This window comes from Tenacibaculum holothuriorum, assembly GCF_002120225.1.
Lineage (GTDB): Bacteria > Bacteroidota > Bacteroidia > Flavobacteriales > Flavobacteriaceae > Polaribacter > Polaribacter holothuriorum.
Genome location: NZ_LAPZ01000005.1, coordinates 288,357 through 346,027, shown reverse-complemented (window position 1 = coordinate 346,027; position 57,671 = coordinate 288,357). Strand labels below are relative to the sequence as shown.

The window sequence follows — 57,671 nt, the reverse complement described above, 5'->3', positions numbered from 1 at the left end:
TTTCTACTGTGACTATAGTTTTTCTTATTTCTCATTCCATCTTTTTATTCTTTATTATAATTTACGACTATTTTTTAGATTTAAAATATTTAAAGTTTATTTATTTTTTGCTCTTAAGTCAATCTTTTTGCCAGTTTTTTTTACAGTGTGTTAGAGGTTTAGCTAAGAACAATTTGTACGTAATTTCAGGAGTAATAAATTCTGCAGTATATGTGTTGTTTGCTGTTCTGTTTTTATATTTTACTAAATTGGGGGTTGAAGGGTTGCTTTATTCAAGTATAATATCTACTGTTTTAACAAGCATTGTTCTTCTCATAAAAGGAGGTTTATATGAGTTTTGGGAACTCAGTTATGTTTCTGTTTCTTTTGCAAAAAAACTTTTAAAATATTCAATGCCTTTAATACCTAACTCATTAAGTTGGTGGGCGGTCTCTTCTGCAAATAGATATGTGATTTTATTGTATTTAGGAGCAGGAGCAAATGGTATTTTTGCTATTTCTTATAAGTTGCCAACAATACTGTTAATGCTCACTAATATTTTTTATTTAGCTTGGCAAGAAAAAGCAATATTGAACCATGATGAAGAAGATAGAGATATATATTATTCAACAGTTTTAAGACAATATTTGAAGATATTGTTTGCGATATCTATAATGATTGTTGGTGTAAATAAGGTATTGTTATCTTATATTGTAGAAGATAGTTTTTTTGATGCTTGGAGATACACCCCTTTATTGTTGTTTAGTATAATATTAAGCTCGATAGCTGGTTTTTATGGAACAGGATATTTAGGGGCGAAAAAAACAAAAGGAGCCTTAATTAGCAGTGTTGTTGGAGGAGTTGTAGCGGTGGTTTTTTCGTTTTTATTGATTCCAAAATATAGTTTATATGGTGCTAGTTTGGCAATAGTTTTGGGATATTTATGTTTGTTATTAGTGAGAATAAAACATATGAAGTCTATTATGAATATTGACTTTCCAATAAAGTTATTTGTTAGTTTATTACTTACGTTGTTATTGGTTTCTAGTCTTAACCATATTAATGAATATATAATGTATATAAATGTAATACTATCCATAATTATTGCAACGGTTATTTGTAAAGATAATCTACTTAATATATTGAGCACATTAAAAAATAAAATATATCAATAGTATGGTTTCTATTATAATGCCTGTCTATAATGTTGAAAAATACATTGCTAAAAGTGTACAAAGTGTTTTGGATCAAACATTTGTTGATTTTGAATTGTTAGTTATTAATGATGGAACAAAAGATGCTAGTATTGATGTATTAAAAAAGTTTAACGACCAAAGAATTAAAGTTTTTCATAAAAAGAATGGTGGACTTTCTGATGCTAGAAATTATGGGATGGAAAGAGCAAAAGGTGAATATATATATTTTATGGATAGTGATGACTGGGTTGAACCTAATATATTAGAGGTTTGTTTGAATAAAATGACCCTATATCATTCTGATTTTTTAATTTTTGGATATTTCTTAGATAAAGAAGATACGAACGGTAAAGTTAGATCTTCCGTGGTTAAAAAACATTTTGAGATAGAATATAGTAGAGAGAGAGTCGATTTAAAAATTGATAGAAATACTTTAAACTTGATGGGGTATGCTTGGAATAAATTTTATAAAGCTAGTTTTTTAAAATCAAACAAACTGAAGTTTGAAAAAGGAGTGTCATTAGTTGAAGATATTTTGTTTAATACTCAAGTATATAATTTATCTAAAAATATTCTTTTTATAGAAGAACCCCTCTATCATTATATAGATAGGCCAACAGTTTCATTAATTAAAACTTTTCATAAAAACTCATTTGAATTAAAGATAAAAAAGGCAAATGCAGTATTAAATTTTCTCGAGTTATGGAAGATAGATGATTCTCAAAAGAAAAACATTATGTCTGACTTAATTTTAAATAGTGTAAGATATTGTGCTCATAATTTATTTTCATTTAAAAACGATTTAAACTTAATTGAAAAGTATAAATATTTAAAGATGATGGTAAATGATGATAAAGTACAAGAATATGTTAGTTCATATAAACCGACATCGATTTCAGACAAAGTAATAAAAAGGGTAATAGAAATTAGAAACAGTGTTCTATTATATTGTTTATATAAAATTAAAAAATAAGATAAATGTTATTAAGTAAATATGTTTCGTTTGAAATAAAGACTAGAATCCTATTGTTTTTAAAAGCTTTTAAAAAGGAAATAAGTTTTTCTTTTTTAGAGCAAAATACAAACAAAAAGGTGTTTGTATTTCTTGCAGCTGATTATGGAAATCTAGGAGATGTTGCTATAACATACGCTCAAACAAGGTTTTTAAAAGAGGTTTTAAATGAATACGAAGTTGTTGATGTTCCAATAAGTAAAACTTTGGATGGGATTTATCAAATAAAAAAGTATATATCTAAAGATGATATTGTTACTACAGTTGGTGGTGGTAATTTTGGAGACCTCTATGAACAGATAGAGTTTTATAGACAACTTATTGTTGAAAGCTTTCCAAACAACAAGATTATTTCATTTCCTCAGACCATAGATTTTTCTGAATCAAAAAAAGGGCAAAAAGCTTTAAGAAAAGCGATTAAAAGATATGGGAAGCATAAAGACTTAACATTTGTAGCTAGAGAGAAAGTTTCGTATGCTTTAATGAAAAAGCTTTTAAAGAACAATGTTATACTTACACCTGATATTGTTATGAGTTTGGATAAAATATTACCAAAGGAAGAACGTAATGGAGTTGTATTATGTTTAAGAAAAGATAATGAAAAGTTATTGAAGGAAAATGAGCAAAATAAACTCCTAGAAATAGTGAAAAATAATTTTGAAGTTAGTAAGGAATATGATACTCATATTGGTAGAAATAACTTAACATTAGAAGAGAGGAATGAAGAGTTGAATAAAATTTGGAGGAACTTTAAAGAGGCTGAACTTGTTATTACCGATAGATTACACGGAATGATTTTTTGCTATATTACTAATACTCCTTGCTTGGTTTTTCCTAATAATAACCATAAAGTGAAAGGTTCTTTAGAATGGATTAAGGATAGAAGTAATATTAAATTGGTTGAGAAATTCTTAGAAGATGAGATAGAGAATTTTATTAGTGAAAAGAAGTTTGTTTTGAATAACCATAAGCCAGTGTATGAAAGTTTTGAAGGATTAATTAAATTGTTAAAGTCATAATGAAAAGAATTTTACATGTAACCGGTACTATGAACAGAGCTGGTGCTGAGACAATGTTAATGAATATCTATAGAGAAATTGACCGTAAAAAGTATCAGTTTGATTTTGTCGTTTTTACAAGTGTAAAAAGTGATTTTGAAGATGAAATTAAATCTTTAGGAGGTAAAATTTATGTTATAAACGAAAAAAATGCTATCAAACGTTTTTTAAAATTAAGAAAACTACTTTCGGATCATAAAGAGTATCAAGTGGTTCACTGTCATACGAATTTTAGCAATGCATTTCATTTATTAAGTGCGAGATTAGCTAAGGTTAAGAAAAGAATAGCGCATTCTCATAATACAACGGATAAATCAAGAAATGTCTTTGTGAGTTTTTTTTATCATAAGATAGCAAAGGCTTTTATTAATGGTTTATCAACACATTATGTTTCTTGTGGAAAAGAAGCGAGTAAACTTTTATTTTATAAGAATAAATCGGTATTGGTAATACCTAACTCTGTTGATGTTTATAAATTGGCAGATTATGGGGAAAGTAGTAAGAATTATATAAATAATTTATTTAACCTAACAAACGAACAATTAAAAATTATCCAGGTAGGCAGATTACAGCCAGAAAAAAATCATTTGTTTTCTATTGAAATAGCAAAAGAGCTGAGAGAATCAAATGTTGATTTTAGAATGTTTTTTCTTGGAGTAGGGCTATTAGAGAGTAAGCTTAAAGAGAAAGTAAAAGAATATGGTTTAGAGAAGATAGTTTCATTCTTAGGAATAAGAGAAGATGTTCCTCAATTCATGGGGGGAGCAGATATCATGCTATTACCATCTTTTTATGAAGGTTTTCCGGTAGTATTGGTTGAGTCGCAAGCTGTAGGAGTTCCTTCTCTTATTTCAAATATGATTTCTAGTGAAGTAGACTTAGGATCTAAAACAATCCACTTTGAAGAGATAAAAGATAGTTATATTTGGAGTGAAAAAATAAAGGAAATAGTAGCTTTACCAGAGACAGATAAGAAAGAAAGAATTGAAAGCATTGTAGAAAAAGGATTTGATATAAAAACGAATGCTAAAAGTTTAATAGAATTTTATAATTTAAACTAGAGAGAATGTGTGGATTTGCAGGTTTAGTAGCCAAAAGCAGAATAGAAGAAGCTAGGTTTTCTGATTTTATTAAGTCAAGTGAATTAATGGACCATAGGGGACCTGACTATCGAGGAGTTTATCGAGACGAGAATGTATTGATGATTCATTATAGATTAAGTATTTTAGATTTGGATAATCGGTCAAATCAGCCTTTTTTTTCTAACTCCAAAGAGCATGTTTGTGTCTATAATGGGGAAATTTACAATTATAAAGATATTGCAAATGAACATTCTTTAATAACTCATACTACTTCTGATACTGAGGTAATGATAGAGACTTATGAGAAAAATAAAATTTCGAGTATAAGAGAATGGAATGGAATATTTTCAACTGTAATTTATAATACTGAAAATAAAGAGTTGTGCTTTGTTAGGGATAGATTAGGGATAAAACCCTTATATATTTATGAAGATGAAGAAGTTTTGTTGTTTGCTTCAGAAGCAAAAGTAATACTAAATTGGTTAAAAAGTTTTGAGTTAGACTATAAAGGACTATCACAATATATGTGGTTTGGGAACACTACTGGAGAGCAAACTATGGTTAAAGGCTTGAAGAAACATAAACCTGGAACTATAGCTAGTTTTTCAACTGTTAATAATAATTGGATAGAAGAACAAGAATATTGGTCAATAAAAAATGATGTAGGAACAACACTTTTAAGTGAAAAAGAGGTAATAAATGAAGTTAAAGTTAAATTAGAAACGGCTGTATCTAGGCAACTAGTCTCCGATGTTCCAATTGGAGTTTTACTGAGCGGGGGGATTGATTCCAGTGCCGTTACTGCATTTTCTTCAATGCATTACTCATCAAAAATCGATACATATTCTGTTGTTTATGATTATAATAAAGATGCAGATAATGAATTGGGAAACGCAAAACTGATAGCTGATAAATTTAAAACTAATCATAATGAGTTAATGGTTACATCTAATGATGTTAAAGATATTTTTTGTGATTTAGTATTTCAATATGATGAACCATTTGCTGAAGCTGCTAGTATTCCTTTATATCAATTAAGTAAGTTGTGCTCAAAAGATAAACGAGTGATTTTACAAGGAGATGGAGGAGATGAGTTGTTCGCAGGCTATAGGAGGTATAATGTTTTAAAGTCATTTCATACTTGGAAAAAGATTTCAAAGTTATATCCGTTATTACCTAAGAAAAATTGGAAAGAGCGTATGAAGCGGATGTCTTTTATTTTAAATCAGGAAACAGAAGGATCCATGATGGCTTATTATATGTCACAAGAAGTTTCATATAAGTCACCTTATCAGGTTCTTAGTAAAAGTTTGAGTTATGAAGTTGAGAAAGAAAACTGGAAAGAAGATTATGAAAAGCAAAATAAGCTTTTTATAAATGAGGATAGAGTGCAAAAAATGCTTAAGGTAGACGCTAATATATTATTACCTCATACCTATTTAGAAAAAGTCGATAAGGCAACTATGTTAAATAGTGTAGAAGCGCGAGTGCCAATGTTGGATAATGATTTAGTAAGTTTTGCTTTTTCTATACCTTCTAAATTGAAGGTGAAAAATAATGAGAAAAAGTATTTGTTAAAAAAAGCCTTAGAAGGGCTAATCCCAAATGAAATTCTTTATGGGAAAAAGAATGGGTTTAATACACCTATAAGTGCTTGGTTGAGGAAGGATTTGTATTCTTTTGCAAAGGAATCTTTTATGAGTAATAAAAATGATATTTTAGATGTAGGAAAATGTATAGATATATTAGAAAAGCATAAAAATAACGAAGCTGATTATAGTTTTCTTTTATGGAAAATATTAATTTTAAATACTTGGATATCATATTATCAAGGGAAAATTGTTTTTAAAAGGTCAATAACGTTTTAGTATGTTTGATTTTATAAACCCTAGTGACTATTCCTATTTTCATTATCAATTTTATTTGATAATAGCTATATTAATTTTTTTAAACTCTCTTACTTATAAGTTAAACGATACTAGGAACGTTGGGGTTCTCAATGTTATCGGGTATTTATATATGGTTTTTATAGTTTTCTATATGGGAATGAGACCAATCAATGGGGTGTTTGTTGATATGACTGTATATGCCAATATGTTTAAAAGGTATCAGGAAAGTGGTTTTATTGAATATTCTGATGATTATGGGTTTTATTATTTCTTAGAACTATGTGGTGATTATATGAATGTAGAAACTTTTTTCTTTGTCTGTGCCTGTCTTTATGTATTACCACTGTTTTTTTTGTCTAAAAAATTATTTCGTCAATATTGGTTTTATTCTTTTTTAATTTTATGTGGTTCGTTTTCTTTTTGGAGTTATGGAACCAATGGTATAAGGAATGGGATAGCTACATCTATATTCTTATTAGCATTTTTTTATAGGAAGAATAGACCTCTTTTAATAGGAACAATGATTCTTGCTTGCAGTTTTCATCAATCATTGTTATTACCTACATTAGCATATATAGTTTCTATATATTATAGGTCCTCTAAAGGGTATTTGTTGTTTTGGTTTTCTTCTATATTAATATCTCTTGTATTAGGGAATTACTTAGTTCTTTTAGTTGGAGGGGCTGGATTTGGAACTGAAAAAGTCGGAGCATATTTTACTGAGAATGTGAATGAAGAGTTTAGAGGAATGGGGTTCCGATGGGATTTTATTATTTATAGCTCACTAGCAGTTTTTTCTGGTTGGTATTATATATTTAAGAAAAAAATCAATGATGTTTTTTATAATCAAATGTATAATATTTTTTTAATAGCAAATGCAGCTTGGATTTTAGTAATAAGAGTAAACTTTTCAAACAGGTTTGCTTATCTGTCATGGTTTATGATGGGGTTAATTATAATTTATCCCTTATTAACAAATAAAATATTAAAGTACCAAAACTTTAAAATAGGAGCTGTGGTAATTATTTATTATTCATTTACGTATTTAATGAATGTCGTTTTAGCTTAAAAAGAACCACAAAGCATAAATTTATAACAAAAGAGAAAAAAATGAATGTTACAATCGCAATACCTTTTTATAATGCAGAGAAGTTTCTTCCTGATGCTATAAAGTCGGTTTTCGCTCAAACGCATAAAGAATGGGAACTATTATTAATAGATGACGGGTCTTCAGATAACTCATTAGCTATTGCTAATTCTGTAAAAGACTCACGCGTTAAGGTTTTCTCTGATGGTAAAAATAAAAAGTTGGCTGGAAGGTTAAACGAAGTAACTAAAATGGCAAGTTATGATTTTATAGTTAGGATGGACGCAGATGATTTGATGATGCCGAATAGAGTCGAAAAGTTAGTGAAAATTATTAAAGAAAATAAGGTAGATATAGTAACATCTGGTGTTTATTCTGTTTTGAATGATTTAAGTGTTATTGGGGTAAGAGGGGACGATTATGATAATGCAAGCTTTAAAGAGATTTTAACCAAAAGGAAAGGCGTAACACATGCTGCATTAATAGCTAGAAAAGAATGGTATAAAAGAAATATATATGATGAAAATCTAAGCGTTGCTCAAGATTTAGATTTGTGGCTAAGGTCTTCAAAAAGGAATGATTTAAAAATTATATCTATTTCTGAACCTTTATATATTTATAGAGAAGAAAATAACGTAACAACAAAAAAGTTGTTAAAAGCTTATAAGAACGAAAGAAGAATGATTAGAAAATATGTAGGACACTATAGTCTTTTGATCTTTAAGTCCTACTTAAAATCTATTGTTGTCTCAATATTGTCAGTTTTTGGTAAAGTCAAAATATTGCAAAAAAATAGAAGTAAAAAAGAGATTACTCAAAGTGAATTAAAGTTGTATAAAGAGGCAATTAAAATTATTAAAGAAACTAAAGTAGATGGGCTTAGATAGTAGAAAAAAAATGTTTATAATCACTACTGTCCCAGATGCGTTAATTTTCTTTCAAGGACAGATTTCTTACTTGTCTAAAGAATTCAATATTACATTAGTATCCTCCGCTGGAGATAAACTAGTTAAAAAGGCAAAAGAGCATGGAGTAAATTACCATAGTATTGAAATGAAAAGGGAAATATCTGTGTTTAACGACTTGCTAAGTTTGTTTAAACTCCTGTTTTTCTTTTTTAAAGAAAAACCTGATATTGTTCATGGAAACACTCCGAAAGCTAGTTTCTTATCTATGATCGCATCTTACATAGTAGGTGTAAAAACAAGAATTTATTATATTCATGGGTTAAGATACGAAGGAGAAAAAGGGATTAAGAGAAAAGTACTAATGTTTATTGAAAAAATATCAACTTTTTTAGCTACCAATATATTTGTTGTAAGTAATGGATTAGTAAATGAATTAAAAAAAAATAAGATAACAAGGAAAAAGGTCAGTGTAATTGGAAATGGAAGTATAAATGGGATAAATTCAGATTTTTTCGATCCTAGTATAGTTCAAAGTAATTTACAGAGAGAGGAACTGTTACTTAAGAATACTGATTTTGTTTTTGGTTTTGTAGGTCGATTGGTAGGAGATAAAGGTATAAACGAATTAGTAACAGCATTTAGCCGTATTCAAGAAGAGTTTGTTAATGCCAAATTGTTATTAATAGGAAGATATGAAGAGCATTTGAACCCAATAAAACCCGAAATAAAGAAAGAGATTGAAGAGAATAGTTCTATTTTTTTTCTTGGTTTTAAAGAGGATGTTAGGCCTTATTATAAAATAATGGATCTATTTGTTTTTCCTTCATATAGAGAAGGTTTTGGAGTCTCTTTAATGGAAGCTGGAGCGATGAGTATACCGTCTATTTCATCCAATATTACGGGATGTAATGAAATAGTAAAGAATAATGTAAACGGTTTTCTAATTCCAGCTAGAGATGCAAAAGCGTTATATGATAAAATGAAATTTTGTATTGAAAATAAAGAAGTTATGAGGAAGATGAAAAAAAACTCGCGTAACGTTATTGTTGAGGCATATGAACAGAAAAAGCATTGGGAAGAAGTGATGAAAATTTATAAAATTATAAGTTAATGTTTTTATATAAGCTTTACATAAAAAGAATAATCGATTTGGTTTTTTCTATTTTTGGGTTGTTAATTCTTAGCCCTTTTTTAGTAGTTTTGATTATTATCCTTACTTTTTCTAATAAAGGAAATCCTTTTTTTCTACAGAAAAGAGGAGGGATAAATAACTCTATTTTTAAAGTAATTAAATTCAAAACAATGAATGATAGAAGAAATGAAAATGGAGAATTACTACCCGACCAAGAAAGAATAACAAAAGTTGGTAGTTTTGTAAGGAAAACGTCTTTAGATGAGTTACCTCAATTGATTAATGTATTTAAGGGAGATATGAGTATTATTGGACCAAGACCTTTTTTTGCAGAGTATTTAAGCTTATATACCGATTATCAAAAAAGAAGACATGAGGTAAGGCCGGGTATTACGGGGTGGGCTCAGGTGAATGGAAGAAATAATTTATCTTGGACCAAAAAATTTGAATTAGATGTATGGTACGTGGATAATTTATCTTTTCTTTTAGATGTCAAAATCCTTTTTATAACTTTGAAGAAAGTTTTATTATCTAAAGATGTTAATAAAGAAGGTGAAACAACTACAGTGAAATTTAACGGAACAAATTAAAAAAGAAAATGAAATTTATAACAGAAGTTAAGCTAAGAACAAACGATCCTGAAGTAGCTGCAAAAGAAGTGAAAAAGGCTCTAAAACAATTTAAAGTAATTAAGGTAGTTCCTGAATGGTATTTAGGAGATTTAAGGGAGTTTTATGATGTTTTTACTGATCATGTTGGAGAATCAATTAATATAGGAGAAGATTTCAAAAATGAAGGTGCTCAAACACATGAAAAGTGGTTAGAGATTAGGTATGATCATGATATTCCAGATATGTCAGCATATAGGCATAGTAAAAATGCACAACCTTTACACACGGATGAATCTTACATTGCTGATCCTGCTGATATTATGTTGTTTTATAGTGTTAATAAGGCAATAAAAGGTGGAGCTACTACATTTATAGACGGTCCAGTTTTGTTAAAATATATGGAAGAGAACTGTCCCGAGTTATTAGAACGTTTGAAGACAACTGATGTAAGGTATAGAAAAGCTGGAGAGGAACGTACCGAAAAAATTATTGATATTAAAGAAGATGGGTTAATCCATTTTAACTATAATTATTATTGTATTGATAAGGATGAGGCTGAGGAAAATAAAGCTTTAAATAAAGAGTTTTTTGAGTTCTTACAAAACTATGTGGCAAACTCTCATATGATTGAACAAGTAACTTTAAATCCTGGAGAAGCAGTATTGTGGTGGGATGAATTAGTTTTACATGGTAGAACTTCATATGAAGTAGTAAAAACGAATGACAGATTTATCTGGAAAACAGGACTAAAGTGGAAGAATTAAAGAACAAGTTATCTTTAAGTTCAATTACTTTGGGAACAATGCGTTTCGCTGATAAAAATATGTCTGTTGAAGAGGTAATAAGACTAATTGAAGAAGCAAATGATATTGGAATAACTACACATCATTCTTCTTATGAGTATAGTTCCTATGAATTGTATTGTAATGCACTTAAAAAGACGTCGTGTAAAAATAATCTAAAGCACATAGCTAAAATATCTGCTCCACATTTTGAGGACAGTGAGTTCTCCTTTAATAATCTGGAAGAAAGGGTAGATAATGAACTAGAAAGATTAAATGTTGATACAATTGATGTTTTGCAATGGCTTGTAAGGTCTAAACCTATTAATGATATTGATAGATTACATACTTTAAACTCTCAACAAAAAGAAATAGAAGAAGGTTTAAATACTCTTAAAAATAAAGGGAAAGTTAAAAGTGTTTTTAGTTTTCCTTATTCAGTGAATTTTGCGGAAGAAGTAATCAAAATTTCAGTGGTAGATGGTATAGTAGCATATCTTAATCATGAAGAAAAAGAGTATGAACCCTTTGCTAACTCTAAACCTTTTATAGCTATTAGACCTTTCTTTGCTGGTAAATTAATTGAAAAACTAGGGGTTGAAGCTAGTTTAAACTATACTTGTGGGCAAAAAGGAGTATTGTCTACAATTGTTGGAATAAATAGATTAAGTCACTTAGAAAGTTATAAGAAATTCTTATAGTATGTTTTTTTTGTATGGAGCAAGCGGACATGGTAAAGTAATCTTGGAGATTTTAAAATCTTCAGGTAAAGATGTCTATGGTATTTTTGATGATGGAAATAATTTACCAAGTACTATTTTAGAAGTGCCAATCTTAGGTGTCTTTTCAGAAGATAAATGGAATGAAAGCTATGCTTTAATAATTTCCATAGGGAATAATAACATACGTAAAATAATAGTTGAAAAGCTTGACGTTACCTTTGGAATAGCGATACATCCAAAATCTCAAATATCTCCTAGTGTAAAAATAGGAAAAGGAACAACATTAATGGCTGGGAGTATAGTTAATGCGAGTACTAGAATAGGTGAACATTGCATTGTTAATACTAATGCTAGTTTAGATCACGATTGTGTAATAGAAGATTTTGTTCACATATCACCAGGAGCAGTGATTACTGGTGGCGTGTCAATAGGAGAAGGGACTCATATTGGAGCTGGAGTAATAGTAATTCCAGGTGTTAAAATTGGAAAATGGGTTACTATTGGAGCTGGAGCGGTAATTATTAATAATATTCCTGATTATACTACAGTTGTAGGGAATCCAGGCAGAATTATAAAACAAAAAGAAAAGAATGGATAAAATTTGGTTGTCTTCTCCACATATGGGAGGAGGAGAGCAAAAATATGTTCAAGAAGCATTTGATACTAATTGGGTGGCTCCTTTAGGTCCAAATGTTAATGGTTTTGAAAAGGATTTAGAAAATTATATTGAAGAAAGTTCAAAAGTAGCTTGTTTATCTTCAGGAACTTCAGCACTGCATTTAGCGCTTATTTTAGCTAAAGTTTCTAAGGATGATGAAGTCATTTGCCAAAGTATGACTTTTTCTGCTTCGGCAAACCCAATTGTTTATCAAGGAGCAACTCCTGTTTTTGTTGATAGTGAGAAAGAAACTTGGAATATGTGCCCTAAATCTTTACTTGAAGCAATTGAAGATGGAATTTCAAAAGGAAATAAACCTAAAGCAGTAATAGTTGTACACTTATATGGGATGCCAGCTAAAATGGATGAAATATTAGCTATTACCAATAAGTATAATATAACTTTAATTGAAGATGCTGCTGAAGCATTAGGTTCTGCATATAAAGGAAAGAAATGCGGAACTTTTGGAGATTTTGGTATTCTTTCTTTTAATGGAAATAAAATTATTACTACTTCAGGAGGAGGAGCATTAGTTTGTAAATCTGATGATGACAAGCAAAAAGCAATTTTTTTAGCTACTCAAGCAAGAGATAATGCTCCACATTATCAGCATAGTCATATTGGTTATAATTACCGAATGAGTAATATTACCGCGGGAATTGGTAGAGGGCAAATGGAGGTTTTAGATAAGCATATTTCTTATAGAAGGAATAATAACGAATTTTATAAGGATATATTTAGTAATATCGAAGGTGTGGAGGTGTTTAAGGAACCTTCAACAGATTATTTTTCCAATCATTGGTTAAGTGCAATTGTTGTTGATAAAAGTGTGACAGGGTTTTCAAGAGAAGATTTACGTTTAAGTCTTTTAGAAGATAATATAGAGTCAAGACCTTTATGGAAACCAATGCATATGCAACCGGTGTTTAAAGATTGTAGTTATTATGGAACTAGTGTTTCTGAAGAATTATTTGAAAATGGATTGTGTTTACCTTCTGGCTCTAATTTAACAGAGGAAGATAAAGAAAGAATAAAAAGATCAATTAATAAGTTGATAAATAAATAAAAAATAAGCTCAGAAAATTTTCTGAGCTTATTTTTTTAACTTCGCTTTTATAGTTTTAGCATATGAAAGGTATTATACTAGCAGGAGGGTCGGGTACACGGCTATATCCTATAACAAAAGGGGTATCAAAACAACTATTGCCAATTTACGATAAACCAATGATTTATTACCCATTGTCGGTATTAATGCTTGCAGGGATAAAAGAAATATTGATTATCTCAACTCCAGATGATTTGCCAAATTTTCAAAAATTATTGGGAAATGGAAGTGATTTAGGACTTAACATAGCATATGCAAAGCAACCTTATCCAGACGGATTAGCACAAGCTTTTATTATAGGAAAAGAGTTTATAGGTAATGATGATGTTTGTATGGTTTTAGGTGATAATATTTTTTATGGTCATGGATTGCCCGAAATGTTAAATTCTGCAATTAATAATGTAAAGAAGCAAAATAAAGCTACAGTATTTGGTTATTATGTAAAAGATGCAGAACGATATGGGGTAGTTGATTTTGATTCAAAAGGAAATGCGAAGTCTATTATAGAAAAGCCTAAATTTCCTAAATCTAATTACGCCGTAGTTGGATTGTATTTTTATCCGAATAATGTAATCGAGGTGGCTAAAAACGTAAAACCATCAGAAAGAGGAGAATTAGAGATTACATCCGTAAATCAATATTATCTAGAAAAGGAAGAATTGAAGGTTGAATTAATGGGACGTGGATTTGCTTGGTTAGATACAGGTACACACGATTCTTTATTGGAAGCAGGTCAGTTTATAGAAACCATAGAAAAACGTCAAGGTTTAAAAGTGGCTTGTTTGGAAGAAATAGCGTTACATATGGGATATATATCAAAAGAGCAAGTGAAAAAACTTGCAGAGCCTTTGAAGAAAAATAGCTATGGTCAGTACCTTTTAAATTTGGTAAAAGAATAAATGCACTTCATAAAAACAAATATTCCAGAAGTTATAATAATTGAACCTCGAGTTTTTAATGATCAAAGAGGTTACTTTTTTGAATCTTTTAATCAAAAAGAATTTGAAGAAAATATTGGTGAAGTAAGTTTTGTACAAGACAATGAGTCTAAATCAATCAAAGGAGTCCTAAGAGGATTACATTTTCAAAAACCACCTTATGCTCAAGCGAAATTAGTACGTTGTATTCAAGGAAAAGTATTAGATGTAATTGTTGATCTTAGGAAGAATTCTCTAACTTATGGAAAACATGTTACTGTAGAACTTTCAGAAGAAAACAAAAGACAAGTATTTGTGCCTAGAGGCTTTGCTCATGGATATATAGTAATTTCTGAAGAAGCAGTATTTGCATACAAAGTAGATAATTACTATGCTCCGAAATATGATTCAGGTATTATATGGAACGATACAACATTAAATATAGACTGGAAATTAAAAGAAGAAGAAGTAATTTTATCCTCTAAAGATGAAATGCTCACCACTTTCGAAAAGTTAAATACTCCATTTATTTATTAGTATTTTTGATACTACAGAATATAGACTTATCATTTTAATGAAAAATATATTAATTACTGGAGGAGCAGGTTTTATAGGCTCACATTTAGTGAGGCTGTTTGTAAATAATTACCCCAACTATAATATCATAAATTTAGATGCTTTAACCTATGCAGGTAATCTGGAAAACTTAAAAGATATTCAAGATAAATCGAATTATACTTTTGTTAAAGCAGATATTTGTGATTACAAATTTATTCAAGAGATATTTTTAAAATATAAAATTGATGGGGTAATACATTTAGCAGCTGAATCTCATGTTGATAGGTCTATTAAAGATCCGTTTTCGTTTGCACAAACAAATGTAATGGGAACTTTAAGTTTACTTCAAGCAGCTAAAAATAATTGGAAAGACAATTTTGAAAATAAGTTGTTTTATCATGTGTCAACAGATGAAGTATACGGAAGTTTAGGAAAGAATGGTTTTTTTACAGAAGAAACTGCGTATGATCCACATTCACCGTATTCAGCATCTAAAGCTTCTTCAGATCATTTTGTGAGAGCTTTTCATGATACGTATGGCTTACCAGTAGTAATTTCTAACTGTTCTAATAATTATGGGTCGTATCAATTTCCAGAGAAGTTAATACCGTTATTTATCAATAATATTTGTAATAACAAACCCTTACCAGTTTATGGAAAAGGAGAAAATGTTAGAGATTGGCTATTTGTAAACGACCATGCAAGAGCGATAGATGTTATTTTCCATAAAGGAAAATTAGGTGATACGTATAATATTGGTGGATTTAATGAATGGAAAAACATCGACTTAATCAAAGTGTTGATAAAAACTGTAGATAAATTATTAGGCAGAAAAGAAGGAGAATCTGAAAAATTAATAACTTATGTAACAGATAGAGCGGGACATGATTTTAGATATGCTATAGATTCTTCAAAATTAAAAAATGAATTGGGTTGGGAACCTTCATTACAATTTGAAGAAGGAATCGAAAAAACCGTAAAATGGTATTTAGAAAATCAAGCGTGGGTAGATAATGTTACCAGTGGAGATTATCAAAAATATTATAAAGAAATGTATGAATAAAAAAATCCGATGTTTTAAACATCGGATTTTTTTATTTTAATCTTTCTAAACTTAAATCAGGATTGAACTTAACAATATACAAACCTTGGTTATTATAAGTTCCGAAAAGCTTTTTACGATAATCAAATTTGTTTTCTAATCTAAAAGACACTCCTTCTTTAAAAGTATCTTTTAAATCTTTTCCAGAAGCTAATCGTATTAACACATCATACGTTATGTCAAAACCTCTAACAGAATAATCAGACGGTAGAGCGTTGTTCCTTTCTAAGTACTTTTTATTAAAGTTTCTTACAAACGATTCTTCATTATCACTATATGTATTGGTAACGTAAGTGAAGTTAATATTAGCTAATTTATAATTATCAATTTTATCAAATGCTTTATTCTTTTCAATAGAAAAAACTCTAGCAGTAGCACCTTCTGGTAAACCAATCATACTATTTAAAGCATTTGCCACAGCAACATTATTATCAGAAGTTAAAATAACCCAAGATTTGCTGTCAGGTTTCATTAAATCTGTAAAACGCTCTTTTTTAATATATCCATCTTTTGGAGTAATTGATACTACTTTTTGAATAGAATCGTGTCTCTTTAAAGAAGATGAAATTTTAGAAGCATACCCTTTACTTTTTGAAGTTCCATCGTCAACAACAAAAATTGTTTCTCCGTTAAAATTATCTTTTAAATATTCAGTTAAAAATGAAATATAAGCTTCTTTGTCAGGAGTTGATTTAACTAATTTAGAAGAAGAAAAACTTTTTTGCTTGCTAGAATAGTGAGGGAATATTATTGGAGCATTTACTTCTTTAGATAAAGTAATCGCAACATCAGAATAAAAAGGACCAATAATAGCACCCATATCGTCTAAATCGTTGTTGTTTACAATGTTTTGAAGGTTAGCTCCTTTTTTACCCGTATCGTAAACATTTACATTTACGTCAATTCCTTGTTCTTTGATTGAATCAATAGCAATAGCAGCACCCATATAAAAATCGGTTACCATATTAGCAAGTCTATTCTTCTTGAAAATATCTTTGCTAGAAATACTATCATATTCTGAAGCTCTAAAAGGAAGTAACAAAGCAATATTTAGAGGTTTGTCAATATCAATGATATCTTCATAAATAGCCGCATTACTTTCTTCCGAAGGCTCTTCATTGGTATTTAAAGGTCTAATTTTTATTAATTGACCAATTTGAAGTTCATTATTTACAATACCTGGATACTCTGGATTCAGTTTTATTAAATCTTCTTTAGTAATATTGTAAAAACGAGTTAAACTAAAAATAGTTTCTTTACTTTTTACCTCGTGAGTTACAAATTGTTTTAGAATATCTTCTTTGTTAAGACTAATTTCTTTTTCTGTTTTATCTACTTTTAAAACTTGACCTACAGAAAGTTTGTTGAATCTTAAATCTGGAAATTCAGGATTTAAATTCAAAAGCTCTTCTTTAGAAATATCGTAGGTTTTTGTTAAACGATACACAGTTTCACCAGGTTGTACTGTGTGTGTTTTGTAGTCGACAATAACAGTTTTGTACGTTTTATTGTCATCTTCTTCAGAAGTATTAGAAGAAGTTGGGTTTTCGGTGTTTTCAACGACTTCTGAATTTTCTGAAGTAGTTTCAGAGTTTGTATTACCCGAACTTTTTGTAATCTTTTGATTAGGAATAACAATTATTGTATTGGCTTTTGGCGTAGCACTAACATCTGGATTTAATCGAAGTAAATCATCTTCTTGCATTGAAAGTCGCTCAGCAATATCGCTTATTGTTTCACCTTCTTTAACTTTATATGAAACATATCTTTTTTGCTGACCACAAGAAACAGCAAATGTTAATCCGCAAAGAAATACTAATAACTTTATTCTTTTCATCTGTTTATCCTAATTGTTTTTTTATCTGTCAGATGTAACCTCTTATGTTTAAATAAATATTTTAAACATGTCGGTTTCATTATTTAAATTCTAATAAAATAATTATTCCCATTCAATAGTAGCAGGTGGTTTTGAGCTAATGTCATAAACAACTCTATTCACACCTTTTACTTTATTTATAATTTCGTTTGATGTTTTTTGCAGAAACTCATAAGGTAAATTTACCCAATCTGCCGTCATTCCATCAGTACTTTCAACAGCTCTTAAAGCAACTACTTTTTCATAAGTTCTTTCATCACCCATAACCCCAACAGAATTTACTGGTAATAAAATTGCACCTGCTTGCCATACTTTATCGTACAATCCGTTTTCTTTTAAACCATTAATAAAAACGGCATCTACTTCTTGCAAAATACGAACTTTTTCTGACGTTACATCTCCCAGTATTCTAATCGCTAAACCAGGTCCTGGAAAAGGATGACGGCCTAATAAGTTCTTATCTATTCCCATAGAAGCACCTACACGACGAACTTCATCTTTAAAAATCATTCGTAAAGGTTCAACTACTTTAAGTTTCATAAAGTCAGGTAATCCACCCACATTATGATGACTTTTAATGGTTGCAGAAGGACCTCCATTTACAGAAACAGACTCAATTACATCTGGATAAATTGTTCCTTGAGCTAACCATTTTGCGTCTTCAATTTGAGATGCCTCATCATCAAAAACATCAATAAAAACTTTACCAATAGCTTTGCGTTTTGCTTCAGGATCGCTTAATCCAGCAAGCTCATTCAAGAAGCGTGCCGAAGCATCTACTCCTTTAACATTTAAGCCCATTCCTTCGTATTGTTTCAATACATCAGTAAACTCATTTTTTCTAAGTAGCCCATTGTTTACAAAGATACAGTGTAAGTTGCTGCCTATAGCTTTGTGTAATAAAACTCCTGCTACTGTACTATCTACACCACCCGATAAGCCTAAAACAACTTTGTCGCTACCAATTTTTTCACGTAAACTTTTTACGGTTTCATCTACAAAAGAATCTGGCGTCCAGTTTTGAGCTACTCCTGCTATATTAACTAAAAAATTAGCTAATAATTGTTTACCATCAGTAGAATGATATACTTCTGGGTGAAATTGAATTGCATAGGTAGTCTCTCCTTCAATTTTATAAGCAGCATTTTCTACATCGTGAGTGCTTGCTAATAATACTCCATTTGTAGGAAGTTCTTTTATGGTGTCTGAATGACTCATCCAAACTTGACTTCCTTCTGAAATATCTTTAAAGAATTCTTCATTTTCTTTGATGAAAGATAAGTTGGCTCTACCATATTCACGGGTATTAGAAGGAGCTACTAATCCGCCAGAAAAATGTGCTAAATATTGAGCACCATAACAAACAGCTAATAAAGGTTTTTTACCTCTAATTTCTAATAAATCTGGATGCGGAGCTTCATCTGATCTTACAGAAGAAGGACTTCCAGATAAGATTACAGCTTTAAAATCGTTTAAATTTGTTGGAATTTTGTTGTAAGGATGAATTTCACAATAAATGTTTAATTCTCTTACTCGGCGTGCAATAAGTTGCGTGTATTGCGAGCCAAAATCTAATATAAGTACGTTGTGTTGTTGCATGCGCAAAAATAGTACTTACAAATTAGATTTTTAAGATTTAAATTTAGATTTTTTGAAGTTTTTAGTAGCGATACACGATTGCATTTATATTCATTCCTGCTCCTACAGATGCCATTATAATTACATCTCCTTTTTGTACTTCTTGATTTTCAATTTGTCCTTTTAAAACCAAGTCGAGTAGAGTAGGTACAGTAGCAACAGAACTATTACCTAATTTATGGATGCTCATTGGCATTACACCTTCTGGAGCTTGCTTTTTATACAATCTGTAAAAACGTTTTATGATAGCCTCGTCCATTTTTTCATTTGCTTGATGAATGAAAACTTTTTTAACATCATCAATAGAAACACCACTTTTATCTAGAGCAGTTTTCATTGCTTGTGGTACATTTGTTAAAGCAAACTCATAAATTTTACGTCCGTGCATTTTAATATAACGAACATTCGGATCTTCATTTTTATCGTAAGAATTTCCGAAGAATAAATGATATGCTTCTTCTTTTGCAAAGGTTTGAGATGCGTGACTTAAAATTGCACTATCACTGTTTTCTTTAGCTTCAATAATACAAGCACCTGCACCATCACTATAAATCATAGAATCTCTATCGTGTTTATCAACGACTCTCGATAATGTTTCGGTACCAATAACTAAGCACTTTTTAGCCATTTTAGCTTTAATAAATGCTTGAGCTTGAATAACACCTTCTACCCAACCTGGGCAACCAAAAAGAATATCGTAAGCAACACAATTAGGATTTGAAATTCCAAGTCTGTATTTAACTCTGGTGGCTAAACTGGGTAAAATATCACTTTGAATTGCAGCGTCTTTAACATCACCGAAATTATGAGAAACGATAATGTAGTCTAATTCTTCTGGATTAATACCTGCATCTTCAATTGCTTTTTGAGCTGCAAAATAACCAAGATCAGAAGCATTGTATTTTGTTTCTGCATATCTACGTTCTTCAATACCAGTAATAGCTTTGAACTTTTCAATAATAACAGTATTAGTGTTTTGAAAAGCAGAACCATCTGTATTTAAAAATCGATTATTTTCAAATAGCGAATTTTCCTTTTTAATTGAAGGGATGTATGATCCTGTTCCTGTTATTACCGATGAAATCATAAAGATGTTTTTAATAATGTAAAAACAAAAGAACGGTTTTTAATTGTAAAATCTTATATAGAAAAAAGAAATGAAATCACTTTTGTGATAAAATGAATTTTGTAAGGATGTTTTTTTGAAAAAAACAAAAAGAAGTGTGTTTGATTGTGAAAATCATTTTATCTTTTTGTGAAATTTTTCACAAAAAGATAAAATTTAAGTTTATTTATTTTGAAATTATAAATAAGAACTATCGAAAGAGAAAGGGAGTAGATGTAGTAAAGATTCAATTTTTACCACTTTTCCTACCTCACCCATAAAGATTACTTCCATAGGCTCTTTTTGGTTAATTTCATATTCTGATAATGTTTGTCTACATGCTCCACATGGTCCTACTGGTTTGTTTACTTTAGTAGTTGAAGAAGCGGCTGTAATTGCTATTTTTTTAATTTTTACTCCAGGAAATTCAGACCCTGCTTTCCAAATAGCAACTCTTTCTGCACACATCCCAGAAGGATACGCTGCGTTTTCTTGATTATTACCTAAAATAATTTTACCATTTTCTAATAATAGAGCGGCACCAACATTAAATTTAGAATAAGGAGCATATGCTTTAGCTCTTGCTTCTATAGCCTTTTCCATTAACGCTTTGTCATCAGTTGGTAATTGATCAATGTTTTCAAAAACCACTGCAGAACTTTTAACTTCAATTTTTTCCATAAAAATATAAAGGTTAAAAAAAGCAGTCGTTAAGACTGCTTTTGATATGCTACAAAAATAGCAATTATTCTTTATTTATTAGAACTTTCTAATAATCTTCGTAAATAGTTCCTAAATCAAACGCTAAAGAAAAACGTAAAGTGTTTTCTAGAGGATTGTTTACATCTGCTGAATTGATTAAATATGATAAGTCTAAAGAGAATGCTCTAGCCTTAAAACCAGCTCCCATAGTAAAGTATTGACGTTGTCCGTTATCTGCACTTTCGTGGAAATAACCAGCTCTTACTGCAAATGCATTGTTGTACATATATTCAGCACCTAAAGCCCAAGTAGGAGTTAAATTGTCGAAAGAAGAAAAAATTCCTTCAACCCATCCATCAGTATTATCAGATGATACTAATAATTTAGTGAATTCTACATTAAGTCCTAAAGTGTTATAATCATCGAAGATGAAGTCAAATCCACCACCAAGTTTTAAATTTGTAGGAATAAAACTGTCGTTGTTAGCGGCATTTGTATAGTTTACTTTTGGGCCAATATTGGCAATGTTAAAACCAAAACGATAACGTCCGTTAAAGTTTCCGTAGTTTTCTTCATCAGATTGGTAATAACCTGAAATATCTACAGCAAATGCGTTAACTGGACTTAAGTTAGAGTTAGCACTTCTAATTTGGTAATTAGAGTGAATATATTTTAAACCAATACCCATAGAAAAACGCTCGCTTAATTTTAAAGAGTATATACCAGTAATAGCAAGTTCGTTAGGATTTTCTGTACCATTTGCACTTCCATCAGGGTTTGTAAGGTTAACTGTTCCTAATGAAAAATATTTTATATCTACACCCCAAGCAGAGTTTTCTTTAAATCTGTTTACATAAGAAGCCCCACCTACAAAAATATCATCGGTTAAATTACGTAACCAAGGTGTATAGTTTAGTCCTATGCTAATTTGGTTTTGATTAAATGCAGTTTTTGCTGGGTTGTGAAAAATAGAAAAAGCATCTGATGACGTTGCAACACCAATGTCTCCCATACCTCCTGCGCGAGCATCTGGAGTAATTAATAAGAATGGCATTGCCGTAGTATTTATACTTTGCGCTTGTACTTTAAATACTGAACAAGCTATAATTGCTAATAGAAAGGGTATTTTTCTCATTTAAATAGTTGATTAATAGTTTGGCAAATATATAATTTTATTGAAGTATTACTAATTTTTCGTACTTCTCACTAACTAAATTCGTAACAGTAGACCTCACTTTTAGCTTATAAACGTAAACCCCTTTACCAATTTTATTTCCAAAATCGTCTAGTCCGTTCCAAGTAATTGAACGTGATAATCCCCCTGTTGTTTGTACGTTTTGATTTAAGGTTTTTACTAATTTACCCGAAACAGTAAAAATTTGCACTTGTGCTTCTAAAGGTTCATTAGGCTTATTGTGGTTAAACCAAAATTCGGTGTAATTTACAAACGGATTAGGATAATTTAAAACATTACTTAAAGTTAATCCGCTGTCATTAACAACCACAAAGTTCAACGTGGCTTCTGATGAATTATTGTAAACATCCCAAGCTTTTATTTTTAGAGTATGTGGTCCTGTAGATAAATTTCTTAATTGATAAGTTACTTTTCCTTTGGTAAAATCATCTAATTCAGTTTCATAGTAATCGTTTAAAACAATTGGTTCTGATTGATTTCCGTCTAAAATTGCTGTTATATCATGATCTACTGCGGTTATAGAAGTGTTTATTCCACTTAAGTCACTCAATTTTATAATTAAATTTGGAGAGGAATTTGTGTTTCCACCATCCACAAAAGATTCATCATTCATAAAAAGTTGAATTTCTGGACCTGTTGTATCTTCTGGTGCATTGGTGTTAATTCCTCCAACGGTAATATCGAAATTTGCCCCACCTTTGTCAATAGATTGATTGTTGGCATATAAACTAACTTTTCCTTTTCCGTAGGCAATTTTAATATCTTTAGGTACAATAAAATCGAATTTGAAGTTTCCGTTTGTTACTGAAGCTTTTCCTCTAAATAGCTTACTTTCTTGAGTATCGAATGTATTTACAACTCCAAATCCGTCGTTGTCTAGAGTTTGTTTGTCAATAGGTTTGTCAAAAACAGTAGCAAAAAGTTCACCATTAAAATTACTAAGAATGTTGTTACTTTCGTTAGTTACAATACCTTCGAAAGTAACTTTAGATAAAGCTTTTAATGTGTCGATAGATTGTGTAATATCTTTTCCGTTCAATTTAGTAATGTTGATATTAGGCTTAGGAATTGCTAATTTCATAGCAGGATCACCAAAGTAAAAAATGAAAAACTTTTGAATACTACCGGTTTCATTTTTTGCCTTAACTAAGTTTTGAGCAATTGTACTGTTGGTGTTATCGAAATTGAAAACGTATTTTGTTAATGTTTTGTTGAATCTTTCACCAGTACTAATAAAAACATCTCGAGTGGTAGTAATCATACTAGTAGAACCGCCGTTTGCATTTAAGAATAGTTTTTCACCAGCAGTAATTCTTAGAGGATTATCGAAACGAGAAAACTCACACGTAACAGTAATAAATAATGGTAGTGTTTTGTTGTTGTTTAAACCTTCTATTTGTGGTATTTCTACCAAACGTTCTTCAGATAAACCATTTTCACCACCATGACCAAAATAATCAAAAACTAAAGTTCCTTTTTCAATAGCATTCGTAATTGCTTCTGTAACTTGTGGATAACGTTCTCCACCCGACGAGGTTTCTTGTCTAAAAGCATCGGCGTATAATTTGTTAAGGTTGAAAAACGGCTTGTATTTTTTAATACTATCTGCAACTTCTTCTAACCCGCTTTGTAAAGTTCTATCTGCATCTTGATCAATGTCATCGGCAACAAGAGTTACCGTATTTCTCCAATCTCCAAAAGATTCAGGGTGATAATAACTTAAAATTTTATCTACAACACTTTTTGCTTCTTGTGGTGTTGAAACAGGAACTCTACCTGAAGCAATTTCAATAGTATCACTACTTAGCATTTGCCCATCATTATTATCCATCATTACAAAATAATCATCAGTAACAAAAGAAGAAGTTAAATTGAAACTTTCAATGGCATGAAATGTTGGGATGAGATTGTTGTTTCCGTTTAATCGATTTTTAAAATCATATGAAGAATCGCCAAAGAAGCACACATATGATATTTTTCTTGATGAAGGTTTATCATATAAATATTTAATAAAGTCTCTTACTCCGGTAATATCTTTAGAACCCGATGAAAACTCATTATATATTTGAGGTAATAAAACAACTTGTGTGGTTAAGTTTGAATTTTGTTGATGGTAATCTGCCAATCGTTTTGCTTCAGAAAATAATTCACTTGTTGTAATAATTAGATAATCGACATTGTTTAATGCGTGCAAATTTTGATTTTCAATTTTTGGGTTTCCATCAATTTTTGGCGTGTAATAATTTGAAGAATTTAAGACTACGAATTCTTGTAAATTTCCTCCGTTACTTTTAAATGTAAACATATTTCCAGAAGAAGCATTATCTATATTCTTTGGATTTATGTAATCGGTTACATTCCAAACCTGAAAAATATCATTATTATTTTGTATTTGATATTCAATAATTCCGCTAGTATTTGCAGCATCAAAACTTCTAAAACTAAATTGAGTATTGTTTGCTATTAAGTTTTTCTTTCCTATCACTTCAATATAATCTAGATAAGCTTTTGCTGAAGGAAGCCCGCCATTATTATATGTTAACGTAATATTTATAGGAGTTGCAGCATTAATTTCTCCAGTTCCAACAGATTGAGTTGCCAACGTACTGGTTGTAGAGCCAGAAACAGCTTGTAAATTTAATGTGGTTACATTTTGCCCGTTTGCTTGAACCGTCATAGTCGATTGTAAAGTAGATTGTGCCACAGCACTAACTCTAATTTTTACTTTTGAGCCACTAACTACATTCGGAAAAGGAATCGTAAAGTTTTGCGTGTTTTCGAAACTAAAATCTTCTCCAAACCATAATCTACCTAAAGCAAATAAGTTTACATTTTCTTTTTCGTAGAAAGTATAATCGTCGTATTCGGTTACCACATTTGTTGGAGTTCCTGTTGGTTGAATTTGACTTGATATTCTTTTACCAGGAGTAGTATCTATTGTTAAAAAATAATAAGCTTTATCTGAATAAATATTTTGACGATGATTTGCTTCATTAGCGGTAGGGTTTACTGTCCAATCATGTGGGCCTTTACCATAAAATAAAATATAATCACCATTATTAAAAACATTATCACCTTCTCCTGAAACATAAATTGCATTTTCTTGAAGAGATGTATGTCTAAAATCACTATTCCTTTCAGGAAGCATTTGTCCTCCATTACCATAAATCTTAATGTTTTTGGGATTTATTGAGCTAGTGTTAATTCCTAATTGTTGTAAAAAAGAAACATCAATTTTAAAAATTCCAGTTGTATCAATCGAAAATTTATACCAATTACCCGATGATAATACCGAATTACTTTGCGAAAAAGTAAATAAAGGAAGTAAAAATATAAGTGTTAATAATCTTTTCATATATCGTACAAAATAACGAAATTTAATATTAGATATTTTACAAAAAGATACTTAAGTCATACTAAAGTAAAAAAACTATCGTTTGTACTGTTGCGAGTGTGACTATAAACCAATAATTTTATTTTAAATTAGTTGTTAGAAGTTATAATTATTGTAAATTGCGACACCCTTAAAAATAGAAGAGATTTCATGAAAAGTACGTTAAAATTATTTAGTTTATTGGCTATCATTGGTTTAATGATAACCTCTTGTCAATCTAACAGACGAGGTAGTTCTAGCCAATCTTCATTAACAGGATGGAACTTCAACGACCCTAATTATGGAAGTTACATTAAAGGAAAACACAAAGCAGGAGCAAACGTTCCTCCAGGTATGGTACATATTGAAGGAGGTACTTTTACAATGGGATTAGTACAAGACGATGTAATGTTTGATTGGAATACTACTCCAAGACAAATGCATGTTCGTTCGTTTTATATGGATGAAACTGAGGTGACAAATGCTGAATACGGATTATTCATGCAATACACCAAAGATGTATTCCCGCCAGAAGACCCACAGTTTAAACATATTTATCCTTCTATCTTACCAGATACTTTAGTTTGGAGAAAAGGATTAGGTAATACTAATTTATTGTCTGAGAGTTATTTACGTCATCCAGCGTATGCAGATTACCCTGTAGTTGGAGTTAGTTGGACACAAGCTAACAAATATTGTAAGTGGCGTACTAATGCAGTGAACTTAAAAATATTAATGGATAAGGGAATCATTAAAAATATTTTTAAAGAAGATTCAATTCAATTTAAAGGGAAAAATAATTTTGATACTGAAGCTTATTTAGCGAATCCATATGCATTATTTGATGGTGATTCAACTATTTATAAAAGAGGATTGCCTGTGCCAAGAAAAAAAGGTGAACCTAAACCTGCAAAAGATCAATTTACAGGAAGACAAGTAACTTCTTCCGATGGTATTTTAGCCCAAAAATTCAGATTACCTACTGAAGTTGAGTGGGAATATGCGGCAAAAGCAATTTTTGAAAACCGAGAATATAACAATATTAGAGGAAGAAAGAAATATGCTTGGAACGGAAAATATACTCGTGATAGAGATAAGCGTAGAAGAGGAGATCAATTAGCAAACTTTAAGCAAGGAAAAGGTAATTATAGTGGTATTCCTGGTTGGAGTAGTGATGGTTCAGATATTCCTAACGCTGTTAAGAGTTATCCACCAAATGCATTCGGATTATATGATATGTCTGGTAACGTAGCAGAGTGGGTTTCTGATGTTTACCGTCCAGTAATTGATTCAGAAGCAAATGACTTTAACTATTTTAGAGGAAATATTTTTACGAAAAAATTAATAGATCAAGATGGTAAAGTTGTTATCGTTGGTGATGGTGAAGTAGAATACGATACTTTAGAAAACGGAAGAATTGTGCCTAAAGATTTACCAGGAAGTGTTAAGTATATTCCAGTTACAAAAGAAGATACTTACATGAGAAGAAACTATACTTTAGCTGATAATTCTAATTTAGGTGACGGAGACCAAGCTTCTTCTAAGATATTTGGTTTAGATAAAGATCAATTATCAGGTCAACCAAGAATGTATAACTCTCCTGTTAAGCCAGAAGCTGAAAGAGATACTTTAGGAAATGTTGTAGAGAAATTTGAGTATGATTCTAAGAATAGAACTACTTTAATTAGTGATAAGTCTAGAGTTTATAAAGGTGGTTCTTGGGCAGATAGAGAATATTGGTTAGATCCAGCTCAAAGAAGATACTTCCCACAGTATATGTCTACAAACTTTATCGGATTTAGATGTGCTACTGATAAAGTAGGACCAATGATGATGAATAGATCTAAGACTGCTACACCAAGATACAGTTATAAATAAGAAAATATTTAATATTTATATAAAAACCTCATTGATTGCTCAATGAGGTTTTTTTATTTTTGTTTTATGAAGATAGAAGAACTTTACAGCCTATATACTCAAAATTATTTAGTAGATACTGATACTAGGAATATTAGAAAGAATACCATTTTCTTTGCTTTAAAAGGAGGGAATTTTAATGGTAATAAGTTTGCTGAAGAAGCACTAGAAAAAGGAGCGTTATATGCTGTTGTAGATGAAGAGGAATTCAGTAATAATGAACATATAATTTTAGTAGATGATGTATTAGTTACACTTCAAAAGTTGGCTAATTACCATAGAAAAGAACTCAAGAAACCAATTATAGCTTTAACTGGAAGTAATGGCAAGACAACCACTAAAGAGTTGATTAATTCCGTATTATCTCAAAAGTTTAATACGTTAGCTACCAAAGGAAATTTAAATAATCATATTGGTGTTCCTATAACGTTGTTATCAATGAAACCAGAACATGAAATTGGTATTATAGAAATGGGGGCTAATCATCATAAAGAAATAGCTTTTTTATGTTCTATTACTGAGCCAGATTACGGATATATTACAAACTTTGGAAAAGCTCATCTAGAAGGATTTGGCTCGGTTGAGGGTGTTATAGAAGCAAAATCTGAAATGTATCACTTCTTACTTAAGAATCAACGTAAGATATTTGTTAACCAATCGGATAAAATTCAAGTAGAAAAAACTGAAAAAGGAAATACAATCTTTTTTGACGATTCTATAGAATATGTAGGGGTAAATCCTTTTGTTGAGTTAAAATACAAGGATCAAAGAATTGTAAGTAATTTAATAGGTAAATATAACTTTTCTAATATCGCCGCTGCTATAACAATTGGAGAATATTTTAACGTTTCTTCCGAAGGCATAGTTAAAGCTATTGAAACTTATGTTCCTACGAACAATAGATCTCAAATAATTAAAATAGGGAATAATGAGATTATCTTAGATGCATATAATGCAAATCCAACAAGTATGAAAGCTGCGTTAGAGAATTTTAACGATATAAAGGCTGCTGATAAAATAGTTGTTTTAGGAGATATGTTTGAGTTAGGGGATGATAGTTTAAAAGAACATCAATCAATTTCTGATTTATGCGAAAGCTTAAACTTTGATAAAGTTATTCTTGTAGGTGAAAACTTCAATAAAGTAGAAACCAACATAAATCAAAAATTTTCAAGTTTTGATGATTTAATAAATAATGTTAATTCACTAGATTTAAATAAAGCTCATATTTTAATTAAAGGATCTAGAGGAATGGCATTAGAACGCTTGGTGGATTTAATCAGTTAATATGCTTCTTGTGATAATCTAGTAAGTTGTTTATAGGTCTTTGTATTACATCAGTAATTTCTAAATCATATTTTTTAGCAATTGTTTCTAATATATCTCTAAAATAGAAAGCTATTGAGCCAATAAAATAAATAGGAGTTGAGCTATCTTTTTTATATGGCAAAATTCTGTATTTGAAGAACTCAGTAAATCCTTTTTTAATTAGTTTTTTGACATATTTTTCTTCTTTAAATTCAAACATAAATTTTGCGAAAGTAGCCAAAAACATATTAGGATTATCTTCTCTGTATAAATGTTGTTTTATATGGTCAGAATTTAAATTATAAGATTGTTCAAACTTTTTTCGAATAGTTTTTGGCATTTTTTTATAGAAATAATCTCTAAGCAACTTCTTGCCGAAATAGTTACCACTAGCTTCGTCCATTATCGTATAACCTAAGGAATCTACCAACATTTCCATTTCATCGCCATTGTAATAACAACTGTTAGATCCAGTTCCTAAAATACATACAAGTGCTGGGTTTTGCCCCGAGCTAGCATAGACAGCAGCTAGCATATCTTCAGTAATAAAAATTTTAGCATTAAAGAATATTTCAGATAAAGTTTCTTTCAAAATTTCTACTGGTTTAGGAGTGCCACAACCAGCTCCATAAAAATGAATTTCAGAAACTTCTTCTTTAATATTTATTAATTGAAACATATTAATGACTCTGTTTCTAAGTTCCTTTTGAGGAACAACAGCAGGGTTTAAACCTAAGGTTCTTACTCTAAAAACTTCTTCCTTATTATTATTTATGGCTATCCAATCTGCTTTGGTAGAACCTCCGTCTGCTATTAAAATCATGAATTGTAAATATTTAAATCAAATATATATGTTCTATTTTTTTTACGCAATCGTACACTAAAACTCAATCGATTTCGTAATGAAATAGGGTGTTTTTTTTTACGTTAGATACGTAGAAAGCCATAAATTTGTATCCTCTTAAACTTTTAGTATGTTTTTTTTCAAAAAGAAAGAAATTCCATTAAATGAAGTTTTTCCGAATGAATTTGTAGATATTCATTCGCATTTACTTCCAGGTATTGATGATGGTGCCAAAAATTTAGATCATTCAATTGAATTGATTTCTAAAATGTATTCATACGGAATTAAAAACTTTATTACAACTCCGCATGTATTGGGAGATTTATATCCAAATTCTTCAGAAACAATTTTAAATAAAGTTGAAGAAGTAAAAGCTGAATTAAATAATAGAGGATTGGATGATATTCAGTTTAGAGCCGCAGCTGAATACATGATGGATGAAAAGTTTGTAGAGCGTTTGAAGAATGATGACATTTTAACATTGAAAGATAATTTTGTCTTGGTAGAAATGTCTTATTTCAATGCTCCATATAATTTATACGATATTTTATTTGAAATTCAATTAAAAGGATATAAACCAGTTTTAGCACATCCAGAGAGATATAATTTTTATCATCAAGATTTTCAAAATTATTATAAGCTAAAAAAAGCAGGATGTTTGTTTCAACTGAACTTATTGTCTTTAACAGAACAATATGGTAAAGGAGTACAAAAGACAGCTCAAAAACTAATTAAAGAAAATTTATATGATTTTGTAGGTACAGATACTCATCATATGAATCATTTAAGACTTTTAAAAAAAATTGGAGATAAGAAGACTGTAAAAACAATTAATGAGTTATTGTTAAATAATAAAAAATTTAAATAAAAAAAGAGGAAGTGAAAACTTCCTCTTTTTTATAATATCAAATTTAACTACTAGCTAAATATTTTCTTGTACCAAGGTTGATCATCCTCTTCTGCTACACCATAACCATAACCATAACCGTAGCCGTAACCATAACCATATCCTCGTTTTAAATCTGTATCATTTAAAACAATGGCAAGATTAGGTAATTTTTTATCATTATATAAAGTTTGAGGTACAACTAACATTCTCTTGTCTAAATAATTTGCTCTAGTAACATACATAACCATGTCTGCATGTTTAGAAATTAATAAGGTATCAGTAACTAAATTTACTGGAGCAGTATCAATAATTATATAGTCATAGTTGTCTTTTAATTCAGAAAATAAAGTTTCAATTTTATTACTTAATAATAATTCTGCAGGGTTTGGTGGAATAGCACCAGAAGCAATAATGTCTAAATCTTTAATTTCTGGAATATTAAAAGCCAAAGAATCTAAAGTAATACTATCATTAGTTAGGTAATTAGTAATTCCTTTTCTATCTGGGATTTCTAAGTACTCTGTGATTTTAGGAGCTCTTAAATCTAAACCAGCTAAAACAACTTTTTTCCCCGACAGAGCTAAACTAGCAGCTAAATTTATAGAAGTGAATGATTTACCTTCTCCACTAGTTGTTGAGGTTACAAAGATTGTTTTACCTTGCCCTTCTTTAGTTTGAACATTGTTTAAAATAAAGTCTAAGTTCGTTCTAATTAAACGGAAAGCCTCTGCTGTACTTGATCTAGCACTAGCATTGATTACAATTTTTTCTTTACTTACAGAATGAGGTATATCTCCTAAAAAAGGAATAGATGTTAATTCTTCAATATCCTTTTTTGTATGAACTTTTGTGTCTAGTAAATCTCTTAAGTATATGAAAGCAAAAGGAATGACGAGACCTAATAAAAGTGCTGCTAAATAAATAATTTTCTTTTTTGGACTCACAGGAGAGTTAGAACTGTATGCTTTATCTATTATTTTTGCATTAGGAACAGCATTAGCTGTTAAAGAAATAGCTGTTTCTTCTTTTTTCTTGAGTAAATATGAATATAAACCAGCAATAATTTCTTGTTGACGAGCAATGTCTAAAAATTCTCTTTCCTTTGTAGGAATAGATGAAATTTTTGAATTAAACCTACCAGCTTCTCTTTTTAAACTATTAACCTTTACTTCTAATGACTTAACAGTATTATTTAAGCTCCTTTCAAGTGATTGTTTTAAACTTGAGAGGTTGTCTAAAACTTCAATTAATACAATGTTTTTATCACCAGCGCTTTTTTCTAATCTCTTTTTTTGTGCGATTAAAGTATTGTATTCATTGATGTTGCTTCCAATACTAGGATCAGACATTCCCAAATTAGAGGGTAAAAAGTCATTGTTGTTAAGTTCGTTTTTTAAAGATTTAGCAAGACTTAACTCTGTAGAAGCTTCAATTAGTTTAGCGCGATTTTCTGAGCTTATTTTTAAAGCTAATTCAGCCTCGGAAGAGATATCAGTAATATTGTTATTACTTTTAAATTTTTCAACACTATCGTCAAACTTAGAAAGCTCATTACTAATATTGCTTAATCTTTCAGTAATGAATTTATTTGTTTTTTCCGAAACTAATCTTTTATCATTTATTGCATCAATGTTATATTGATTTATCAGTTCATTTAAAATATTCTCTGCTTTTTTTCTTAAGGGAGATTGTAAAGTTAATTTTAGTACACTAGATTTTTTATTTACAGGGACTATGTTAATAGATTTTTTAAGATTATCGATTCTCTTATTTAACGGAGCAATTTTAATTGTAATAATATCACTTTTAAGATTATAAAAGCTGGTTTTTGTAATTTTAAAACTGCCTAAATTAGGGTCCGAGATATTCTGGTTAAATGAATATTGAGTCCCAGACTCTTTCCCTGAGTTTACTATTACAAATTTAGAGTCGTTTATAATTTTAATGTTAAGAGTAGTATCTCTTTTTATATTATTGTTGAAATTAATTTTAATTGGAGTTTCAGAATAAATTTCTGAAACCTTAATTCTACCTTCTGAAATATAATTGGGTAAAAGGTTTAGTTTTTTTATAACCTCACCAATTAATTTACGAGATTTTAGAATTTCAATTTCATTATCAATATTTTTACTTGACGCACCTACAATACCTAAGTCTTCAAAAGCTGCTAATTCTTCAGAAACACCTCCTTTTTTATCATTTTTTATTAAAATTGTTGCAGTAGCATTATATTTCGGTGTAGAATATCTTAAATAAAGATAAGCGCTAAAAAGGGAAAGAGCAATACCAAGAGCAAACCATTTCCAATGAAATATATATTTTTCTAACTCAGCTCTAATATTTATTGTATCATTATCTCCTAGTTGATGAGAATATTTATTATCGTTCATTTTATCGTACAATAAGGGTTATTATTGAAATTAAAAGGCCAGCAGCAGATATAAATAATCCTGAATTTTGATTAAAAGATGCTGATTGAGATCTTGCTTTATTTGGTTCAACATATACAACGTCGTTTTGTTGTAAATAATATGCTGGAGAAGTAAAAATAGAATTAGATTTTAAATCTAATTTATAAGTAATTATTTGATTGTTTTCCTCTCTTTTTACTTGAACTGTTCGAACTCCAGAAATATTTAAATCTCCAGCTAAACCTATAGCCTCTAGTATAGTAATGCGTTCGTTTGGGATTATAAATCTTCCAGGTGTTTTTACATCACCTAATACTGTTATAGAAAAATTTGATATTCTAATATTAATCGTTGGGTTTTTTATGTAATCGGGGGAGAGTTTATTGTTTAATAGTTTTATAATTTCTTGTCGAGTAAAACCTCCGACTTTTAATTTTCCAAGCAAAGGGAATTCTATAAAGCCTTCAGAGTCTACTAAATATGATTGTTGTTGAGGTGTTCCCACAACACTATTAGTTGTAGTAGCAAAAGTAGCAGCAGGCAAATTAAAAGGTTTAGCAGCTTCAATATCTAAAGCAGAAACAGTAATTTGTAATAAATCATTAGGTTTAATAGTTGTTTTAAAACTGTTTTCAATTAAAGAATGTTTTTTGTTTTCATCTTGAAAATAAACTACTTCTTTTTTTGATACACATGATATAAATGTACAGCTAAGAACAATTAGTAGTACAATTAAACTTTTAACTTTTAGCATTCTTTATAATTTTTTGCGAAAGTACTAATTTTCTTTTATTCTATCTAGTTCTTGGTAAATTGAGTTTTGTGAAAGGTACTCAGGAACAATTTCTTTAATCAATGATACAGTTAATTTATTGTTGTGATTATTATTAGTAAAACACAAAGAATTTATCTTGCTTATTATTAAATCAAAGTTTATTTCTTGATTTTTAGCAATCATAATTTTTTCGTGATAAGTTGGAGTAGTGTTTTCACCGTTAGCCAATAATTCCTCATATAATTTTTCACCAGGACGTAGTCCTGTGATTTTTATATCAATGTCATCAGGATATTTAAGGCCAGATAGATGAATCATTCTTTTAGCAATATCATATATTCTAACTGATTTACCCATATCAAAAATATAAATCTCGCCACCATTTCCCATTGTGCCAGCTTCTAAAACTAATCTGCAGGCTTCAGGAATTGTCATAAAGTATCGAGTAATATCTTTATGAGTAACAGTTAATGGACCTCCATTTTCAATTTGTTTTTTGAATAAAGGAATAACAGAACCATTTGATCCAAGAACATTTCCAAATCTTGTAGTAGTAAACTTTGTGTCATGATTCTTTTGGCTGCTTAAACAACTTATATACATTTCGGCAACTCTTTTAGTTGCTCCCATTACATTTGTTGGGTTTACAGCTTTGTCTGTTGAAACCATTACAAAACGTTCTACATTATGTTTTACAGATAAGTCGGCTATGTTTTTTGTACCACCGATATTAATTTTAACAGCTTCATATGGAGAAAGTTCCATTAAAGGAACGTGCTTGTAAGCGGCAGCGTGAAATACTTTTTGTGGATTAAACTTCTCGAAAATCTCTTCCATTCTGTTTAAATCTCTAACATCAGCAACTATACAAGTAAAATTTTTTCTACCTTTTTGTATTAATTCTTGTTGAATATCATATAAAGGAGATTCAGCTTGATCAACTAAGATTAAATGTTTATGATTATAAGAGCTTAATTGTCTAGATATTTCAGAGCCTATAGAACCAGCTGCACCAGTTACCAATATAGTTTTATTTGTAACATCTCTACTAACTATCGGATTGTCTATTGAAATTGGTTTCCTGTCTAATAAATCTTCAATTTTAACTTGTTTAATTTGAGTAGCTTCTAAATCTCCATCAATCCATTTTGATAGTGGAGGCACAATTTTTACATCTACGCCAAAGTCAAATAATTTATCGGTTAAATAAAGTAGTTTTTCTGATTTTATGTTCTGTATAGAAATGATTATTTCATCAATTCCTTTTTGTTTAATAAACTCTTTAGTAATAAAATTTCCGTTATAAATTTTAATTCGGTCAATTTTTTTTCCTTGTTTTTTAGGGTCATCATCAACAAAACCGATTACTTCATATTTGTTTTTTGTATCTCTGTTTAAAGCTCCGTAGGTAATTAAACCAGAATCACCAGCTCCATAAATTAAAACATTAGTGATTTCATTTAATTCAGTAGAAACAATTTCGTAAAAAGCCTTGAAAACAAATCGACTAATAATTAATAATAATACAGAAACTAAATAATGAATTATTATAATGGATTTTGGTATTGTAAAACTAGGAGCAATATTAAGAAAACTATTGGTTAATACTAACATTACTAGTATTGAAGACATTAAAGAAATTCCAATAAAAACATTAAAAGCATCTCTAGTACCTGTATGTCTAATGATTCCTCTATATGATCCAACCGATAAGAAACTGAAAAGAGCTACAGTTGCAACAAGAGGGATTTGGTAAACAAGTTTCTCAGTATCAAAGTTTAAGCTAGTGTTAAAACGAATAGTATACGCAAGAACAAAAGATAAACAAACTAAAAAAATATCGATTAACAATACCAGCCAATGAGAAGCATATTTGTCAAAAGATTTTATAAAGAATTTCCTTAGCATATCTAATTTTATTAGAGGGTAAAAGTACAAATTATATATTTTATAAAATAAAAAAGAGGATTTTTAAATCCTCTTCATTTGTTGTTTCATCATTTGCATTTGCTCTTTTAGCATGCCATGTTTATCTAGTTTCTTGGCCTCAGCCATTAAAGTAGTAGCTTCTCGCTTACGTCTTTTGGTCATTGCAATTCCAGCTAATTGTAACTTAGCCATAGCTAAATCATGATCCATAGCTAAACCTAACTTTACCGCTTTTCTTAAAAACTTTTCTGCTTGAGTAATGTTGGTCTGACTTAACATGATACCATGCAAGTAATTGTAATATCCTTCTTGCTTTTGTGTTAGTGCTGTAGACGGATTTTTAATATAGCCCAACCATTTTTTAGCTCCCTCAAAATTTTGTTTACGTAATTGTAAAAAGGCTAGTAAAATAAATTCATTTTTAAAATAAAAAAGAATAAATAACCCTACTAAGAGTAAGATGGCAATTCCATTTCCAATATTTCCTTGAGTAAATTCGTAAACAGACCAAGCTAATGTTAGGATTGCTAAAACTAATTTTATATTTTTATTAAACATATTTTTTTGTTAAAGGCGTACAAAAGTACATTTTATGATAATATTAAACGATTATTTTTTGTAAAATTTCTTGTTTTTAAACCAAGCAAGTGTACCAATTATAATTATAAAAGCAATTGAATAGTATACCGAGTTAGGGGTGATAACTTTATCTCCACTGGCGTAAGAATGTAATCCTGATAAGTAGAAATTTACTCCCATATAAGTCATCATAACTGAAAAAATAGCAATGATTGATACTAAATTAAAAGTATATCTTCCTCTTAAACCTGGTATCAATCGCATGTGTAAAACAAAAGAATATACCATGATAGATACTAAAGCCCAAGTTTCTTTAGGATCCCATCCCCAGTAGCGTCCCCAACTTTCATTTGCCCACATACCTCCTAAAAAGTTTCCGACAGTAAACATTACTAAACCAACAGTTAAAGCCATTTCATTGATAATGGTTAATTCTTTAATGTGAAGTAGCATTTTGTTTTTGTTTTCTTTTGTGGTAAAAATGATTAAGAATAAAGCAAAAACTCCTAAAATCATCCCTAAAAAGAAAGGTCCGTAAGCAGCTACAATAATAGAAACGTGTACGTATAACCACCAAGAATTAAGTACAGGAACTAAGTTTGCAATTTCAGGATCTAACCAGTTTTGACTAGCAAACCATAAAATTACAGCTGTTAAAAATGTTGTTGCAGCAATTGTTAATGACGAGTTTCTACCTAAGATTAACCCAAATAGCATAGAAGCTAATCCTACAAATATTATAGATTCGTAAGCGTTACTCCATGGAGCGTTTCCGCTAATGTACCAACGCATAGCTAAACCTGTAACATGAGTGATAAAAAGTAGAATTATAATTCCAATAAAAGCTTTAACGACATAGTTTACCCAAGGTTTGTTGTTAAATATTTGAAAGAATACAAAAACAATCATCAATAAACTTACTAAACCATAATATTTATAAAGTTTAATAAAAATATTAGCTTTGTTATAAGCGATTTCTAATTGAATTTTATCCTGAGAAGGAATTACTTCTGAACCAAACTTTCTCTGATATTTTTTAATTCCGTCTAAAACCTTATTAGTTTCTGTATAATTTCCAGTTTTCTTTGAATTTTGTAATAACTGAAAATAAACTGGCAATGATTGACGAACAAAAACAGAATCAGTTCCTTTAAAACCTGCATTTAAGGTTTCTGGTTGCGAAACCCATTTATTTTCTTCGTGGTTTGGAATTGGGAAAATACGTAAAATACTTCCGCTTAATGCTTGAGACATTAACCAAACCCTTCTTTCAATTTTAATAGCGTCTTGTTCAAATTTATTTTGAATTCTTTTCTTTTGAGCTTCAACAACTAAATGACCAATTTTAGAAGTTTGATCTGGATTGTAAAAATCAACAAAGCGAGCGTATTTCGTGTCTTTAGGCAATCCTAAAACTTCTCTAATTTGAGTATTTCCTTTTTCTAAATAAATAAAAGGAACATTTAACCAAAACATTGGAGCTTCGGTAATTGAAACTAAAACTTGGCTTGGAGTTAATCCTTTAAAGTTGTCGGTATGGGCAACTTTTCTTACTAATTCAGAAGCAAAAGTATGTGCAGGTTTCATTCTACCACCAGCATCTTGAATTACCAAACTGCTAAATTCATCAGCATGTTTTTTGCTTGCTACCGATTTTTGTAAGATAGAATCAATTTGAGTCTCAGTTAATGCTTGTGGTTTATGTTGTTTGTGCTGAGAAAAACCAACAACACTTAAAGTTAAGAAAGCTAAAGTTAAAAGGCTTTTCTTTTTTCTGATTTTTACTAAAGCTTCTTTTAAATGACTAAAACGAGTGTTTTTAATAAAAAGAGAAGCGATCAAACCGAAGAATAATAAAAAATATCCTAAATAAGTTACTCCTGTTCCCCAAAAATCATGATTTACAGAAAGATGAGTTTGTTCAATTTTTTGACCTTCGTTTTTATAACCTGATTGAAACAAGCGATAACCTTTATAGTTTAAAATATGATTCATAAATAATCTAAAATCAAAAGTTTCGTTTTTCCCATAAACAGTTACTTCACTTGCGAAAGAAGCGGCGTTTTCTGAACCAGGATATTTTTCTAACTGAAAATCATTTAACTTTACTTTAAACGGAACAGAAATTTGTTTAGCTCCATACCAACCTCTAAAGTTTAAGTCATCTATACTAAATTGTTTTTGACCGTCTACATTAAATTGTCCTCCAGTAAACTCTACACGTTCTGTTTTTCCGTTGTAAGTAACATCAAAAACAACCATGTCGAATTTAGTTTTATCTTTTTTACCTCTTACGGTTTTAACTTCACCTTTTTCAGCAGGTTTAGGAATTACAAATTGTAACCCTTCAATATTGTGTAGTGTTAAGAATTGAAAATGTTGTGTGCTATCTTTAACAATTTCTCCTCTTTTTTGATCTGCCATTCGAAACCAATCACCTTTGGCTTTTGAAGTCATTTTTAAGCTTCCATCTTCATAAAAGAAGTTGATGTTTGCATTTTTGTCTGGAGCTTCAAAACCAACTAAAATATTGTGAATATTTTGAATAGTTCCTTTTTTAATGTAGTGCTCGTGCCTGCTTCCGCTTGAGCTTTCTACTAAAAATAAATGTTCAACTCCATTTTCGTCTAACACTAATTTCTTTTCTGCCCAAGGAATATAGTCTACTAATTTAAAATCTACTTCATGAATTTTTCCGTCCTTTTTAGGTTGAAAAGTTTCACTGAAACTTACATTGTTAGTACCCCAAGCAGATAGTAATAATTTATTGTTGTATTCTTTTTGAAACTTGTTGTTATCTACAATAATATTTAAATAATTAGTATCTGAATAAAAAACATCGGTTGTTTCTCCTTCGTCAATAATCATTAAACCTTCGTAGCTAATATAACGAGTGATGCCTGCTCCAATTAGAATGAATAAAAAAGCCACATGGAATAACAATACCGACCACTTTTCTTTTCTATAAAGTTTGTATTTAAAAATATTTCCGAAGAAATTTATTACAAAGAAAACCATGATTAATTCGAACCACCAAGTGTTATACACTAAAGCTTTTGAAGTTTGGGTTCCAAAATCGTTTTCTATAAATGTTGCTATTCCCATTGATGCACCAAATACTAAAAATAGTACTGCCATTAAACGGGTAGAATAAAGTATATTGAGGACTTTTCTCATCGTAAAATTTGCGTTGAAATAAAACTGGGCAAAGTTACGGATTAAAGCTTTAAAAGTATTATGATTTGAATCATTTTTAGTATGTAGAAACGTTAAAAATAAGGAAAGCTACATACCAATTTCTTCTCCCATTTTTACAAATGTTTCCGTTTTGTTTTGGGTGTTTTGTAAAATGTCGCTATCAATTTTTAATTTGTCTTTATCAACAAGTAGAACAATTGTTGAACCCCCAAAAGCAAAATATCCCATTTCATCACCTTTTTTTATTGATGAATTTGGTGTAAAAGTTTCAATAATACTACCAACCATAGTAGCACCGACCGGAGCAATCAAAATGTCTCCTTTGTCTTCTGTTTTCAACTCACAATATTCACGTTTGTTTTCACAGAATACTTTGGTAAAATTAGAAGCTAAAGCATAGGGAGAAACAGAATAGTAATCGCCTTTTATTTTAGTCATTTCAGTTGGAGTGCCACTATACGGAAAATGATAACGATGATAGTCGTTTGGGGCTAGTCGTAAAATAATTAACGATGCATTTTTATATTTTTCGGCTAACGTATCGCTAGCTAAAAATTCTTTTAGCGTAAACTTTCTTCCTTTGATAAAGAAATTATGAACGTCAGAAATATTTTCAAAAGCTAATAATTTACCATCACCAGGAGAAACAAATCCATTTTGGATAGGCCTTGCATTTGGTTTTAATTTACGATAGAAAAAGTCGTTAAATGAAGTGAATTCTGAAATTGACTTTTCAGCTTCACTCATATCGATGTTTAACTGATTTACAAAAACCTCTATTTTTTTTGTAGAAGAAGGATTGTCCATTTTTTTACCATACCAAGTAGATAAAAACTTACGTTTAGCAATAGGTAAAATAGCAAGTTTTCCAAAAGGATTATGGTATAAAAATTTTAAGAAACCTACTCCTGGAGGAGTTTCTATTTCAGTTTTTCCAGTTTTTCTGTCAATAAATTTTATTTCCATAGCTAATTTATTCTTCAGTACTATCAATTAAAATAGTTAACATATCAATAGCCGCTTGCGCAATTTTTGTCCCAGGTCCAAAAACACCAACAGCACCTGCGTCAAATAAAAATTGATAATCTTGTGCAGGAATTACACCCCCTACAATTACCATAATATCTTCTCTGTCGTATTTTTTTAACTCCTCAATTACTTGTGGAACTAAAGTTTTATGTCCAGCTGCTAATGATGAAATTCCTAAAATATGAACATCATTTTCAATAGCTTGTTTCGTGGCTTCTTGTGGTGTTTGAAATAAAGGTCCTATATCTACATCAAAACCAAGGTCTGCGTAACCTGTAGCAACTACTTTTGCTCCACGATCATGACCATCTTGACCCAGTTTTGCAATCATAATTCTAGGGCGACGACCTTCTAATTCAGCAAATTCATCTGCTAAAGCAACTGCTTTTTTAAATAATTTATCGTCTTTTATTTCTTTACTGTACACTCCGCTAATAGTTCTGTGAATTGCCTTGTGGCGACCAAATTCTACTTCTAAAGCATCCGAAATTTCACCCAAACTAGCTCTGTTTCTTGCTGCTTTTACAGCCAAATCTAATAAATTTCCGTTACCTGTTTTAGCACATTCAGTTAAATTGCTCAATGAAGTGTTTACTTCTTCTTGATTACGAGCAGCTTTTAATTCATTAAGTCGTTTAATTTGTGATTGACGAACTGCTTCGTTGTCAACTTCCAAAATATGTAAAGGATCTTCCTCTTCTAATTGATATTTATTTACACCAACAATAACATCTTGTCCGCTATCTATTTTTGCTTGTTTTTTAGCAGCAGCTTCTTCAATTCGCATTTTAGGAATCCCTTTTTCAATGGCTTTGGTCATTCCTCCAAGTTCCTCAACTTCTTGAATAAGTTTCCAAGCTTTGTTTGCGATTTCCTCAGTTAATTCTTCTACATAATAACTTCCTGCCCAAGGATCTACTGTTTTGGTAATGTGTGTTTCTTGTTGTAAATATATTTGTGTGTTTCTTGCTATTCTGGCAGAAAAATCGGTAGGTAATGCAATGGCTTCGTCTAAAGCATTGGTGTGTAAACTTTGTGTTCCTCCAAAGGCTGCTGCCATAGCTTCAATCGTAGTTCTGGCAACATTGTTAAAAGGATCTTGCTCTGTTAAACTCCATCCACTTGTTTGACAATGTGTACGTAATGCTAATGATTTTGGATTTTTTGGGTTGAATTGTTTTACAATTTTTGCCCATAACATTCTACCTGCTCTCATTTTTGCTATTTCCATGAAATGATTCATTCCGATAGCCCAGAAAAATGATAAACGAGGGGCAAACGTATCAATATCCATTCCTGCTTCAATTCCTTTTCTGATGTATTCTAATCCGTCGGCTAAAGTATAGGCTAACTCAATTTCTGGAGTTGCACCAGCTTCTTGCATGTGGTAACCTGAAATAGAAATCGAATTGAATTTTGGCATGTTTTCAGAAGTATATCTAAAAATATCCGCTATGATTTTCATTGAAGGAGTAGGGGGGTAGATGTATGTATTTCGTACCATGAACTCCTTTAGAATATCGTTTTGAATGGTTCCAGAAAGTAATTTTTGATCTACACCTTGTTCTTCTGCAGCAACGATATAGAAAGCTAAAACAGGAAGAACGGCTCCGTTCATAGTCATTGAAACTGACATTTTATCAAGCGGAATTTGATCGAATAAAACTTTCATGTCTTCCACAGAGTCAATGGCTACACCTGCTTTACCAACATCACCTTGTACTCTTTCGTGATCAGAATCATACCCTCGGTGAGTTGCTAAATCGAAGGCAACAGATAACCCCTTTTGACCAGCAGCTAAGTTTCTCCTGTAAAAAGCATTACTTTCTTCAGCAGTTGAAAATCCTGCATATTGGCGAATGGTCCAAGGTCTGCGAACATACATGGTAGAATATGGTCCACGTAAATTTGGTGCAATGCCAGCGACAAAATCTTCGTGATTAAATCTTTCAATCTTTGACCTTTGACTTTCGTCTAAACTTATATTTGAAATATCTTTTCTACTCATTTTCTATTCGTTCTTGTTCAAGTTTTTCTGCTAACCTTTGAGGTATGATGGGTTTAATGAGTGTTTTTTCATCACGAGGAATTATAAAAGGAAAGATTTCTAAATCATCTTTCATACGATCTTTGTCGTTTTGAATCTTATTTGTTCCTAAAAGTGTAATTTCTCCATTGTTAAATTTAGCTTGCTCTTTATCGGCACTATCTTTAATTTTTCTTTGGATGACACCTTCTTTTAATTGCGCTAAAAATCCGCCAGCGTTTTCAATTTGTTTAAAAATGTCTAATGCTTTCTGGGCTATTTGTTCAGTGATGCTTTCAATGTAATAGGTTCCATCAGCAATATTTTGAGCGGCAGCTAATTCGCTTTCTTGCTGTAATATTAAAAGTTGATTTCTAGAAATTCGTTTTCCAAATTCATTTGGTTTATGGAAGATTTCATCATAAGAAACGTTTGATATTGTGTTTGCTCCACCTAAGATTGCACTCATGCTTTCTGAGGTTGTGCGAAGCATGTTTACATTATAGTCGTATAAGGTTTTGTTGCGAAGACTTGGTTGAGCGAAAATATGAGCTTCGGTGTTTTCAATACCATATTCTTTAAGTAATGTAGCCCATAGAATTCGAAAAGCACGAAGTTTCGCTATTTCGAAAAAGTAATTGCTACCTACTGCAAAGTTGAAATAAATTTTTTCTGCTATTTCTTTTCCAAAATGATTTAGGTATTCATTTGCATGCGCAAGTGTATATGCTAATTGTTGAGGCATGTTAGCTCCTGCATTTTGGTAAACGATAGCATTTACACAAATAGAACTATTTGATAAAGCTGTTATTTTTTCTAATTGAGCATGATCTTCTTTTAAATTATAAAACCAATTACCAGTTTTTACTAGATTTCCAACAATGTCAATATTAAAATAGTGCTTAATATTGATTAAATGTTTTGATAGTTTTTCAATAAAATCAGCATCTAAGAACTTGAAATTGAAGTATAGTAATTTATTATTTGAATCAATATCTTTTAAAAGATTATCAATATTAAAAGGTGTTAAAGCAATAAATTCAATACTATTGGCTCCTCTGTTTAGAGCGTCGATTGCATCTTTATTAGCTTCAGTTTCATTATTGATAACAATAGTTTGGCAAATATTGAAGCCTTTGTTGCCAAATGTTATTTTTTTGTTTGTTCGATCTTCTTTGGTGTAAAAAGGTTTTACAGTAATGCCCTCATCTGTTTTCCAAAGTAAGGTTTCGTTATAGTCAGCACCTTTTAGGTCAACTTGAATTTTTTGTTTCCAGCTTGCTGCAGAAACTCCTTCGAACTCTTCAAATAAATAATCGCTCATTAGTGTTGTATTGTGTCAAACTCAATAATGTAAATATCTTCGTTTTCTTTTTTCATTAAGTATTTTTCTCGAGCGTAACGTTCTAGTTGAAGTGAATCTTGGAGCTTTTTAATAGTAGCTTTATCTTCTTTAATACGTTCTTTATGGTATTCTATCCAAGTTTCTAATTCTTCAATTTCTTTGTTAAACTCTCTATGTGTAAGGTACGAATTTTCATCTAAAAAAAGCATCCATACCACGAAAATGGTAAGTATAACTACATAAATGTTGGTAGCTATTTTAAAGGATGATTTGTTTTTTATCGATTTAAAATTCATGTTACAATCTGTCGTTTATCACAGTTCTAACAATGTCGATTGCAACGGTATTGTATCGATCATTAGGAATGATAATATCAGCGTAGTTTTTAGTAGGTTCAATAAATTGTTGATGCATTGGTTTTAAAGTGCTTTGGTATCTGCTTAAAACTTCATCAATATCTCTACCTCTTTCTTTTATATCTCTACGTACACGACGAATTAACCTTTCGTCAGCATCAGCATGTACAAAGACTTTAATGTCACACAAATTTCTTAAATCTTTATTGTTGAATATTAAAATTCCTTCAATAATAATAACTTTTCTTGGGTGAGTTTTAATGGTGTCTTTAGTTCTATTGTGTGCTACAAACGAATAAACTGGTTGTTCAATAATTTCTCCATTTTTTAATTGTTGAAGATGTTCTACCAATAATTCGAAATCTATTGCTCTTGGATGATCGAAGTTTATTTTCGTTCTTTCTTCATATGTTAAATCGTCAGTCTGCTTGTAATAAGAGTCTTGAGAAATAACACAAACTTCGTCGGCTGGTAATTCGTTAATAATTTGATTTACTACAGTGGTTTTTCCACTTCCAGTACCTCCTGCAATACCAATAACAAATATATTTTTCATGTAGTTTTTTTAGATGAAACAAATTTAGGAAAAATAGGAAATAAAAAAAGTGCTAACAAATTTGTTAGCACTTTTTGTTTTGAGCCGATAGAGGGACTCGAACCCACGACCTGCTGATTACAAATCAGCTGCTCTAGCCAGCTGAGCTATATCGGCTGTTGCCTTGAAAAGCGATGCAAATATATATGCTTTTAGAGAACTGGCAAAAATTTTTTTTACTTTTTTTGAACTTTTTTTTGGTACTGTTTTTAGGGGGGTTATTATGAGTTGTTTATGTTTTAGCAGTATGAAGAAAAATAGATTTTTTACATTTGTATTGTTATTCTTCTAAATTAAAATAATGGAAAAAGAGCTAGATTTTATAAAGCATACCTTAAACAAGTGGAAAGTTGATAGTGTAGAGTTTTTACCTAAATTATTTCTAGCAATGTTAATATTGCTATTAACGTATTTGTTAGCAAAATCAATTAAGAATATATCTGAAAAATTTTACGGGAAAATCTTCAAAGAGAATCTTGAGGCAGTACGTTTGGTTAATTCAGTGTTACAAATTCTAATTGTTTTATTTGGAGGGTTCTTATCACTTGAAGTTTTAGGTTTAGAAAGTATAATAACCAAAATACTTGCAGGTGCTGGTATTGTGGGAATTATTGCAGGTTTTGCTTTTAAAGATATTGCTTCGAATGCTTTTGCTGGTTTTTTATTGAATATGCAAAAACCATTTTCTGATGGCGATTGGGTTAAGGTTGATGGTAATTTCGGAACGATAAATAAAATAGGTATGATTACCACAAGTATAAAAACTATTACGGGAGAAGAGGTTTTTGTGCCCAATCAATTAATATATAATCAGTCTTTTACTAATTATTCTTCTTATAAGAGAAGGAGGGTGGTTATTAAAACAGGGGTTTCTTATGGTGATGATTTAGAAACGGTAAAAGAAGTTGCTATTGATGAAGTTTCTAAAATAGAAAGTGTTATAAATAAGAATAATATAGATTTTTATTTTACTGAAATAGGAGGGTATTCATATAATTTTGAATTGCGTTTTTGGGTAAGATTTAATAAACAAGTTGATTTTTTAAGTGCTCAGAACGAAGCTATAATAAGAATTAAAAAACGATTTGAACAAGAAAATATATCAATTGCTTATCCAGTGCAAACTTTAGATTTTGCAGTTAAAGGAGGTGTGAATATTTTTGATGATGTTATAAAAGTAAAAAACTCATAATAATTAAATTATTATGAGTTTTATCAAGAATAAAAATTGTTATGCGTTAAGAAATTAAATTTCTCTACGAATGTATAACGATCTTTATTTTAATTTAGTATTAAGCAGTTAATGGTTTTCCTTTTAAACGTTTTTCTATACGTTGTTTTACAACAGTTAAACGTTTCATTAAATCCATTAAACCACTATCTTTAGTTTCCTTATAAACTTCGTTAATCTCCAAGATAAGAGCTTTTGCTTCGCGAGAAGCTAAAATTCTATCACTTGTAGTAACGAATTTAAATTTTCTTGTTTCAAACTCTTCAGCTCTATTAATTAATTCTGAATTCATAAATATTTTTCTGTTTAAACTTTTAACTTCTTTCACTAAAACTAATTAGCTTGTACTTGTTAAAGTTGGTTAGACAACGATTTGCTTAAACATCTGGTCTAAAAAAATCAAGGGCGACAAATGTACTCCTTTTTTTTAATTTTTTATGATTATCATAATTAATTTAAATTATAAAATCATAGTTTTTATTTATTTAAGGGAGAAAAAGGGGCAATTTTAATGTTAAACCTGTTTGTTTAAGTATGAATGCTTATCAAATATAATAAACTTTTTTTATTTTTCAAATAGGCTGTTTATTATTAACAAATCTTAACATATTTAATTGTTTAATGTGTTTTTCTTAGGCTAAAAATTAATTATTACTTTTGAAGTATTACTTAAAAGAATAATAATGTTATGAAGAAAATAGCGCAAATATTAACACTATCCTTATTCTTAACTGCTTGCGGAAGTGGTAGAAGTTTTCAGTCATTTTTTAATAATCATAAAAATGATTTAGGAGTAACTGCTTTTCAGGTTCCTAATTTTATGAAGGCTTTGTTACAAAATATTTCGCCAGAAATAAATAGTTTTTTTGGAAATGTAAACGATTTTAAATTCATAACATTTACTGACATTTCTCCTCAAAAACAACAAGAGCTAATTCAGGAAATGAATTTGGTAACTGCCAACGGTTATTCAGATATTTTAAGAAAAAACACAAAAGAAAAAGTGAAAGTTATTTCTGTTGTAGAAGATGGAGCTATAGTAAAAAGGGCAATTGTGTTTAATTCAACTTTAACAAAAACATCAGCTTTTTATTTGAAGGGAAATTTTGATCCGAATCGAATTAGAGAACTTTCTGAGACTAATCAGTTTGAAGATTTGTCTAACAAGTTAATTCAAAGTTATCAAATGCCAAGTTCAGTAACTCCTGGTTTTAATCCGAATAAATAAGATGAAACAAATTTATCTTCTGCTACTAATATGTGTATTGATTTCTTGTAATAATCAAGGAAAAAAGCCAATTCTTGGTAAGTCAGAATTTCAAAAAGAAATGAATGCAAAGTTTAAAGATGCTTCTACTTCGCCATTAACAAAAAAAAGATTGAGAAATTTTAACGGATTAGAATTCTTTCCTATTTCAAATAAATTTAAAGTAACAGCAAAACTTACCGAAACTAAAGATAGACCAATTTTTAAATTCCCTACAACTACAGATAGGGTAGCGGTGTATGAGAAATATGGAGTAATTTCTTTTTCTATAGATGAAAAAGATTTGAAGCTTGATATTTATAAAGATAAAAACCCAAATGAAGGTTATGAAAACCACTTGTTTTTACCTTTTTTAGATAATACTAATGGAAAAACTTCGTACGCTGGAGGACGATTTATTGATGTTTTAACAACTGATATTGTTAACGGAGAGATAGAGATAGACTTTAATAAAGCGTATAATCCTTATTGTGCTTATAGCGATAGATATTCGTGCCCAATTACACCGAGAAATAATTATTTAGATGTAGAGGTGAAAGCTGGTGTTAAAGCATATAAAAAATAAAAATTGTCATTCTGTAAAAATCAGAATGACAATTAAAAGTTTTAGTTATTTATTGAAATTGCTCCAGATGCATCTAAATCAATGGCTTTTGCTAACGATTCTAAATACGGTTTACGTAATTTTAGTTTAGTAGCTGCATGAGCTTTTAAGTTTAGTTTGCTAAACATTTCTGCAATTTTAATAGCAGTCGGTAATAAATGTGCAGCTGGTACTGTTTTGTCTAAAAATCCAGCTGTAACTGCATCGGTAGGGTTGTACATTTCTGCATTGTTTACACTGCGTTCTAAGTATACAGGAGCTAATCTTCCTTTTGCAATTTCTATACCCGCGTAGTGCATTGTCATTCCGATAATAACTTCGTTAAGCCCAATTTTAAAATCACCTTCTGCGCCTAGTCTATAATCTGAAGATAATAATAAGAAAGCACCTTTAGCAACTGCATGACCAGGGCACGCCATTATAATTGGCATAGGAAAAGATAGCATTCTTAAAGATAGCTTAGATCCTTTAGTGGTAAGTTTTAAAGCATCATCCATAGATTTTGTCATTACTTTTAAATCGTAACCTCCTGATAAGATTCCTGGTTGACCAGTAATGATAACTACTTTCTTGTCTTTTTCTGCCGTGTCTAATGCTTGGTTAATTCCATCAATAACTTCATGAGAAATGGCATTCACTTTTCCGTTGTTAATGGTAATTATGGCGTAATTTTCTTCGCTTTTATATTCTACGAAATCGTTCATGTTATATGAATTTTGTTAAATACATTCCTAAAAAAACAGCTAAAAAACCTACAATAAAACTCGCTATTGTATAAAAAGCGAATGTTGTAAAATCTCCTGACTTTAAAAAGAGATGGTTTTCGTAAGCAAATGTTGAAAATGTGGTGAATCCTCCACAAAAACCAGTAGCTAATAATAGTGTTTGGTTTTGACTTAGAGTATCGTTTTTAGCTGCTAAACCTAATATAAAACCAATAAAAAGACTCCCCAATATATTGGCTGTAAATGTTCCGAAAGGAATTCCAGTTTCAGAACTATTTAAAGCTTTTCCTAATAGATAACGTAGTACACTTCCAAATCCGCCTCCAATAAATACAAGTATTAATTGTTTCATATGATTGCGTTAGGATTTATATTCTTAAAAAGTTTCATTGTATGCGAATATAAGAAAACCCCACGTTAGGTGAGGTTTTTATAGTTTTAATGTTGAAGAAAATTATTTAACTGGGTAATAAATATCTGTTTGAATTTCTTCTGGTTTAACTTTTGATGGGTCGTTTACATATAGTTCCCAAATTGGCCATTGTCTTTCTAATTTATTTTCTGCAAAATACTTATCTAAAGCTTCATGTGCTTTTAGATCACCAACTCCGTAGTTTCCAAATTTAGGAATCATAACAGCATTACCCGCTGGTAATTTTAAGGTCTCCATACCTTTTGCAGGTTTTACATTTTTGTTTAATAAAAGTCCGATATAAAATTCTGTTTCACCAGATGCTTCATCATATTTAGAAAATACAGCTCCAGGAGTATAATCACCTTCCTTTAAACCGCTGTTGTAGGCATGCATTCCTGCTTTAGGCAAATCATTAATGAATAATTTAGTCATTTCATCATGGTTGATTTTTATTTTATGAGGATATCCAATAAATACTTTTTCAGTTACTTTTAAAGGAGATATGTTTCCTAAAGTATATTTTGGAGCTTCTGTTTTAGGTGTAGTTTCTAATAAAACTCTTTCTAAATTGTTAAGGCCATTTTCTTCCATTGAACCTAACATAGGATCCCATCCTCCTAATAAAACTGCTGCAAGTTTAAAGCCGAAAGGAGATTTGTCAGCTTTCATTCCCCAAGTAACTTTTGTACCTCCATCAACTTCTTTGAATTTCCAATAAATATCTCCTGGGTCGTTATCCATAAAAGATATTTTTTGGTCGATAGATTTATTGGTTTCTAAAGCGACTGTTTCCATTTTTCCAGGTCCTTGTTTACTTGTCCAGCTATCTGACGCACCAACACCAACGGTTTTGTCTCCATAAGTTACTACGATAGTTGTGTCTTCATCATGCCAAGGACCCCATTTTTCCCAAGTTTTTAAATCGTTAACTGTATTAAACGCATGAGAAACTGGTACGTTTATTATTTTACTTCTTTGTACGTCGTAGCTTCCTGTATATGTGGTTACATAAATTAGCCCGACTGCAATTAATGCAAGAAGAAAAAGTAGGGTGTATTTTAAGATTTTCATAAGAATGTGTTTTGGTTTGGATATAAATTTACTGATTTTTAATTCAGTGTGATAATTCAATAAAATTTTAAAATAAAATAAAATAAAAAAGGGAATCTTCAAGATTCCCTACTTTATAAATTAAATGTTTTTATATTAATTTAATTCAACATCGTCAGCATCTGTCCAGTTCCATTTTCCTTTTACTACGCCATTTTCTACTGTAATGATTCCTGGATTTGCTCTAACAGCAGTTTTCAATGCTTTTTCGTCACAGCTACCAAATGTGTAAGGTAAATTGTACTCTTTTTTAAATGCATTTAACTGATCGAAGTTCTCTTCGTAAATAACATCAGCCATCATCATATCTGCAGTTAAAACGTAAATTTCATAACCTTTTTCTTTTGCTTTGCTTGCAGCTTTTGATACTTGGTGTAATCCTTCTTTTTCAGCTTTTTCAATAGTTGGGACTAGAATTAACATTGCTTTTTCTTTGCTTAGCATTTCTTCTAGTTTGTCTCCGTCTACTGTGCCAATTTCAAAGTCGTGAATTTTTGGTTCTTCACCATTTTTAAATTTCATTCCTTCAGCAATATCAGTTCCTACAGCATACGCTCTAAAATCTATAATTGGTAAATGTTGTAGTACATAGTATGCGATTACTAATGATAAAAAAGCAGAAACAAATGTGCTTACAGATGCTAGTTTTTCTGAAATTAATGGTTTTATGTATCGTAACCCTAAGATTAAAATAACGATGAAAACCATAAAGATTACATTTTTATAAAACGTTTCTTTAGGTGTTAATTTTACAGCATCTCCAAAGCAACCACAATCTGTTACTTTGTTGTAAGTGTATGAGTACCAAGTTAAAAATAAGAAGATAAGATTAAGCCCGAATAAACTCCAAACAGTAAATTTTGGTTTGTAACCAACTAAAAGCATTACCCCTAAAACTAATTCAGCAACAATTAATAGAATAGCAAAAGGTAAAGCAAAAGGTATTAAGAATTCCAAGTTTAAAACATCGGCACTAAAATATTCTTGGAATTTATATTGAGAACCAATAGGATCTACCAATTTTACAAAACCTGAATAAATGAATAATAATCCAACAAGTATTCTTGAGATGTGGGTTAATAATTTTAAAATCATAATAAGGGGTTATTAGGTTAACTTTCTAATTCTGAGTGATGAATCATGGCAAAAATAGCATAATTAATCATATCTTGGTAATTTGCATCAATACCTTCTGATACTAGTGTTTTTCCTTTATTGTCTTCAATTTGTTTAACGCGAAGTAATTTTTGTAAAATTAAATCGGTAAGAGAAGAAATTCTCATATCTCTCCATGCTTCACCGTAATCATGGTTTTTGTTTTCCATTAATTCTTTGGTGATTTTAACATGCTTGTCGTATAGTTCTATAGCTTTTTCAGTGTCTAAATCTGGTTGTTCTACAACACCTAATTCTAATTGAATTAACGCCATTACAGAGTAATTGATAATTCCAATAAATTCTGATTTTTCGCCTTCGTCTACTTTTCTGGTAGTATTTTCTTGGAGTTGACGTATACGTTGGGCTTTAATAAAAATTTGATCGGTTAACGACGGTAGTCTTAAAATTCTCCATGCACTACCATAATCACTCATTTTTTTTACAAATAAATTGCGGCATTCACTAATCACCGCATCATATTGCTTCGAAGTATTTTGCATTGTTTATTTCTGAAATAATCACGTAAAAATAGTAAAACCAAAAGGTTTTCATTTATTTTTACCAAAGAAATTTAATCTATGTTTTATTTACTATAGATTTAACTTTCTTACACATTGTTTCTAGATAATTTAATTGCTGACAAAAATAGGAATGACCATTAACTGCAACCAAAAATTAATAGACCTATCTACCCCAAAAGTTATGGGGGTTTTAAATATTACTCCAGATTCTTTTTTTGATGGAGGAAAATATAAAAATGAAAAAGAAATTCTTACTCAAGTTGAAAAAATGCTGAGTGAAGGAGCAGATTTTATTGATGTTGGAGCATATTCATCAAGACCAGGAGCAAAACACATTTCTGAAAAAGAAGAGCTTAGTAGAATTGTACCAGTAATAAAGTTAATTACCAAAGAATTTTCAAACGCATTAATTTCTGTTGATACTTTTAGAAGCGAAGTAGCAAACCAAACAATAAACGAAGGAGCTACGATTATAAATGATATTTCTGGAGGAAAAATGGATAAAGATATGTTTAGTATAGTAGCAAAACTCCAAGTACCTTATATTATGATGCATATGAAAGGGACTCCGCAGAATATGCAGCAAAATCCTGAGTATGAAAATGTGGTTACAGAAGTTATTTCTTATTTTGCAGAACAATTGTTTAAGTTAAAAGAATTAAAAGTAAATGATGTAATTATTGATGTTGGATTTGGCTTTGGAAAAACTATTGAACACAATTATGAACTACTGAAAAAACTATCATTGTTTAAAAATCTTGATGTTCCTGTTTTAACTGGAGTTTCTCGAAAATCAATGTTATATAAAACCTTAGGTATATCACCTCAAGATGCTTTAAATGCTACCACAGTTGCAAATACCATAGCATTGTTAAATGGAACAAATATATTACGTGTACATGATGTGAAGGAAGCGGTTGAAGCTGTGAAAATAGTTAGTAAATTGTAACAAAATGAGTACATTTACGAAAATGGAATAACATTTTATGAATTTAGACTTCTTACACTTTTCTTTTCTTGATTTGCTAGATATTATTCTGGTAGCTGTATTGCTCTATTATATTTATAAGTTATTAAAAGGAACAGTAGCAATTAACATTGTTGTTGGTATTGCGTTGATTTTTTTAATATGGAAAATTACTCAAGCTTTACACATGGAAATGCTAAGTGGTATTTTAGGTTACTTACTTTCTGGAGGAGTTATTGCATTAATAATCGTTTTTCAGCAAGAAATAAGGAAGTTCTTATTAATGATAGGAACGACAAATTTTACTAACAAACGCGGATTTTTAAAACAACTTAAATTTTTACAATCTGAAATTAATTCAGAAACAGATACACAAACAATTGTTAAAACGTGTAAAAGTTTTTCAAAATCGAGAACTGGAGCGTTAATTGTTATTGAAAGAACAAATAATCTGGATTTTATCATTAATTCTGGAGATAGAATGAATGCTATTGTAAATGAAGTTTTATTAGAGAGCATTTTCTTTAAAAATAGTCCACTGCACGATGGGGCAACAGTGATAAGAGATAATAATATTGTTGCCACAAGAGTAATTTTGCCTGTGTCCGAAAATGAAAGAATTCCAGCCCGTTTTGGATTACGACATAGAGCAGCAATCGGAGTTACCGAAAAAACTGATGCAGTTTGTGTATTGGTTTCTGAAGAAACAGGAGAAATATCTTATATAAAAGATGGAGAGTTTGTTTTATTTAAAGATACGGTTGAGTTAGAAGAGAAATTACAAAAAGACCTTACGGAATAACTAAAAAAGCTCGCAAAATCTGCGAGCTTTTTTATTGTAATAATATTTCAAAGAAATTATTTAGCAGGAGCCATTTTAGCTTTAATAGCGTTTAATACACTGTTAAATTTCTTAGTGCCTTCTTCATCTAAAGAAGCAACAATTTCTTTACCTTTTGCAGCTAATTCAACTCCTTTTTTAGCTAAGTCTGCATTTTTAACTACATCACCACCTTTAGCAATATAATCTTTAGCATACTCAGAATATGTCTTTAAATATTCTCCTACTTTAGGATCTTTAAAAGATGGGATAGAAACTCCTTCGATAGCAGATTGCACAGACTCAGCAGCTTTGTCTACAGCTTCTTGAGCGCTTTCTACAACTTTAGTAGTAGCATCTTTTGCAGCTTCAGCAGTTTTTTCTGCCGCTTCAACAGTAGCATCTTTTAAATCTTTAGTTTCTTTCTTCGCTTCTTTACATGAAGTTGCCATTAAAGAACCAGCAACTAACACAGATAAAATTACTTTTTTCATCGTTTTATGATTTTTTAGTTAATAGATTGATGTTGCACAAATGTATTATTTTGATTCAAGTAATCAAATTATTTAAACGGCAATTTCTGTACTAAATTGTTTGTCATAAAGGTTTTTGTAGTAACCATCGTCTTTTTTAAGAAGCTCTTTATGAGTTCCTTGTTCAACAATGTTTCCTTTATCCATTACAATAATTTTATCAGCTTTTTTTATTGTTGCAAGTCTATGGGCAATTACAATTGAAGTTCTTCCTTTAGTAATTTCATCAGTAGCATATTGAATCATTTGTTCAGAATGAGAATCAACTGAAGAAGTGGCTTCGTCTAAAATTAAAATACTTGGTTTGCTAACATAAGCCCTTAAAAAGGCAATTAATTGTCGTTGACCAGAAGAAAGCATTGCTCCACGCTCTTTTACGTTATAATTGTAACCGTTAGGAAGACTCATTATAAAATCATGAATTCCTATTTGTTTTGCTGCTTGCTGAACTTCATTTAAAGTAATTTCAGGATTTTTTAAAGTGATATTGTTTAGAATAGTATCTGAGAAAAGAAAAACATCTTGTAAAACTACTGCCACTTTTTTTCTCAATGATTCGATGTTGTAATTTTGAACAGGAATGTTATCGATAGAAATTGTGCCACTATCAATTTCATAAAAACGATTGATGAGGTTGATGATAGTTGATTTTCCAGCCCCAGTTGCACCAACAATAGCTACTGTTTCTCCTTTTTTAACATCAAAAGAAATTCCTTTTAAAATTTCTTCTCCTTTTATATAACTGAAGTGAACTTTGTTAAAATTTATGTGTCCTTCAATATTTTCGGCTAAAGTTGTTCCGCTTTTGTCAATAGAACTTTCGGTATCCATTACGTTAAAAACACGTTCACCAGCTACGATACCCATTTGTAATTGATTGAATTTATCGGCTATTTGGCGTAAAGGTCTAAATAACATTTGTGCCATTTTTATAAATCCGATAATTGCTCCAACTGTAACCGTGCTATTTTCTACAATCTGAAAACCTCCATACCATACTATTAATCCGATAGCAATTGAGGATAAAATTTCAGCAATAGGAAAAAAGATAGAGTAGTACCAAACGGTTTTTATATGTGCTTTTTTATGCTTTTCATTAATACTTACAAAGTTGTCGTATTCAATTTTTTCTCTGTGGAATAATTGCACAATTTTCATTCCTGTAACTCGTTCTTGAACAAAACTATTTAAGTTAGCTACTTGGTTTCTTACATCTTGAAAAGTAGCTTTAATAGCTATTTGAAAAAGTTTGGTTGCATATATTAAGATTGGTAAAACAGCTAAAGCAATTAATGCTAATTTCCAATTTACATATAACATTACAACAATTACTACTAACATTTTTAAAATGTCACTTACAATCATAAATACACCTTGGGTAAAGAAATTCGCAATGGTTTCTATGTCAGAAACTACTCTTGTAACTAATTTACCTACAGATGAGTTATCGAAATATCCCATTTTAAATTGTAGGATATTTCTAAAAACTTTAGCTCTAATATCTCTAATTACATGCTGACCAACCCAATTTGCGTAGTAAATAAATGTAAATTGTAAAATTACTTGTACTAATAAAACAAGTAACATAGCAATTGTAAAGTACAGTAATCTTGTTGGGTTTTTAGTTGCTGTAAAATCATTAACAGCTTCCATTAAAATATATGGTGAAGCAGCCGAAGCAACAGCTAAAAGAATTGTAGAAATAGTAGCTATTATAAATTTTGCACGATATTTTTTTGCAAAACTCATTAATCTTGCAAAAATTTTTATATCAAAAGCATTTCCTGAATTTGTACTCACGTTATAGGTAACTGTATTTTACTTCGGTTAAAAATAAGCCTTTTGCGGGAACTGACACTCCTGCTTTACTTCTATTTTTACTTTCAATTATTTTTCTGAAATCATCAATAGAAATTTTTTCCAAACCAACATCAATTAAAGTTCCAACAATAGCTCTTACCATATTTCTTAAAAAACGATCTGCTGAGATATGAAAAGTTAATTCATTTCCATTTAGAATCCATTCTGCATTAGTAACTATACAGTTAAAGGTGTTTACATCAGTTTTAACTTTAGAGAAACATTCAAAGTCTGTATACTCATACAAAATTTTTGCAGCTTCGTTCATAACATCAATATTAAATGAATAATTGAGTTGCCAAGTTGTATCTAATAAAAACGGATTACGACCTAACCATATTTTATACTCATAACTTCTTTTTATAGCATCAAAACGAGTGTGAGCATCATCTTTAACTAATACAGTATTGTGAATCACAATATCGTTGGGTAATATTGCATTTAGTTTATAAGTGAAATTATCATTTAAAGGAGTGTCAATATCAAAATGAGCAAACATTTGCGAAGCATGCACACCAGAATCTGTTCTTCCTGCTCCAGTAATATTAATTTCTTGACGTAAGATTGTACTAATAGCATTGTTTATTTTTTCTTGTACTGAAATAGCGTCAGGTTGTATTTGCCAACCATGATAATTTTTACCTAAATATGATAATTCAATAAAGTATCTCAAAAAACTAGTGTTTAGATCGCAAAATTATTGATTTTTTAATAAGTAAAATACTATTACTGGCAATAAGTCTAAAATTGCGTCTTTTAGTATATTGTTTGTTTTTGCGGTGTTTTTATGGGTTAAGTGTAATTTATTAACATATGTTAATCTATTTTTTGTTGATTTTATATATTTTTGTGCAATGTAAATGAAGTATTACCCCCTAAATTAATATTCATTTATGATTTTCCCCCTTGAGATAACCTGCAAATTTCCAATTGCAGGTTTTTTTATTAAATAGCTATTTGTTAACATATGTTAATTGTCTGTAAAATAGTTGTTTGTATATTTACAGGGTAAGAGTTTTACCCCTTATAATATGTCCCCCACGATAAACCCGCAACCCCCTAATTTGCGGGTTTGTTTTTTCTTTGTAGCTTCGTTAATAAACTAATTTAATGAAGAAAATCTTATTACTTTCTGATACGCATAGTTATATAGATTCTCAAATATTGAAATTTGTTAGGCAAGCAGATGAAGTTTGGCATGCTGGAGATATTGGAGATTTGAAAGTTACAGATGAAATCAAAAAGATAAAATCGCTTAGGGCAGTTTATGGTAATATAGATGGTAAGGATGCGAGAGCAGAATTTGATTTAGATGCAATCTTTAAAGTGGAAGACGTTTTAGTTTGGATTACCCATATTGCAGGTTACCCAGGTAAATACAATAAGAGAATAAAGGATAAACTGAAAGAAATAAAGCCTAAACTTTTTATTTGCGGTCATTCGCATATTTTAAAGGTTCAGTTTGATAAAAATCATGGTATGCTGCATTTGAATCCTGGGGCAGCTGGCAATCATGGATTTCATAAAGTTCGAACGATGATACGATTTGAACTTGATAAAGGACAAATACAA

General features: G+C 30.2%; 51 protein-coding genes and 1 tRNA gene (2 of these 52 cut by a window edge). 25 read left to right on the top strand and 27 right to left on the bottom strand.

Annotation, left to right across the window (positions count from 1 at the left end; all coding sequences use genetic code 11):
* From WH52_RS09090 to rfbB, 16 genes are all read left to right on the top strand, one after another.
* Positions 1-1,154, top strand: the 3' portion of a protein-coding gene (locus WH52_RS09090; protein WP_158091369.1) for a lipopolysaccharide biosynthesis protein. It extends 226 nt beyond the left edge of the window; only the last 1,154 of its 1,380 coding nucleotides appear in the window; its start codon lies off the left edge, out of view; its stop codon occupies positions 1,152-1,154.
* A 1-nt stretch (position 1,155) separates the two neighbouring features.
* A complete protein-coding gene (locus tag WH52_RS09085; RefSeq protein WP_086030630.1) occupies positions 1,156-2,148 on the top strand; it encodes a glycosyltransferase family 2 protein in 993 nt (330 codons plus the stop codon).
* A 5-nt stretch (positions 2,149-2,153) separates the two neighbouring features.
* The gene (locus tag WH52_RS09080) at positions 2,154-3,206 is read left to right on the top strand and encodes a polysaccharide pyruvyl transferase family protein (protein WP_086030629.1); all 1,053 of its coding nucleotides are present in this window, start codon (positions 2,154-2,156) and stop codon (positions 3,204-3,206) included.
* Entirely contained in the window at positions 3,206-4,306 is a 1,101-nt protein-coding gene (locus WH52_RS09075; protein ID WP_086030628.1) for a glycosyltransferase, read from the top strand. The genes WH52_RS09080 and WH52_RS09075 overlap by 1 nt, the downstream gene beginning before the upstream one ends.
* Positions 4,307-4,311: 5 nt before the next feature.
* The gene (gene asnB / locus WH52_RS09070; protein ID WP_086030627.1) at positions 4,312-6,195 is read left to right on the top strand and encodes an asparagine synthase (glutamine-hydrolyzing); all 1,884 of its coding nucleotides are present in this window, start codon (positions 4,312-4,314) and stop codon (positions 6,193-6,195) included.
* Positions 6,196-6,367: 172 nt separating this feature from the next.
* Complete coding sequence (locus tag WH52_RS09065) at positions 6,368-7,285, top strand: EpsG family protein (protein WP_158091368.1); 918 nt, start codon at positions 6,368-6,370, stop codon at positions 7,283-7,285.
* A 41-nt stretch (positions 7,286-7,326) separates the two neighbouring features.
* Positions 7,327-8,190, top strand: coding sequence for a glycosyltransferase family 2 protein (locus WH52_RS09060; RefSeq protein ID WP_086030625.1), 864 nt, complete (start codon positions 7,327-7,329; stop codon positions 8,188-8,190).
* 10 nt (positions 8,191-8,200) lie between these two features.
* Positions 8,201-9,322 carry a glycosyltransferase family 4 protein gene (locus WH52_RS09055; RefSeq protein ID WP_158091367.1) on the top strand — a complete coding sequence of 374 codons (1,122 nt, stop codon included), beginning with the start codon at positions 8,201-8,203 and terminating at the stop codon, positions 9,320-9,322.
* Positions 9,322-9,933 carry a sugar transferase gene (locus WH52_RS09050; RefSeq protein WP_086030623.1) on the top strand — a complete coding sequence of 204 codons (612 nt, stop codon included), beginning with the start codon at positions 9,322-9,324 and terminating at the stop codon, positions 9,931-9,933. The genes WH52_RS09055 and WH52_RS09050 overlap by 1 nt, the downstream gene beginning before the upstream one ends.
* 8 nt (positions 9,934-9,941) lie before the next feature.
* Entirely contained in the window at positions 9,942-10,718 is a 777-nt protein-coding gene (locus WH52_RS09045; RefSeq protein ID WP_086030622.1) for a TauD/TfdA family dioxygenase, read from the top strand.
* Positions 10,706-11,437 (top strand): aldo/keto reductase, encoded by a 732-nt coding sequence (locus WH52_RS09040; RefSeq protein ID WP_086030621.1) that lies wholly within the window; start codon positions 10,706-10,708, stop codon positions 11,435-11,437. Before WH52_RS09045 ends, WH52_RS09040 begins: the two co-directional genes overlap by 13 nt.
* 1 nt (position 11,438) lies before the next feature.
* Complete coding sequence (locus tag WH52_RS09035) at positions 11,439-12,056, top strand: acetyltransferase (RefSeq protein ID WP_086030620.1); 618 nt, start codon at positions 11,439-11,441, stop codon at positions 12,054-12,056.
* Entirely contained in the window at positions 12,049-13,182 is a 1,134-nt protein-coding gene (locus WH52_RS09030; RefSeq protein WP_143592122.1) for a DegT/DnrJ/EryC1/StrS family aminotransferase, read from the top strand. Before WH52_RS09035 ends, WH52_RS09030 begins: the two co-directional genes overlap by 8 nt.
* Positions 13,183-13,244: 62 nt before the next feature.
* Positions 13,245-14,120: a glucose-1-phosphate thymidylyltransferase RfbA gene (gene rfbA, locus WH52_RS09025; RefSeq protein WP_086030619.1), complete on the top strand. Its 876-nt coding sequence runs from the start codon at positions 13,245-13,247 to the stop codon at positions 14,118-14,120.
* Positions 14,121-14,675, top strand: a complete 555-nt coding sequence (gene rfbC, locus WH52_RS09020) for a dTDP-4-dehydrorhamnose 3,5-epimerase (RefSeq protein WP_086030618.1) — start codon at positions 14,121-14,123, stop codon at positions 14,673-14,675.
* 37 nt (positions 14,676-14,712) lie between these two features.
* Positions 14,713-15,759, top strand: a complete 1,047-nt coding sequence (rfbB, locus tag WH52_RS09015) for a dTDP-glucose 4,6-dehydratase (protein ID WP_086030617.1) — start codon at positions 14,713-14,715, stop codon at positions 15,757-15,759.
* 31 nt (positions 15,760-15,790) lie between these two features.
* Here the strand turns inward: rfbB and WH52_RS09010 are convergent, their stop codons facing one another.
* The 6 genes from WH52_RS09010 to porU all read right to left on the bottom strand — a co-directional run bounded on the left by WH52_RS09010 (position 15,791) and on the right by porU (position 25,669).
* Positions 15,791-17,635, bottom strand: a complete 1,845-nt coding sequence (locus WH52_RS09010) for an amino acid ABC transporter substrate-binding protein (protein WP_086030616.1) — start codon at positions 17,633-17,635, stop codon at positions 15,791-15,793.
* A 102-nt stretch (positions 17,636-17,737) separates the two neighbouring features.
* Positions 17,738-19,273: a glutamine-hydrolyzing GMP synthase gene (guaA, locus tag WH52_RS09005; protein ID WP_086030615.1), complete on the bottom strand. Its 1,536-nt coding sequence runs from the start codon at positions 19,271-19,273 to the stop codon at positions 17,738-17,740.
* A 61-nt stretch (positions 19,274-19,334) separates the two neighbouring features.
* Entirely contained in the window at positions 19,335-20,399 is a 1,065-nt protein-coding gene (locus WH52_RS09000) for a 3-oxoacyl-ACP synthase III family protein (protein WP_086030614.1), read from the bottom strand.
* A gap of 216 nt (positions 20,400-20,615) precedes the next feature.
* Positions 20,616-21,098 (bottom strand): cytidine deaminase, encoded by a 483-nt coding sequence (gene cdd, locus WH52_RS08995; RefSeq protein WP_086030613.1) that lies wholly within the window; start codon positions 21,096-21,098, stop codon positions 20,616-20,618.
* 88 nt (positions 21,099-21,186) lie between these two features.
* The gene (porV, locus tag WH52_RS08990) at positions 21,187-22,254 is read right to left on the bottom strand and encodes a type IX secretion system outer membrane channel protein PorV (protein WP_086030612.1); all 1,068 of its coding nucleotides are present in this window, start codon (positions 22,252-22,254) and stop codon (positions 21,187-21,189) included.
* A gap of 37 nt (positions 22,255-22,291) precedes the next feature.
* Positions 22,292-25,669: a type IX secretion system sortase PorU gene (gene porU / locus WH52_RS08985; RefSeq protein WP_086030611.1), complete on the bottom strand. Its 3,378-nt coding sequence runs from the start codon at positions 25,667-25,669 to the stop codon at positions 22,292-22,294.
* A gap of 189 nt (positions 25,670-25,858) precedes the next feature.
* On the opposite strand from porU, the gene gldJ reads away from it, so the two are divergent.
* A complete protein-coding gene (gene gldJ / locus WH52_RS08980; RefSeq protein WP_086030610.1) occupies positions 25,859-27,565 on the top strand; it encodes a gliding motility lipoprotein GldJ in 1,707 nt (568 codons plus the stop codon).
* A gap of 66 nt (positions 27,566-27,631) precedes the next feature.
* Positions 27,632-28,891, top strand: coding sequence for a UDP-N-acetylmuramoyl-tripeptide--D-alanyl-D-alanine ligase (locus WH52_RS08975; protein ID WP_086030609.1), 1,260 nt, complete (start codon positions 27,632-27,634; stop codon positions 28,889-28,891).
* Here WH52_RS08975 and WH52_RS08970 read toward each other — a convergent pair.
* The gene (locus tag WH52_RS08970) at positions 28,884-29,735 is read right to left on the bottom strand and encodes an N-acetylglucosamine kinase (protein ID WP_086030608.1); all 852 of its coding nucleotides are present in this window, start codon (positions 29,733-29,735) and stop codon (positions 28,884-28,886) included. The two genes, WH52_RS08975 and WH52_RS08970, sit on opposite strands and share 8 nt — an antisense overlap.
* Before the next feature lie 151 nt (positions 29,736-29,886).
* On the opposite strand from WH52_RS08970, the gene WH52_RS08965 reads away from it, so the two are divergent.
* A complete protein-coding gene (locus WH52_RS08965) occupies positions 29,887-30,624 on the top strand; it encodes a tyrosine-protein phosphatase (protein ID WP_086030607.1) in 738 nt (245 codons plus the stop codon).
* A gap of 50 nt (positions 30,625-30,674) precedes the next feature.
* On the opposite strand, the gene WH52_RS08960 is transcribed toward WH52_RS08965, so the two are convergent.
* The 11 genes from WH52_RS08960 to WH52_RS08910 form a co-directional block, all read right to left on the bottom strand.
* The gene (locus WH52_RS08960; protein WP_086030606.1) at positions 30,675-33,035 is read right to left on the bottom strand and encodes a GumC family protein; all 2,361 of its coding nucleotides are present in this window, start codon (positions 33,033-33,035) and stop codon (positions 30,675-30,677) included.
* Position 33,036: 1 nt separating this feature from the next.
* Entirely contained in the window at positions 33,037-33,810 is a 774-nt protein-coding gene (locus WH52_RS08955) for a polysaccharide biosynthesis/export family protein (RefSeq protein ID WP_086030605.1), read from the bottom strand.
* Between the two features lie 24 nt (positions 33,811-33,834).
* Positions 33,835-35,739, bottom strand: coding sequence for a polysaccharide biosynthesis protein (locus WH52_RS08950; protein ID WP_086030604.1), 1,905 nt, complete (start codon positions 35,737-35,739; stop codon positions 33,835-33,837).
* A 63-nt stretch (positions 35,740-35,802) separates the two neighbouring features.
* A complete protein-coding gene (locus WH52_RS08945) occupies positions 35,803-36,318 on the bottom strand; it encodes a hypothetical protein (RefSeq protein ID WP_086030603.1) in 516 nt (171 codons plus the stop codon).
* Positions 36,319-36,369: 51 nt separating this feature from the next.
* On the bottom strand, positions 36,370-39,477 hold the full coding sequence (gene ccsA, locus WH52_RS08940) for a cytochrome c biogenesis protein (protein ID WP_317041843.1): 3,108 nt from the start codon (positions 39,475-39,477) through the stop codon (positions 36,370-36,372).
* Between the two features lie 147 nt (positions 39,478-39,624).
* Positions 39,625-40,503 (bottom strand): phosphatidylserine decarboxylase, encoded by an 879-nt coding sequence (locus WH52_RS08935; protein ID WP_086030601.1) that lies wholly within the window; start codon positions 40,501-40,503, stop codon positions 39,625-39,627.
* Positions 40,504-40,510: 7 nt separating this feature from the next.
* Positions 40,511-42,574, bottom strand: a complete 2,064-nt coding sequence (gene scpA, locus WH52_RS08930) for a methylmalonyl-CoA mutase (RefSeq protein WP_086030600.1) — start codon at positions 42,572-42,574, stop codon at positions 40,511-40,513.
* The gene (locus WH52_RS08925; protein ID WP_086030599.1) at positions 42,567-43,916 is read right to left on the bottom strand and encodes a methylmalonyl-CoA mutase subunit beta; all 1,350 of its coding nucleotides are present in this window, start codon (positions 43,914-43,916) and stop codon (positions 42,567-42,569) included. The genes scpA and WH52_RS08925 overlap by 8 nt, the downstream gene beginning before the upstream one ends.
* A complete protein-coding gene (locus WH52_RS08920; RefSeq protein WP_086030598.1) occupies positions 43,916-44,233 on the bottom strand; it encodes an FtsB family cell division protein in 318 nt (105 codons plus the stop codon). The genes WH52_RS08925 and WH52_RS08920 overlap by 1 nt, the downstream gene beginning before the upstream one ends.
* Position 44,234: 1 nt before the next feature.
* A complete protein-coding gene (gene udk, locus WH52_RS08915) occupies positions 44,235-44,840 on the bottom strand; it encodes a uridine kinase (RefSeq protein ID WP_086030644.1) in 606 nt (201 codons plus the stop codon).
* Between the two features lie 91 nt (positions 44,841-44,931).
* A tRNA-Thr gene (locus WH52_RS08910) sits at positions 44,932-45,005 on the bottom strand.
* 184 nt (positions 45,006-45,189) lie between these two features.
* On the opposite strand from WH52_RS08910, the gene WH52_RS08905 reads away from it, so the two are divergent.
* Positions 45,190-46,080: a mechanosensitive ion channel family protein gene (locus WH52_RS08905; RefSeq protein WP_086030597.1), complete on the top strand. Its 891-nt coding sequence runs from the start codon at positions 45,190-45,192 to the stop codon at positions 46,078-46,080.
* A gap of 100 nt (positions 46,081-46,180) precedes the next feature.
* Here WH52_RS08905 and WH52_RS08900 read toward each other — a convergent pair whose 3' ends face one another.
* On the bottom strand, positions 46,181-46,411 hold the full coding sequence (locus tag WH52_RS08900; protein WP_086030596.1) for a hypothetical protein: 231 nt from the start codon (positions 46,409-46,411) through the stop codon (positions 46,181-46,183).
* A gap of 396 nt (positions 46,412-46,807) precedes the next feature.
* On the opposite strand from WH52_RS08900, the gene WH52_RS08895 reads away from it, so the two are divergent.
* Together WH52_RS08895 and WH52_RS08890 are read left to right on the top strand one after the other, a co-directional pair.
* On the top strand, positions 46,808-47,347 hold the full coding sequence (locus WH52_RS08895) for a DUF4252 domain-containing protein (RefSeq protein WP_086030595.1): 540 nt from the start codon (positions 46,808-46,810) through the stop codon (positions 47,345-47,347).
* Position 47,348: 1 nt separating this feature from the next.
* Entirely contained in the window at positions 47,349-47,951 is a 603-nt protein-coding gene (locus WH52_RS08890) for a DUF1684 domain-containing protein (protein WP_086030594.1), read from the top strand.
* A gap of 41 nt (positions 47,952-47,992) precedes the next feature.
* Here WH52_RS08890 and WH52_RS08885 read toward each other — a convergent pair whose 3' ends face one another.
* From WH52_RS08885 to WH52_RS08865, 5 genes are all read right to left on the bottom strand, one after another.
* On the bottom strand, positions 47,993-48,694 hold the full coding sequence (locus WH52_RS08885) for a crotonase/enoyl-CoA hydratase family protein (RefSeq protein ID WP_086030593.1): 702 nt from the start codon (positions 48,692-48,694) through the stop codon (positions 47,993-47,995).
* A gap of 1 nt (position 48,695) precedes the next feature.
* Positions 48,696-49,067 carry a fluoride efflux transporter CrcB gene (gene crcB, locus WH52_RS08880; protein ID WP_086030592.1) on the bottom strand — a complete coding sequence of 124 codons (372 nt, stop codon included), beginning with the start codon at positions 49,065-49,067 and terminating at the stop codon, positions 48,696-48,698.
* Between the two features lie 102 nt (positions 49,068-49,169).
* On the bottom strand, positions 49,170-50,201 hold the full coding sequence (locus WH52_RS08875) for a GyrI-like domain-containing protein (RefSeq protein WP_086030591.1): 1,032 nt from the start codon (positions 50,199-50,201) through the stop codon (positions 49,170-49,172).
* Positions 50,202-50,336: 135 nt separating this feature from the next.
* A complete protein-coding gene (locus tag WH52_RS08870) occupies positions 50,337-51,335 on the bottom strand; it encodes a DoxX family protein (protein WP_086030590.1) in 999 nt (332 codons plus the stop codon).
* A gap of 17 nt (positions 51,336-51,352) precedes the next feature.
* Positions 51,353-51,898: a DUF1599 domain-containing protein gene (locus WH52_RS08865; RefSeq protein WP_086030589.1), complete on the bottom strand. Its 546-nt coding sequence runs from the start codon at positions 51,896-51,898 to the stop codon at positions 51,353-51,355.
* A gap of 151 nt (positions 51,899-52,049) precedes the next feature.
* On the opposite strand from WH52_RS08865, the gene folP reads away from it, so the two are divergent.
* The gene (folP, locus tag WH52_RS08860) at positions 52,050-52,868 is read left to right on the top strand and encodes a dihydropteroate synthase (RefSeq protein ID WP_086030588.1); all 819 of its coding nucleotides are present in this window, start codon (positions 52,050-52,052) and stop codon (positions 52,866-52,868) included.
* A gap of 37 nt (positions 52,869-52,905) precedes the next feature.
* Complete coding sequence (gene cdaA / locus WH52_RS08855; protein WP_086030587.1) at positions 52,906-53,688, top strand: diadenylate cyclase CdaA; 783 nt, start codon at positions 52,906-52,908, stop codon at positions 53,686-53,688.
* A 56-nt stretch (positions 53,689-53,744) separates the two neighbouring features.
* Here the strand turns inward: cdaA and WH52_RS08850 are convergent, their stop codons facing one another.
* From WH52_RS08850 to truA, 3 genes are all read right to left on the bottom strand, one after another.
* Entirely contained in the window at positions 53,745-54,200 is a 456-nt protein-coding gene (locus tag WH52_RS08850; RefSeq protein WP_086030586.1) for a hypothetical protein, read from the bottom strand.
* Positions 54,201-54,272: 72 nt separating this feature from the next.
* Entirely contained in the window at positions 54,273-56,039 is a 1,767-nt protein-coding gene (locus WH52_RS08845) for an ABC transporter ATP-binding protein (protein ID WP_086030585.1), read from the bottom strand.
* Between the two features lies 1 nt (position 56,040).
* Entirely contained in the window at positions 56,041-56,772 is a 732-nt protein-coding gene (gene truA, locus WH52_RS08840) for a tRNA pseudouridine(38-40) synthase TruA (RefSeq protein ID WP_086030584.1), read from the bottom strand.
* A gap of 437 nt (positions 56,773-57,209) precedes the next feature.
* Here truA and WH52_RS08835 point away from each other — a divergent pair, with 437 nt between their 5' ends.
* Positions 57,210-57,671: the 5' portion of a metallophosphoesterase family protein gene (locus tag WH52_RS08835; RefSeq protein ID WP_086030583.1), read on the top strand. Its footprint extends 36 nt past the window's final position; only the first 462 of its 498 coding nucleotides appear in the window; its start codon is at positions 57,210-57,212; its stop codon lies off the right edge, out of view.

Coding starts and splice junctions, on each gene's coding strand:
- WH52_RS09085 (WP_086030630.1), top strand. CDS start 1,156: ATGGTTTCTATTATAATGCCTGTCTATAATGTTGAAAAATACATTGCT.
- WH52_RS09080 (WP_086030629.1), top strand. CDS start 2,154: ATGTTATTAAGTAAATATGTTTCGTTTGAAATAAAGACTAGAATCCTA.
- WH52_RS09075 (WP_086030628.1), top strand. CDS start 3,206: ATGAAAAGAATTTTACATGTAACCGGTACTATGAACAGAGCTGGTGCT.
- asnB (WP_086030627.1), top strand. CDS start 4,312: ATGTGTGGATTTGCAGGTTTAGTAGCCAAAAGCAGAATAGAAGAAGCT.
- WH52_RS09065 (WP_158091368.1), top strand. CDS start 6,368: ATGGGAATGAGACCAATCAATGGGGTGTTTGTTGATATGACTGTATAT.
- WH52_RS09060 (WP_086030625.1), top strand. CDS start 7,327: ATGAATGTTACAATCGCAATACCTTTTTATAATGCAGAGAAGTTTCTT.
- WH52_RS09055 (WP_158091367.1), top strand. CDS start 8,201: ATGTTTATAATCACTACTGTCCCAGATGCGTTAATTTTCTTTCAAGGA.
- WH52_RS09050 (WP_086030623.1), top strand. CDS start 9,322: ATGTTTTTATATAAGCTTTACATAAAAAGAATAATCGATTTGGTTTTT.
- WH52_RS09045 (WP_086030622.1), top strand. CDS start 9,942: ATGAAATTTATAACAGAAGTTAAGCTAAGAACAAACGATCCTGAAGTA.
- WH52_RS09035 (WP_086030620.1), top strand. CDS start 11,439: ATGTTTTTTTTGTATGGAGCAAGCGGACATGGTAAAGTAATCTTGGAG.
- WH52_RS09030 (WP_143592122.1), top strand. CDS start 12,049: ATGGATAAAATTTGGTTGTCTTCTCCACATATGGGAGGAGGAGAGCAA.
- rfbA (WP_086030619.1), top strand. CDS start 13,245: ATGAAAGGTATTATACTAGCAGGAGGGTCGGGTACACGGCTATATCCT.
- rfbC (WP_086030618.1), top strand. CDS start 14,121: ATGCACTTCATAAAAACAAATATTCCAGAAGTTATAATAATTGAACCT.
- rfbB (WP_086030617.1), top strand. CDS start 14,713: ATGAAAAATATATTAATTACTGGAGGAGCAGGTTTTATAGGCTCACAT.
- WH52_RS09010 (WP_086030616.1), bottom strand. CDS start 17,635: ATGAAAAGAATAAAGTTATTAGTATTTCTTTGCGGATTAACATTTGCT.
- guaA (WP_086030615.1), bottom strand. CDS start 19,273: ATGCAACAACACAACGTACTTATATTAGATTTTGGCTCGCAATACACG.
- WH52_RS09000 (WP_086030614.1), bottom strand. CDS start 20,399: ATGATTTCATCGGTAATAACAGGAACAGGATCATACATCCCTTCAATT.
- cdd (WP_086030613.1), bottom strand. CDS start 21,098: ATGGAAAAAATTGAAGTTAAAAGTTCTGCAGTGGTTTTTGAAAACATT.
- porV (WP_086030612.1), bottom strand. CDS start 22,254: ATGAGAAAAATACCCTTTCTATTAGCAATTATAGCTTGTTCAGTATTT.
- porU (WP_086030611.1), bottom strand. CDS start 25,669: ATGAAAAGATTATTAACACTTATATTTTTACTTCCTTTATTTACTTTT.
- gldJ (WP_086030610.1), top strand. CDS start 25,859: ATGAAAAGTACGTTAAAATTATTTAGTTTATTGGCTATCATTGGTTTA.
- WH52_RS08975 (WP_086030609.1), top strand. CDS start 27,632: ATGAAGATAGAAGAACTTTACAGCCTATATACTCAAAATTATTTAGTA.
- WH52_RS08970 (WP_086030608.1), bottom strand. CDS start 29,735: ATGATTTTAATAGCAGACGGAGGTTCTACCAAAGCAGATTGGATAGCC.
- WH52_RS08965 (WP_086030607.1), top strand. CDS start 29,887: ATGTTTTTTTTCAAAAAGAAAGAAATTCCATTAAATGAAGTTTTTCCG.
- WH52_RS08960 (WP_086030606.1), bottom strand. CDS start 33,035: ATGAACGATAATAAATATTCTCATCAACTAGGAGATAATGATACAATA.
- WH52_RS08955 (WP_086030605.1), bottom strand. CDS start 33,810: ATGCTAAAAGTTAAAAGTTTAATTGTACTACTAATTGTTCTTAGCTGT.
- WH52_RS08950 (WP_086030604.1), bottom strand. CDS start 35,739: ATGCTAAGGAAATTCTTTATAAAATCTTTTGACAAATATGCTTCTCAT.
- WH52_RS08945 (WP_086030603.1), bottom strand. CDS start 36,318: ATGTTTAATAAAAATATAAAATTAGTTTTAGCAATCCTAACATTAGCT.
- ccsA (WP_317041843.1), bottom strand. CDS start 39,477: ATGGCAGTACTATTTTTAGTATTTGGTGCATCAATGGGAATAGCAACA.
- WH52_RS08935 (WP_086030601.1), bottom strand. CDS start 40,503: ATGGAAATAAAATTTATTGACAGAAAAACTGGAAAAACTGAAATAGAA.
- scpA (WP_086030600.1), bottom strand. CDS start 42,574: ATGAGTAGAAAAGATATTTCAAATATAAGTTTAGACGAAAGTCAAAGG.
- WH52_RS08925 (WP_086030599.1), bottom strand. CDS start 43,916: ATGAGCGATTATTTATTTGAAGAGTTCGAAGGAGTTTCTGCAGCAAGC.
- WH52_RS08920 (WP_086030598.1), bottom strand. CDS start 44,233: ATGAATTTTAAATCGATAAAAAACAAATCATCCTTTAAAATAGCTACC.
- WH52_RS08905 (WP_086030597.1), top strand. CDS start 45,190: ATGGAAAAAGAGCTAGATTTTATAAAGCATACCTTAAACAAGTGGAAA.
- WH52_RS08900 (WP_086030596.1), bottom strand. CDS start 46,411: ATGAATTCAGAATTAATTAATAGAGCTGAAGAGTTTGAAACAAGAAAA.
- WH52_RS08895 (WP_086030595.1), top strand. CDS start 46,808: ATGAAGAAAATAGCGCAAATATTAACACTATCCTTATTCTTAACTGCT.
- WH52_RS08890 (WP_086030594.1), top strand. CDS start 47,349: ATGAAACAAATTTATCTTCTGCTACTAATATGTGTATTGATTTCTTGT.
- WH52_RS08885 (WP_086030593.1), bottom strand. CDS start 48,694: ATGAACGATTTCGTAGAATATAAAAGCGAAGAAAATTACGCCATAATT.
- crcB (WP_086030592.1), bottom strand. CDS start 49,067: ATGAAACAATTAATACTTGTATTTATTGGAGGCGGATTTGGAAGTGTA.
- WH52_RS08875 (WP_086030591.1), bottom strand. CDS start 50,201: ATGAAAATCTTAAAATACACCCTACTTTTTCTTCTTGCATTAATTGCA.
- WH52_RS08870 (WP_086030590.1), bottom strand. CDS start 51,335: ATGATTTTAAAATTATTAACCCACATCTCAAGAATACTTGTTGGATTA.
- WH52_RS08865 (WP_086030589.1), bottom strand. CDS start 51,898: ATGCAAAATACTTCGAAGCAATATGATGCGGTGATTAGTGAATGCCGC.
- folP (WP_086030588.1), top strand. CDS start 52,050: ATGACCATTAACTGCAACCAAAAATTAATAGACCTATCTACCCCAAAA.
- cdaA (WP_086030587.1), top strand. CDS start 52,906: ATGAATTTAGACTTCTTACACTTTTCTTTTCTTGATTTGCTAGATATT.
- WH52_RS08850 (WP_086030586.1), bottom strand. CDS start 54,200: ATGAAAAAAGTAATTTTATCTGTGTTAGTTGCTGGTTCTTTAATGGCA.